Here is a 46812-nt window from a genome sequence, read left to right as displayed (position 1 = left end):
TGGCATCAAGGACCGCCTGATGCATCGGCCCAACAAGCATCATCCCGAACTGCCGCCGCGGCAGAAGCTGCGCAACAAACTAATCGCCAAGGTGCGCGCCGCCGTCGAGCGTCCGTACGCCGTGTTCAAGGAGCATTATGGTCTCCGGCGGATGCGCTTCTTCAACTTCGAGCGCAATCAGGTGCACATCGTGCTGGCCTGCTGCGCCTACAACCTACGGCGTGCGGCCGGCGCATTGGCCGCACAACGCCAGGAGTCCGTCTCCGCATGAAAAAACAGAGGACAACAGGGGATGAAATGAGCAAAATGCCGCTCACTGTAGCGGGCTGACATCAAAAAAGCCCGCGACGCACCTCAAGCGCCCGCTCGCCCCTCTGTGCAAAGCCCTCACAGGGGGAGAGGGAAAGAACAGCGAAATCAGGTTGAAAGCGCACCGCGCACGGCCGCGATGATTCGCTCCTGATCGGCTTCGGTCAGATAGGCGTGCATCGGCAGGCTGATGACGTCCTGCGACAGGCTCTCGCAGGCCGGCAGTCCGCCGTCGGCGACCGGATACTGCTTGTAGGCGGTCTGCTGGTGCATCGACTTGCCGTAGTAAATCGCGGTCGGCACGCCCTGGGCCTTCAGCGCGGCGGCAAAGCCGTCACGATCAGTCCCCTTCGGCAGGCGGATGGTGTATTGCGCCCAGACCGAGGTGTTGCCTGAGCTGAGGCGCGGCACGGTGACGACGTTGGACAGTCCTCGCGCGTAGCGCTCGGCGACCCTGTTGCGGGCGGCGATCTCGTCGTCAAAAATTGTCAGCTTCTCGATCAGGATCGCGGCCTGCATGGTGTCGAGCCGGCCAGTGAGGCCGAGGCGCACGTTGTCGTACTTGTCCGCGCCCTGCCCGTGCACGCGGATGCTGCGCAGCGTGGCGGCGAGTTCGTCGTCATCGGTGAAGATCGCGCCGCCGTCGCCGAAGCAGCCGAGCGGTTTTGCCGGGAAGAAGCTGGTCGTGGTTGCGAGCCCGTGCGTGCCGAGCTTGCGGCCCTTGTAGCTCGCGCCAAAACCCTGGGCTGCGTCGTCGATCACAAACAGGCCTTCGGCCTTGGCGATCTCGGCGATCGCGTCGTGATCTGCAGGCTGTCCGAACAAATCGACGGGGATGACCGCGACGGGCCGCAAGCCGGCCTTGCGGGCGGTCGCGATGCCGCGCTTCAGGGATTCCGGGCTCATGTTGAAGGTGGATTCGTCGACATCGACGTAGACCGGCGTAGCGCCAGTCCGCGCCGCCGGCGACGCGGTCGCGATGAAGGTGAACGACGGACACAGCACGGCATCGCCGGTGCCGACATTCTTCGCCATCAGCACCATCAGCAGCGCATCGGTGCCGCTGGCGCAGCCAATCACGTGCTTGGCGCCGCAATAGGCCGCGAGCTGCGCCTCGAGCGCGGCGACCTCCGGACCATTGACGAACTGGCAATGGTCGAGCACGCGCTTGACCGCCGCATCGAGCGAGGCGCCGAGCCGGCGGCGCTGCGAGCTGACATCGATGAAGGGAATGGGATCGGAACGCAGATGCTGGTTCATGGCGCCTTGCGGGTTTTGAGCGGTCGACATGCGAAGAGGATCAGCCGGCGATGCGGCGCGGGCCCTTGCGGGCTGACGACGAATTGGCCGCGGGCCGCGATGGCGTCTCGAGGCACTGCGTGGCGATCTCGAGACTGGCGACGCCCTCGTCGCCGGTCACCGCCGGGACCTCGCCATGACGCACGGCCTTGAGGAATGCGATCAGCTCGGCGCGGAGCGGCTCGTCATGACCGACCGGCAGATGCCGCATCGAATAGCTGCCGTCCGGCTTGAAGCCGAAGCACTCGGTGACCTGCCGCGTCAACAGATCGCCCATCACATATTTGCCGCGGGTCGCGACTGTGACGCTACGCGCCTTGAACGGCGTCAGCCAGTTGGTGTTGATGTGGGCGAGCACGCCGCTGGCGGTGCGGAACTGCAACAGCGCGATGTCCTCGCGCTCGGCAATCGCGCTCGACAATTGCGGCTGCACCTCGACGATGTCGGATTCGGTGAACCAGCGGATCAGGTCGATGTCGTGCACGGCGAGATCGATGACGACGCCGACATTGGACATGCGCGGCGGGAACGGACCGACGCGCGTGATCGCGATCGACAGGATATCCTCGCCCGCGATCGCCTGCTTGACGGCGGCGACCGCCGGATTGAAGCGCTCGACATGGCCGACCATCAGCGTGACGCCGGCCTTTTGCGCAGCAGTGACGATCTCGCGACCTTCGGCGACCGTGGACGCAATCGGCTTCTCGACCAGCACGTGGATGTTCTTGGCGATGCAGGCGAGCGAGAGCTCGTGATGCAGATGGGTCGGCGCTGCAATGGTGACGGCGTCGACGCCGGTAGCAAAGAGCTGGTCGAGCGTCTCAAAGCCCTGGCAGTTGGCAAGCTCGGCGGTACGCGCGAGATGCGCCGGCGACGGATCGACCACACCGACCAGGCTGACGCCGGGCAACCCCGCCAGCACGCGCGCGTGGTTGCTGCCCATCACGCCGGCGCCGATGACGCCGACGCGCAATGCGGCCTTTGCCGGTTGTGACCCCTTGGAACTCATCTGATCGAACCCCGATTCAACCCAAACCCCGGGCCGCTTCTAGCACGCTCGCCACATTTGTGGCGAATGCCGCGATATTGGCCCGGACACGATTTGATTCAAAAAGTTACACGTTCCCCGGGCCTTAGCATCTTTTTGGCCCGGATCGCGTGATTCGGAGTTTGCTGGTTACGACCTTTGATAGTCGTCTTCAATCCGGATGATGTCGTCTTCCCCGAGATAGCTGCCCGTCTGGACCTCGATCAGTTCCAGCATGATCTTGCCGGGGTTTTCCATCCGGTGCACGGCGCCCATCGGGATGTAGATCGACTCGTTCTCGTGCACCGTCTTCACGGTCTCGTTGACGGTCACCCGGGCCGCGCCGCGGACCACGATCCAGTGCTCGGCACGATGATGATGCTTCTGGAGCGACAGGCGTCCGCCCGGCTTCACCACGATGCGCTTGACCTGGTGGCGCTCGCCATTGTCGACGGACTGGTAGCTGCCCCAGGGCCGATGCACCTTGAGATGCTCCTCGGTGACCTTCGGCGCAACCGTCTTGAGTTTTGTGACCAGGCGCTTCAGCCCGTTGGCATCCTTCTGGCGCGAGACCAGCACCGCATCCGCCGTCGCCACCACGATGAGATCGTCGACGCCTTCGAGCGCGACCAGCGCGGAATCGGTGGTGACGTTGCAATTGCGCGAGTCCTCGAACACCGCGCTGCCATGCGAGGCGTTGCCCTGCGCGTCCTTGTCCGACAGCTCCCACACCGCGTGCCAGGAGCCGACGTCGGACCAGCCGCACGACACCGGCACCACTGCGGCGCGCGAAGTCTTTTCCATCACCGCATAGTCGATCGAGATCGCCTTCGCCGCGCCGAACGCCTGCGGCTCCAGCGTCACGAAGCCGAGATCGCGGCCGGCATTGCTGACGGCATCGGAGACCGCCTGCACGCTCGCCGCATCAACCTTGCGATATTCGTCGAGCAGCAGGGTCGCGGGAAACATGAAGTTGCCGCTGTTCCAGAGATAGCCCGAATTGACGTAATCGGCCGCCTTCACGGCGTCCGGCTTCTCGACGAAGCGCGCGACCGCATGCACCTCGCCCGAGATCACCTCACCCGGGCTGATATAGCCATATTCAGTCGCCGGCCGCTCCGGCTTGACGCCGAAGGTGACGATGCGTCCGGTGCTCGCGGCAGCTAAGCCTTCGCGGCACGCGGCGACGAACGCGGCATTGTCCTGCACCACATGGTCGGCGGCGAGTGCCAGCAGGATGGCGTCGCTGGCGCGGCTCTGCGCGAACACCGCGCCCGCGGCGATCGCCGGCCCGGAGTCACGCCGCATCGGCTCGAGGATCACGTCGGCCTCGATGCCGATCTCGGCCAGCTGCTCCAGCACCATGAAGCGGTAGGACGCGTTGGTGATGACGATCGGCCGATCGAACAGCGCGCTGTCCGAGACGCGCAGCAGCGTGTCCTGGAAGGTCGAGCGCGTGCCGAACAGCGGCAGGAACTGTTTCGGGCGCACCTCGCGCGACGCCGGCCACAGCCGCGTGCCAGCACCGCCGCACATGATCAGGGGGATAATGCGTTTGTCCATCGTCATCTCAAACCTTGAAGTAGTCCCGATACCAGGCGACAAAATTGTGGACCCCGTGCTCGATCGGCGTTGACGGTGCAAAGCCGGTGTCGCGCATCAAGTCTTCGACATCCGCGAACGTTTCCACCACGTCTCCCGGCTGCATCGGCAGCAATTCTTTGATTGCCGTCCGACCCAGCTCCCGCTCCAGAAGGGTGACGACATGCATCAGCTCTTCAGGGGAGTGGTTGCCGACATTGTAGACCCGAGACGGCGCATTTGCGGCAGCCGGATTGTCCGCAGGCACAAGATCGATCAGCTTGGATACTACACGGGTGACGTCGTCAACATAGGTGAAGTCGCGACGCATCTTGCCATGGTTAAAGAGCCGGATCGGCTTGCCCGCCATCATGGCGTTCACAAACAGAAACATAGCCATATCGGGCCGTCCCCACGGACCGTAAATGGTAAAGAAGCGCAGGCCCGTGACCGGCAGCCGGTAAAGATGGCTGTAGGACTGCGCCATCACCTCGTTGGCCTTCTTGGTCGCAGCATAGAAGCTCACGGGATGATCGGTCCGGTCGTGCACGGAAAACGGCAGTTTAGTGTTGGCGCCATAAACGGACGATGACGACGCGTAGACGAGATGACGACAGCGATTGTTGCGGCAGCCCTCGAGCACGTTGAGAAAGCCCTGGAGATTGGAATCGACGTAAGTGTGCGGCTGCTCGATCGAGTAGCGCACGCCGGCTTGCGCGGCGAGATGCACGACCTCTGAAAATCCGTGTCGCGCGAACAGCGCCGCAATCGCATCACGGTCGGCGAGATCGGCCTGCACGAAGGAAAAGCGGGGATCGCCGCGCAACAGTTCCAGGCGCGCTTGTTTCAGCGCCGGATCGTAATAGTTGTTGAGATTGTCGAGCCCAACGACGGGCCGGCCTTCGGCAAGCAGCTGCCGGGCGACGTGAAAGCCGATGAAGCCGGCGGCACCCGTGACTAAAATCGCCTGATCCGTCATCCTGTTCCCAAGGGGCCCCAAACCCGATCCAGTGCCTGAGCCACCTCTTTACCCGCGGCATCGAGGGGGTCGCAATAGCCCTGCAACTCACGGCAACATCTCTACATCAGGGCTCCTTATCACGGCTCTTCATCAGGCCTATTGCAAGATCGGCGCCAAAACCATACCAAAGCGGCCTAATCGGCGCCTGGCGTCGGGTGAACCCAACAAACCCTGTTCATGCGGACGAGATGCGCCGAATCCTGCTGTCGACGGCCAAGATCCTGATCTCCGCGGCGCTGCTCTATCTGGCGCTGCGCAAGGTCGATCTGTCCGAACTGTTTTCACGCTTCACCGCGACCAGCCTGTTCTGGATCGCCATGGCGATCGCGGTCACGTTTCTGCAAATCTTCGTCGGCGTGCTGCGCTGGCGCGAGATCAGCGCCGAATGCGGTGCGCCGCTCGAGCTCGGCCGCGCGATGCGCTACAATGTGATCGGCTCGTTCTTCAACCAGACCCTGCCCTCCGCGATCGGCGGCGACGCGGTCCGGCTGTGGCTGGTTGCGCGCGCCGGCGCCGGATGGCGTGCGGCGACCTATTCGATCTTCGTCGACCGCGCGATCGGTTTGATCGCGCTCGCGATCATCATCGTCGCGAGCCTGCCCTGGAGTTACGCCCTCATCACCGATCCGCATGGGCGTTCGGCGCTGCTGCTCGTCGACTTTGCGGCGCTCGCGGGCGGCCTCGGTTTCCTGGTCTTCGGCGCGCTGACATGGCCGTGGCTGAAGACTTGGTGGGCGACCCACCACCTCCACGCCTGCGCCGTGATCGCGAACCGCGTGATCTTCAGCCGTTCGCGCGGGTTGAGTGTCGCGATCCTGTCACTGCTCGTTCACGTGCTGGCCGTCGTCATCGCCTGGTGCGTGGTGCAGTCGATCGCAGCTCCGGTCAGCTTCGGCGAGGTCTTCCTGCTGGTGCCGCCGGTCATGCTGATCACCCTGATGCCGATCTCGATCGCGGGCTGGGGCGTACGCGAGGCGACCATGGGCCTGGCCTTCGGCTTCGCCGGGCTCGCCGCAAACGAAGGCGTCAACGTCTCGCTGCTGTTCGGCGCGGTCTCCTTCATCGTCGGCGCATTCGGCGGCCTAGTCTGGATCCTCAGCGCGGAGAAAGCCGCGCAGGGGTCGGTGCCGATCGGGGTGCCGGAGTGACCGCCGTCGCGCCGTCGCTGCTTGCCGTCGCCATCGCCGCGCTGATTTCGGCGCTCATCACCTGGATCAGCCGGCCCCTGCTCCAGCGCTACGCGCTGGCGCGGCCAAACGCGCGTTCCTCACATCGCATCCCGACCCCGCAGGGCGCGGGTATCGCGGTGATCGCCGCAACACTGCTGGTCGCAATAGTCTGGGCCGCTGTCGCTGATGTCGCGATCCCGCAGGCACTGGTGGGCGCGACGGTCGGAATCGCGCTGGTCGGATTTGCCGACGATATCGTCTCACTGCCGGTCCTCGTGCGGCTCGTGCTGCAAGCCGCAGCCGTCGGTGCGGTCGTATTCACCTCGCCCGAGACCGCGCACATCGTGCCGGCTCTGCCGCTTGCGCTGGAGCGTGGCCTGATTCTGCTCGCCGGAATCTGGTTCGTGAACCTCGTCAACTTCATGGACGGGCTCGATCTGATGACGGTGGCGGAAGTGGTGCCGGTGACCGGCGCGCTACTGCTGCTGGGATTGCTCGGTGATCTCTCCTGGCCGGCTACGCTGATTGCCGCGGCGCTGTGCGGCGCCATGCTCGGCTTTGCGCCCTTCAACAAGCCGGCCGCAAAAGTTTTCTTAGGCGATGTCGGCAGCCTGCCGATCGGCCTGCTCCTCGGCTGGTGTCTGCTCGAGCTCGCCTGGCACGGGCAGCCGGCCGCTGCGCTGCTGCTGCCGGCCTATTACCTCGCGGATTCCACCATCACGCTGTTTCGCCGCGTCGCGCGCCGCGAACAATTCTGGTCGGCGCACCGCTCGCACTTCTATCAGCGTGCGACCGACAACGGGTTCAAAGTCCCGCAGGTGATCGGCGAGGTGTTCGCGCTCAATCTCGTGCTGGCATTGCTCGCTATCGCGACCGTTCGCGCCGGTTCGACGGCGATCACGATCGTCTCCCTGCTCGCCGGCGCGATCGCAATCAGCTTCGTGTTGCGGCACTTCTCCCGCCCTCAGGCGTGCTGAGCCGACAGCGCGAGCCGCAAACCCTCGTCGAGGGAGATCTGCGGCTGCCAGCCGGTCGCGATCGCCTTGGAGACGTTGAGCTCGAGCGAGCCGATCAGGCTGTCATGCGTGTCCTGCCGCCCGATGACGCCGAGAAGCGAGCTCAACAGCCCCGGCGACATCCCGAACAGCCGCGGGCTCTTGCCGGACGCCTTGGCCAGACGCCCGATGAATTCCGGCGTCGAGACCTGCTCACTGTCGGCCACCAGAAAGATCTCGAAATTACTCGCGGGGTCGGGATAAGCGAGCCGGCGCAGGATGAACGACGAGAGGTTCTGCACGGCCAGGAAAGCGCGCTGATTGTGGATCGCGGCGAAGGGCAGCGGAAGTCCCAGATGCACCGCACGCGTTAGCAGCGCAAAATTGCCCTTGGCGCCCGCGCCATAGACCAGCGGCGGCCTGATCACCGAGATCTTCATGTCGCTGTCGCGCGCGAGTGTCCTCAGTCCCGCTTCGGCGGCGGCCTTGGACATGCCGTAGAGGCCGCGCGGCGTCAGGATGTCGTCCTCGCTGAACGGCGCCCGGCCTTCGTTGCTGCGGCCGTGCACGAGAACGGTGCTGACGAAGATGAACTGACGCACACCGGCCGTCGCCGCGCAACGTGCCAGGTGCAGCGTGCCGGCGATGTTGACGTTGCGGTAGAGCTGGACCGCGTGCTCCTCGTGCTTGTGATGCACGCGCGCGGCAAGATGAACGACGGCGTCGACGCCGTCGAGCGCGGCCTGCCAATCGGTCTCGGGGCCGATCGATTCAATCACGACCTCGTCGTCGACGCCCTCCGGGCTGCGGACCGCGCGGCGGACCGACCATCCTGCGCGCACGAGCGCGGGCACGACGTGACGGCCGACGAAACCGCTCGCTCCCGTCACCAGCACGATCGGCTTGTTCTCGCTCATCGTTGCTCCCTGAGCTCGGGGTTGCGCAACAATTCGTCGATCAGGGCGGCATAGGCGTTCATGGCGGTGGCGCGATCGAACTTCGCGGCCGCCTTCACCGCACGCGCCGCCATGGCGCTATCGTCCGAGCGGGACGCCGCCCGGATAGCCTCGGCGAGTTGATCGGCGCGGCCCGGCGTCACGACCCAGCCGAGCCCGTTCTCCACCACCGTCAAGGCGGCCTCGGCCTGCGGCTCGGAGACCAGCACGACCGGACGGCCAACCGCCAGCAGATTATAGAAACGGCTCGGCACCGACACCCCCGCGACGTCCCTGCGGTACGGGATGATCCAGAGATTGGCGGCAGCGAGAAACGCCTCAAGCTCGGAATCCTCGACACGCACCACAAAGGAGACATTGGGCAGGTTCGAGGCGGCCTGCAACTGCTTCAGCCGCTCGAAACCGATGCCCCAGCCGGAGAGCAGGAAATGAATGTCCGCCTCGTCCTTCAGCAGACGCGCCGCCTCGAACACGATCTCCGGATCGTGGGTGAAGCCGAGATTGCCGGACAGGCCGACGATGAAGCGGGCCGAAAGCGCCTGGCGAAACGGATTGTCCGGTGTCACCGGCCGTGGCGCGGCCACGAGCGTCGCCCAGTTCGGGATGAAGCGGATCTTGTTCCGCGTCATGCCGGAATAGCTCAGCAGCGGCCGCTCGGCATCGCGGCCGATGGTGATGACGGCGTTGAGCGCGCGGAACATCAAGGCGTTGGCGGCGCGCATCGCCCTCGCCACGATCGAACCGGGCTTCAGCAGGCCCGCCATCACCAGCACGTCCGGAAACAGGTCGTGCAGGATCAGCGCCGACCGTGCCCCCCTGAGCCTTGCGGCGGCGGCGACCGCGTAAGGCAGCATGAACGGCGCGGTGACGGTGAGCACGACGTCACCTGCCTTAAGCTCCCGTATCAGCGCGACGAACGTGCGCAGCACGAACAGCAGTTCGGACACGCCGCGCCGCATCAGCGCCGCCTTTCCGGCCATCCGGTTCTTGACGGCAACGACGCGCGGCTTGCCCCAGCCGGTCTGTGACGCCGGCAGCGAGCCGGGCGAGCCCGACAGCACGACCACCTCGTGCTCTGCGGCGAGGCGGCAGGCGATCTCGGCCATGATCGCCGCCGTCGTGCTCGGATCCGGCGGATAATGCTGGCTCGCCACGACGATCTTGCAGGCGATCTTGCCTTGAGACTGCATGATCAGGCCGCGGTCGACCCGAATTCAGGGACCGCATCCTTCAGGATGGTCCTGATGGTCGCCCGATCGTCTCGCGCGATCGCCTGCTCGAGTGCCGTGATCCATTTGCGCAGGGTCTGCATCGGCGGCTCGTTCGGCTGCGCGGCCATGATGCCGGCAACACCGATCTCGCGGGTCGGCTCTTCGGACGCGAACAGAATCTCGTGCAGGCGCTCACCCGGCCGCATCCCCGTGAACACGATCTCGATGTCGTAGCCGGGTTGCAGGCCGGAAAGGCGGATCATGCGCTCGGCGAGATCGACGATCTTCACCGGCTGACCCATGTTGAGCACGTAGACCGAGACGTCCGGGCGCGCTGTGCCGAGCGCATGCGTCGCAGCCGTAATGACGAGGTCGCAGGCCTCGCGGATGGTCATGAAGTAGCGGACCATATCGGGATGCGTCACCGTCACCGGGCCGCCGGCCTCGATCTGGGCCTTGAACTTCGGCACCACCGAGCCGTTCGAGGCCAGCACATTGCCGAACCGGACCGAGATCAGCCGCATCGGCGGCCTGGCGCCGCCGCTGCCTGCCGCAAGATCATGGTCGAGCGCCTGACAGTACATCTCGGCAAAGCGCTTGGTCAGGCCGAGCATCGACACCGGCTCGATCGCCTTGTCGGTCGAGATCATCACCATGGCTCCCGCGCCGGCGTTGTGCGCGGCATCGGCGACGTTGATAGAGCCGAAGATGTTGGTCTTGACCCCCTCGCTCCAGTCGCGTTCGAGGATCGGCACATGCTTGAGGGCGGCGGCATGGAACACGATGTCCGGCTTGAACTCGGCCATCAGGCGGATGATGCGCTCGCGGTCGCGGATGTCGGCGATCCGCCCCTCGATTGCAGCACCCGTGCCCTGCGCGGCGAGCACTTCGGTGACCGCGTAGAGCGCCGGCTCGGAATTCTCCAGGATCAGAAGGCGCGCGGCGCCGAAGGCGACAACGCGCTCGCAGATCTCCGAACCGATCGAGCCGCCGCCGCCGGTGACGATCACCGCCTTGCCCTGGATCAGGGCTTCGAGCCGCGCGTAGTCGATGGTCTCGCTCGGCCGCAGCAGCAGGTCCTCGACCGCGACCGCGGTCAGTCGCGGCGTATCGCCGCTCTCGAGCGAGGGCATGCGGTTGACGATCACCCCCAACTTGCGCGCCCGCATCAAGATCGATTCCGGATGGGCCTCCGGCTCGAATGCCGACGGCGTCATCACCACGCGTGCGATCGGCTTGTTGCGCTTGGCGAAGTCGGCGATGACGTCCTCGATATCGTCGATGCCGCCCAGCACCGGCACGTTACGGATCGACTGGCCGCGATCGGAGCCCGACGGTGACAATACGCCGACCGGCCAGATGCGCTTGATTGCCCCGCTCTCGATGCCACGCAAAAGCACCTCGGCGTCCGCCGCGCGGCCGATCAGCAGCGTCGGCGCGGCGTCCTCGCTGCGGGCGTGACGTCGCACCCGCGTATAGCGGAAGTAGCGATAGGTCATGCGCAGGGCGCTGAGGAAGGAGATTTCAAGGAACCAGTAGAGGACGATCGTCACCTTGCCGAGGAAGAAGGCGCCGCGGACGTTGGGGGCGACGAAGATGTAGTCGAGCACGAGCAGCGCAACCGTCAGCACAGACGCGACACGGATGATGTTCAGCGCGTCGGGCAGCGAGATGAAGCGCCATTTCGTCGTGGTCAGGTTGAAGATGAAGAACACGACCACGCTGAAGGCGAGGAAGTAGGGCAGGATCTGGAACAGCAGCGGCAAACGATCGTAGAAGCCGTCGCCACCCTCGAAACGCAGATAAAACGCGACAAACAGCGCCGCCGTCGTCGCCAGCAGGTCGTGGAGCGCGATCAAGAAATTGCGCAAGGTAAGATGCGAAAGACGCGTCATCCGCCGACCGATGAATATCCCGTTGGGTGCAACCTGACCGCGCTGATAGCCCATCTCGACAAGAGTTGCCAGCCGCGCGGCCGTTCAGGAACCGGCTTCCCCCATCTTCGGTCCCACCTGTTGTGCCCGGATCACCATGCCGCCCGCAACGCCGACGCCAATGACGTACATCCAGCCCTCGTGGAAGTCGAACAAATGGGAGTTGAAGAGCGAGGTGAAGACATTCTGCACCACCACCAGCAGGCCGACCCAGTTGGCAAGCCCGTCGCCGCGAAACAGGAGGAGATGCAGGATCCAGATCGCGTAGAGAACGGCGATGCCGATGACGCCCCATTGCACGGCGACGTTCAGCGTCTGGTTATGCGGGTTGCCGATCACCTCGGCGGACGCCTGGTATTGTCCGCTGGGGGTGGCGACCTGCTCGAACAATCCGCGCGTCGAGCCGGTACCGTGTCCCTTGATCGGCGCCTCCGCAAAGAAGCCGAGGGACTTTCGCCAGAATTCGAGCCGCAACCCGAGCGACGTCGGTTCGCCCTTCTCCTTGTAGCGCGTGTAGTCGCTCACAAAGGTGTCGGCGGTCCTGCGCAATTGCGACGAGGCCTGCCAGGCGATAGCGGCGCCGGCGAGCAGAGCGACGGAGATGATCGCGATGCTGCGCCACCTCAAATGAAGCAGTGCGAACACGCCGAACATGATCGGAATGGTGACGAGCGCCGTGCGCGACACCACCACGAAGGCCATGTTGATGAAGAAGCTGAACGCCAGCGCCGTAAGCAGCCCGGCCAGCCAGTAGCGCTTCTCACGCAGCAGCATCACGACGGGATAAGCGAGCGCCACCGCGCACAGCGTGAATTCCTGACTCTGGTCGATGTAGTTCTTGACGAAGATACCGCGCTCGAGATGGTCGGGCTTCAGCGTCAGGTCGGGATAGAAGGCGACCAGCCACGACATCACCGACAGCAGCGCGCAGGACACCAGGAAGGCGATGAATATCCAGCGGCCGCGCGGCGAGCGTTCGAAGTGATAGAGCAGGACCGGCAGCACAAGCAGCTTGATGGTGGGATTGACCGCGTAGAAGCGCGCGCCCCAAGCCGCATCCGACCACAGCGTTCCCACCAGCGCCAGCAGAACCAACGCGATCGGCGCCGCGGAGATCGGACGCCGAAGCGATTGCAGGAACGCGCGGACGTCGAGAAACGGCACCATGCAGAGCAGCATCAGGGCGTTGAAGATCCCCGCGAGCGACGTCGACCAGGGCAGCGAGGCCACGGTCAGGATCGCGAACAGGTCGACCGTCTCGCCCCAGGCCACCGGGCTGCGGAAGCGCCGCCACAGCATCTGGGCGGTCGCCTCCCGCGCAAGTGCCGTCACTTGTCCCCTCCTCGCGCGCGGTGGACCAGTGCCGTCGTGCTGAAACCCTTGAGGATGTCGACCAGCACGACTGTTCCGCCCGCGGCTTCGACCACGTCATAGCCGACCACCTGCTCGCGGGTGTAGTCGCCGCCCTTCACCAGCGCGCTCGGCTTGATCCGGGTGATCAGCTCGATCGGCGTGTCCTCCTCGAAGATGACGACGAGATCGACGGCTTCAAGCGCCGCCAGCACCTCGGCCCGCGCACGTTCGTCCTGGACAGGACGGTCGGCCCCCTTCAACCGCCGCACCGAGGCGTCGCTGTTCAAGCCCACGATCAGGCGATCGCAGGCAGAGCGCGCCGCGGTCAGCACCTTGACGTGGCCGGGATGCAGGATGTCGAAGCAGCCATTGGTGAAGCCGACGCGCAGGTCCTGCCTGCGCCAATCGGCAAGCTGCGCATCGAGTGCGCCGGCGTCGAGCACGATCTTGTCTTCGGCGGCGAGATAGGCATGCGGCAAGATCTTTCGCCGCAGCTCGGCCGCGCTCACGCTGGCTGTGCCCTGCTTGCCGACGGCGACGGCGGCGGCGGCATTCGCGATCCGCAACGCCGTGTCCCAGTCCGCGCCCGCCGCGAGGGATACGGCGAGCGCCGCAGCGACAGTGTCGCCGGCGCCGGAGACGTCCCGCACCTTCACGGGAGAAGCCGGCACATGGACTGCCTCGCCGTTGCGCGGCACCAGCGTCATGCCGTGCTCGCCCTGGGTGACCAGGATCGCCTCGCAATCGGCGAGCCGCATCACGTCTTCCGAGGCATCGACGATGCTCTGCACCGTGTCGGCGCGGCTGCGGGTGGCTTCCGAAAATTCTTTCCGATTGGGCGTGAGCAGCGTCGCGCCGCGATAGATCGCCCAATTCAGGCTCTTGGGATCGACGATCACGGGCTTGCCGAGCTTTCGCGCGGCGTCGATGGTGTGGCGGATCACGCGCGCGGTCAGCACGCCCTTGGCGTAGTCGGACAGCAGCACGACATCGGCGCGCGAGATCTGCGGCAGGATCGCGTCGATCAGCTTCGTCTCAATATCGTCGGAAGCAGGTGCTGCCTGCTCCCAATCCGCGCGCAGCATATGCGTGGAGAAATGTTCGGAGACGAAGCGGACTTTTCGCGTGGTTGGCCGCGACGGATCGCACACCAGCACGCTTTCGATTGCAGCCTGCTCCGCAAGCGCGGCCATCAGCCGCTTGCCTGCGTCGTCATCGCCGACGAGGCCTGCGAAGATGCAGCGGGCGCCGAGGGAGGCGACATTGCGCGCGACATTGCCGGCACCGCCGATATGGATCTCGCTGCGCTGGGCGGTGATCACCGGCGTCGGCGCTTCCGGCGAAATCCGCGACACCTCGCCATAGACGAACTCGTCCAGCATGATGTCGCCGATGCACAGCACCGTGCGGCGCGTGAAGTCTTGCGCGAGGGCATCGAAATCGAGAATGGGCGTCGCCATGATCAAAGGCCTCAGCGGAAGCGATCGGGCATATCGAGATAATCCCCGACATAGGCCTTCACCGCATCCTCGAGCGTCGTGAAGCCGCCGTTATAGCCGGCGCGGTGGAGACGATCGACCTTGCTCTGTGTGAAGTATTGATAGCTGTTGCGGATGCTCTCGGGCATGTCGATGTATTCGATGTTGGGCCTGGTGCCCAGCGCGGCATAGGCCGCCAGCATCAAATCCTTGAAGCTGCGCGCCTTGCCGGTGCCGACATTGAAGAGTCCGGAAACCGACGGTGTTGCCAGCAGCCACATGATGACGCGCACGACATCATCGACATAGATGAAATCGCGACGCTGATCGCCGTCGGCGATGCCCTCGCGATGCGACTTGAACAGTTGCACGACGCGGCCCGCCTTGACGTCGTCGAAGCGGCGCGCCAGCACGCTCATCATCGAGCCCTTGTGGTACTCGTTCGGGCCGAACACGTTGAAGAACTTCAGTCCGGCCCATTGCGGCGGCAGCCGATCGCCGTTCGCGACGCGCTCGGCGACGGCGAGATCGAACAGAGACTTGCTCCAGCCGTAGAGGTTCATCGGCCGCAGCTTTTTCAGCGCCACCAGCGAAGCGTCGTCGTCAAAGCCCGCGTCACCATCGCCATAGGTCGCGGCCGAGGACGCATAGATCAACGGCACCGCATTCGCCGTGCACCAGTCGAACAGGCGCATCGACAGGCGGAAATTGGTTTCGATCACGAGATCGCCGTCGGTCGCCGTGGTCTCGGAGATCGCCCCGAGATGGATCACGGCATCCAACTTGCGGCCCTTCAGCCAGTCGAGCAGCTCCGGCGGGGGGACGATATCCACAAGCTGCCGCTTGGCGAGATTGCGCCACTTGCCGTCGGTGCCGAGGAGGTCGCAGACCACGACATCGCTGCGGCCGGCGTCGTTCAACGCGGCCACGACATTCGACCCGATAAAACCGGCCCCGCCGGTCACCAGCAACATTCCGTAATCCCTGCCCGATTTTTAAGGTCCGGTTCTGCCCTAGCGCATGATCTGCCAAAGTGTAAGCGGTTTTGGGATCGGGCCCTCAGCCGGCTTTACCTGCCGGCCGGGAGCGGCTAACCGAACCGCCACATCAGAGCACCCCAGCCCCATTAATGAATGAACCAAGATTCGCAATTTAGCGGGAGTGAGGATCGGAGCAACACGAGCCCGATCCTGATCGTCCCCTATATGTGGATCGGCGATTTCGTCCGGAATCACACTGTTGTCCGGGTGCTCAAAGAGCGATGGCCGAATCGGCCGGTTGATCTCCTGACCACCTCCCTGTGCGCCCCGCTGGTCGACTACATGCCTGGCGTGCGCGAGGGCATTCTCTGGGACCTGCCCCGCAGCCGCCTCGCCGTGGGCCGCCAGCTCGGCCTGGCAAAGCTGCTGCGCGAGCGGAACTATGGCACCGCCCTGGTGCTGCCCCGGACCTGGAAGGCGGCCATTGCGCCGGCGCTGGCCGGCATTCCCGAGCGGGTCGGCTTCGTCGGCGAGTTCCGGTTCGGCCTGCTCAACCGCTGGCGCTGGGGCGAGAAGAAGCTGCCCCGCTTCATCGACAAGAACGCTGCGCTGGCCCAACCCCACGGCGCCCCCCTGCCTCCGGAATGGCCGGTGCCGCAATTGCGGGTCCCGGCCGAGGACATCGTCCGCTGGCGGCAGGCCAATGGCCTGAGCGCTGGCGCCGCGGTGGCGCTCGCCCCCGGCTCGGTCGGCGCCTCAAAGCGCTGGACCTACTATCCGGAAGCCGCCCGGCTACTGGCCGAGCGCGGCCTGGAGGTCTGGGTTATCGGCGGCCCCGCCGAAAAAGGCCTGGCCCAGGAGATCGTCGCGGCGGGCGGCCCGGGCGTGCGGGACCTGACCGGCAACGACCTGCGCAACGGCGTCCTGGCCATGGCCGCGGCCGGCGTCGCCATCTCCAATGATTCCGGCCTGATGCACATCGCGGCTGCGCTCGGCACGCCCACCATGGGCATCTTCGGCCCGACCAGCCCCTATCTCTGGGCCCCCCTCAACGGCCTCGCTGCGACCGTGGTCCAGGACAAGAGCGTGCTCTCGTGCCAGCCCTGCCAGAGCACGATCTGCCGGATGAACGATCACCGCTGCATGCGGGATATCGCGGCTGCGGAGGTGGTGGCAATTGCGCAGCGGGTGCTGGGTGAGGCGGGGGCAAGGGCTGAGACGTGAGCGGCAGCGCCGATGCGTTTGACTGGGTGAAAAGAGATTCGTCCCCCAACGACGAAAGGCCCCGCAGAAGCGGGGCCGATAGGGTTAGGCAGGCTCACGCGCCAGTTCATAGTGAGCTGTCAGAGCACCAATTGGAATGTTCCATTCCTTGCTAATAGTCCGGATCATTTCCAGCGTCAGTGGACGGACGCGATTCAAAATTTCGGACGCCCGATTGCGTCCAATCAAAGCCGCCAATTCTGCCTGCGACCGCCCCATGGACTCGATTGCGAAATGGAGGACGTCGACTGGATCGCCGTGAGTGGTTGCGAAGTGATTGTCTTCGTACTCCTTGATGAGTGAAGACAAAACTTCGAAGCGATCACCGTCAGGCGTGTCAGGAGTCGGCTCGGCCTCGAAATACCGGGATACTTCGCGGATAGCCCAATCGTAATCCTGTTCATTGTGGAGAGGCTTGACGTCCATCATCACACAGTCTCCGCGTTTATTCCGTCATACTCTTTGTGCGTGCCGACAAACTTGATGAGAGCTGTTTTGAACTTGAAGGAGAAATGAACCACGAGGCGATACTTGTTGCCGCCTATGTCGAAGATGGCTCTGTTGTCGCCAACAAAGTCCACGTTGTTTCCAAACGCCCTCTTCAGGTCTGCTGGGCTGCTCCAGTCACCCTTGGAAACGATTTCGTACCAAGCTCCCAAGGGGGTCTCGGCTTGAGGGTATCGCTCCCAAAAGGCCTTGAGTGCCTTTCTTGCTATTACGTTCATTGCCATAGCATGTTCCCAATATGGGATCAATCCAAAATTCCCAAGGCGGGAACTGAACTTTTGGCCTGTAAGGCACCACCGCTTGAAGGCGCGGGGATACGCGGCTGACGACTTTTGCAATGATGAACGTCTAGAGGTGTTTTGCCCGACAAGTCAAATTAACTTCGTAAAATCCGAAAATCACTGCGCTGACCGCCAAGCCGTTGATTCCACTATCGCCAGCTACTGTGCATGGGGTTGTTTTCGACATTTTTGCTTGTGGTCGCAAAAGCGGGCTTCAAATCAGCGGCCGATAGACCTCACCGATCCGCGCCGCTTCCGCATCCAGGCTGAACTTCTCCAGCACCCGCGCCCGCCCACGCTCGCCCATCGCTGTCGCGGCAGCCAAGTCGCGCATCAGCGGCTCCAGCGCCGCAGCGAGCGCATCAGCGTCACCAGTCGGAATCAGCACGCCAGTGACGCCATCCTCGACCACGAGCTCGGCCGCACCAGCGCGCGCGGCGACGAGCGCGCTGCCGGCTGCCATCGCCTCGATCAGCGTCAGGCCAAAACCTTCATTGCGTGAGGTGAAGGCATAGATCGTCAGCCGCTGATACCAGCGCTGCACCGCTTCGATCGGCAGCTCGCCGGTGACGACGATGCGCGATTGCAGGCCGGCAGTTTCGATCCGTTTCTTCAGATCGTTCGCGAACACAGTTTGCTCGGCCGTGACCTGGCCGACGATGACCGCCGTGAAATCCGGATAGCGCGGCAGCAGCCGGCACATCGCATCGACGAACACGTCAGTACCCTTCTGCGCACGCACGCGGCCGAAGCAACCGATCGCATAACGGCCCGGCAGCGCGGCTTCGTCGAAGGCCGCGGCGCGATCACTCGGCGGCGCATAGATTTCGGTGTCGATGCCATGCGGGATCACGGTCGCCTTCACTTTCAGGAACGACGCCGAGATGTCGGAGGTCGCGATGATCGCGTCCATGCGCCGGATCAGCCAGCGCGTGATCCAGCTGTGATGCCGCTGCGCCGCCGACGTGAACACGAGCTTGAGCGGCCATCCAAGCGCACGCAGCACGACGCCGGCGATCATCTCGTTGTTGCGCCGTGCATGCCAGATCAACGGCGCCTTGCGACGCCACAGTTTCAGGAGATCGGCACCGCCGAACCGCGTAATTCCCTCCGGCGCGTCCGAGCCGAACCACGCCGCACGAAACAGTTTTGCCAGCCGCGGCGCGACCATCCGGTTGGTCGCGGTGACGCCGGAATAGCGCCTGTGCAGATTTGGCACGATCACTTCGAGATCGCCCGGGGAATTTGCCACGTCACGCTCCGTTTCGCGACGCACCTATACGCAACATTAAGCATAGTGGCCAGTTCAGCTTTGCCGAAACCCCCTCTTCACCGCGCAAACGTTAGCATCGGGCGTTGATCGAAGACGGGTGAGATCATGACTGTGCTAGTCACCGGCGGCGCCGGCTATATCGGAAGTCACACGGTCCTCGCGCTGGCGGAAGCCGGCGAGGACGTCGTCGTGATCGACGATCTCTCCACCGGTTTCTCCACCTATCTGCCCGAAGGCGTGCCGCTGTTCATCGGCGATGCCGGCGACGAGAATCTGGTCGAGGGCGTGATCGCCCAGCACAACATCGAGAGCATCATTCATTTCGCCGGCTCAGTCGTGGTGCCGGATTCGATGCGCGATCCGCTCGGCTATTATCGCAACAACTTCATGACCGCGCGCAACCTGCTCAACGTCGCCGTCAAGCGCGGCATCAACCGCTTCATCTTCTCCTCGACCGCCGCCGTCTACGGCAATCCGGACCTGGTGCCGGTGCCCGAGCACGCGCCGACGCGGCCGCTGTCGCCTTACGGCTCGTCGAAGCTGATGACCGAGATCATGCTGCACGACGTCGCCTCCGCCTACGGCATGCAATATGTCGTGCTGCGCTACTTCAACGTCGCCGGCGCCGATCCGCAGGCGCGCATCGGGCTTGCCACCGTCGGCGCCACACATCTGCTCAAGATCGCGGTCGAGGCCGCGACCGGCCAGCGCGCCAAGATCGACGTGTTCGGCACCGACTATCCGACCCAGGACGGCAGCTGCATCCGCGACTTCATCCATGTCACGGACCTGTCGCAGGCGCATCGCTCGGCGCTGGCTTACCTGCGCAATGGCGGCGCCTCGACCACGCTCAATTGCGGCTATGGCCGCGGCTATTCCGTGCTGGAAACCATCGACGCGGTACGCCGGGTTTCGGGGCGCAGCTTCGCCGTGCAATACGCACCGCGCCGGCCTGGCGACATCATGACCATGGTCGCCGACACCAGCCGCATCCGCGGTCTGCTCGATTGGAAGCCGCAATACGACGACCTCGAGACCATCGCAGCCCACGCGCTGGCCTGGGAGGACAAGCTGTTCCGCGAACGCCATGGCGAGCTTCGCCACGCCGTCTCGGCCTAGAATCCGTCCAGGCGCAAGCCCTTAATTGGGCTTGAAAAACCCCGCTTTAGCGGGCACAGAGGCCCTTCGATCCCTGACGCGCGGGCAGCCTTGCCGCTGCGCCGTCAATGGAAAGCGGATGGCCCAGTTTCCAAAGAAAATCACCGACGATCCCTATGCGGCAGCGGTCCTGATTCGCCGCCTGGTCACGGAACAGGGGGTCATCTACTGGCGGCGCTACCTCGTCGCCTTCGCGCTGATGGCGCTCGCCGCAGGCTCGACCGCGGGCGCGACCTATGTGCTCGGCCAAGTCATCAACCAGGCCTATGTCGACAAGAACATCCCGGGCATCGCGATGTTCTCGGGCATCACGGTGATCCTGCTCTTCATCAAGGGCGTGGCGACCTACGGCCACATGGTGATCCTGACCAAGATCTCTAACGCCATCCTCGCCACCAACCAGCGGCAGCTGTTCGCCAAGCTGATGCGCGAAAGCATCGGCTTCTTCTCCGAACGGCATTCGTCTGAATTCCTGGCGCGGCTGACGGCCGGCGCGAAGTCCATCACCGACGTGCTCAACATGCTGGTCAACGCCATCGGGCGCGACCTCATGATGCTGCTCGCCATGATCGGCGTGATGGTGTGGCAGGACCCGGTGATGTCGTTCATCGGCCTTGTCGCGGTGCCGCCGGCGATGCTGGTGCTGCGCAAGCTGGTCAAGCGCATCAAGGGTCTCGCTTTCAACCAGTTCACCGGCACTGCCGACATCATGGAGACCATGCAGGAATCGCTGCAAGGCATTCGCACGGTCAAGGCGTTCACGCTCGAAGAGACGATGCAGAAGCGCATCGACGAGAACATCGCGATCGTCGAGCGCAACGCCAACAAGATGGCCCGCGTCGCCAACCGTTCCAATCCGCTGATGGAAATGCTCGGCGGTTTCGCGGTCGCCGGCTGCCTGCTCTATGGCGGCTACAGCGTCGTCGCACTCAACGCCACGCCCGGCGCGTTCTTCTCCTTCATGACCGCCTTCCTGATGGCGACCGAGCCGGCCAAGCGGCTGGCGCGGCTCAACATCGACCTCAACAGCCAACTCGTCGGCGCGCGCATGCTGCTCGAAGTCGTCGACAGCCCGGCGAGCGAGCATTCCGATGACGACAAGCCGGCGCTGAAGCTGTCCGAAGCCAAGATCGAGATGCGCGACGTCAGCTTTTCCTATCGCGCCAATGAGACCGTGCTCAACCGCATGAGTTTTGTGGCCGAGCCCGGCAAGGTCACCGCGCTGGTCGGTCCGTCCGGCGGCGGCAAGTCGACCGTGCTGTCGCTGCTGCTGCGCTTCTACGAGCTGACGCAAGGCGACATCGTGATCGACGGCCAGTCGATCGGCGCTATCTCGCGAAAATCGCTGCGGGCGCAGACCGCCTATGTCGGCCAGGACGTCTATCTGTTCCGCGACACCATCCGCAACAACATCGCCTTCGGCCGGCCGGGCGCGACCGAAGATCAAATCATCGATGCCGCCAAGGCGGCTTGCGCGCATGATTTCATCATGGGCTTCCCGCTCGGCTACGATACCCCGGTTGGCGAGCACGGCACCCAAGTATCGGGCGGCCAGCGTCAGCGCATCGCGGTGGCGCGCGCGCTGCTCAAGAACGCGCCGATCATCCTGCTGGACGAGGCCACCGCCGCGCTCGACTCCGAGTCCGAGAAGCAGGTGCAGGAAGCGATCGAGCATCTCTGCCAGAACCGCACCACCATCGTGATCGCGCACCGCCTGCACACCATCATGCGCGCCGATGCGATCCTGGTGGTCGAGGGTGGCGAGATCGTCGAGCAGGGCCGGCATGACGAGCTGCTGCGCCGCTCCGGCCGCTATGCCTCGTTCTTCCGCCTTCAGAACCACGACACCGGCGTCCTGGCGCTGGCGCCGATCAGTGCAACGGCTTAGGATCGTTCCCACCCCAAAGGTCACCCCAAGAGCAGCGAGACCGCTTCATGAACGCCGCCTCCTACGTCATCCCGCTTCCGTCCCAAGCTTCGCTTCCCGTCGTCGGCGAGGCCGGCCGTTACCCGGTCCGCCGCATCTGGTGCGTCGGCCGCAACTATCTCGAGCACATCCGCGAGATGGGCAATGACGAGCGCGCGCCACCGTTCTTCTTCGCCAAGCACGCCGACATGCTGGTGCCGGATGGCGCCACCATTCCCTATCCGCCGCTGACCAAGGATCTGCATCACGAGGTCGAGCTGATCGTCGCGATGAAGAGCGGCGGGCTGAACATTCCCGCCGACAAGGCGCTCGATCATGTCTACGGCTATGCCGTCGGCATCGACCTGACCCGCCGCGACCTCCAGATCGCCTCGCGCAAGAAGGAGCGTCCCTGGGAGATCGGCAAGTCGTTCGACGGTTCGGCGCCCTGCTCCGCGGTGCAGCCGGCCTCGAAGATCGGCCATCCCTCCAAGGGCAAGATCTGGCTGACGGTCAACGGCAAGGAAGCCCAGAAGGGCGACCTCACCGAGTTGATCTGGAACGTGCCGGAGATCATCTGGCAGCTCTCGCAGCAGGTGAAGCTCGCCGCTGGCGACATCATCATGACGGGTACGCCAGCCGGCGTGTCGCAGCTGCAGCCCGGCGACAAGCTCGAATGCGGCGTCGACGGCGTCGGCACGCTGAAGGTCTCGATCGGCCAGCCGGAATAGGCTGCACGAGATCCCGAAATCAAAAGGCCCCGGACATGTCCGGGGCCTTTTTCTATTCGCACCTACCAGGCCTTCACGGGCCGATTGGCGTGGCTCACCTGCGGCACGCCGCGATTGAGCGACATGTGGGAATGCACACACAGCCAACCATCGGCACTTTTGGAGAACACCATCGTCGCCCGACCCGGACGCGGAAACGCGCTGCCGTCCGGATGGTAGCCGGTGCTCGTCCACGGTGCGATCACGGTCGCTGTCGCACCATCGGCTGACGCCAGAATCGCCGTCTGATCGAGGACGAAACGGAAGTCGGTCGTCTTTGGCCAGACGTTATTCCATTGCGTGGTGACCCACTGATCGAGGCCGGGAATGACGTCGTTATGCGTACCGAAGGCGAGCACGTCCGGATGGAACAGCGGCCGCGCCGAAGCGTAGTCGACCTCGCGGACATAACCTGAGAATGTTTCCAGCCACTGGCGGAAGAATTGCGCTATCTCGGTATTCGCGGTCGGCAAGGGCGCCATTGCCTGCTCCATGTTAGGCTACTAAATCGCGGCAATCTTGTTGCCATGGACCGAACTATCCAGCAAGACTCGCGCCACGATCACGCCGGCTGGCTTGTGTGGTTTGGCATTTCCTTCTCGCTTCGCTTAGAAGGGGGAATGAACGATTTCACCCAGGCGCTTCAACTGGCAGCGACGTTGATTGGCCGCTTTGACCCGGAGCTCCGCGGCATCGTCGCCCTATCTCTGGGAGTGAGCCTGACAGCAAGCGCCTTGGCGTTCATCGTTGGCTCGCCGCTAGGCCTCGCGTTGGCCATCTGTCGTTTCCCCGGCAAACAAGCCTTGATTGTGACCGCCAACGCTCTTCTCGGCTTGCCCCCCGTGGTCGTAGGTCTCGCAGTCTATCTGCTGCTCTCTCGCTCAGGCCCGCTCGGCTCTCTCGGGATCTTGTTTACCCCAGCGGCGATGGTCATCGCGCAGGCCATCCTCGGCATCCCGATCGTAATCGCCTTGGTGCACCGCATGACGGTGGACCTCTGGGCCACGTATGGCGAAGCCTTGCTGGTAGATGGAGCCTCGCGCGTCCGAGCCGCAGCCTCGCTCATGAACATTGGCCGCGAGGGGCTAATCGTCGCGTTTCTTGCTGCGTTTGGCCGGGCTATCGCTGAGGTCGGCGCGATCATCATCGTTGGAGGCAATATACGAGGCTACACGCGAACAATGACGACCGCCATCGCACTGGAGACGAGCAAGGGTGAGTTGAGCTTCGCACTTGCGCTTGGCATAATCCTTATCATTCTATCGATGACCGTCAGCGCGTTCACCCACGTATTTGGACGCGCCTTGAGACGCTGAGACAGCAAAAGATTATTGCAAGGGAGTTCACCCGTGAGCCGATGGTTCAGCCCGGTTGCTATCGAGATTGCAGTTCTGTTGGCTGTGCTGAGTACTCCTGTCTCGGCACAAAGTCAGACGATTATCGTAGCTTCGACAACCTCAACACAAGACTCGGGATTGTTCGACTACCTGTTGCCGATCGTTCGAGAAAAGACCGGCGTCGAAGTCAAGGTCCTCGCGCAAGGCACCGGGCAGGCCCTCGACACAGCGCGGCGGGGTGATGCCGACGTGGTGTTTGTTCATGCCAAGTCGGCCGAGGAAAAATTCCTGGCCGAAGGATTTGGTGTCAAGCGCTACCCGGTCATGTACAACGACTTCGTTCTCATTGGGCCGAAGGACGATCCTGCGGGGATTCGAGGCCTTGACGTAACCGCCTCGCTCCAGACCATACAGACGAAGGCCGCCTCCTTCATCTCCCGAGGAGACCGGTCTGGTACGCACATAGCCGAGCTCACACTTTGGAAAGACGCAGGCGTCGACGTCACAAAGGATCGCGGCAGCTGGTACAAGGAGATTGGTCAGGGAATGGGAGCCGCCCTCAACGTCGCATCGGCATCTAATGCCTATGTACTTGCGGACCGCGGCACATGGCTGGCATTCAAAAAGCGCGGTGACCTTGTCATCCTCGTCGAAGGCGACAAGCGACTCTTCAACCAATATGGGGTGATGCTGGTCAATCCAATAAAGCACCCGACGGTGAAGAAGGAAGCGGGCCAACGCTTCATCGATTGGCTTATCTCGCCAGACGGGCAGAACGCGATCGCAGGCTACAAGATCGAAAGCCAGCAACTCTTCTATCCAGACGCGAACGATCCGGGGGCGTAAACCGAAGCGCCCTGGGCGGCCACTTCACGTAGGGCCACTGAATCGCGGCAATCTTGTTGCCATGGGCCGAACTATCCAGCAAGACTCGCGCCACGATCAGGACCGGAGGGTCCACCGTCACGACTGCATCAGAAAACGAGAGGATGTCTCGGATGTCGAACACCATCACGGAGCTCGAGGGGCTGCTTATGCAGCGCTCGCTCACCGATCCACAGCTTCTGGCCGCCGCAGAAGCGGCGTCGGACTTCCGCATCCTGCCGGGTGCCACCGTCATCAAGATCGGCGGACAGAGCGTGATCGATCGCGGCCGGGCCGCGGTCTATCCGCTGGTCGACGAGATCGTCTCCGCGCGCAAGACCCACAAGCTCCTGATCGGCACCGGCGCCGGCACGCGCGCGCGACATCTCTACTCGATAGCGGCCGGGCTTCGCCTGCCCGCCGGCGTGCTCTCGCAGCTCGGCGCTTCCGTGGCCGACCAGAACGCCGCGATGCTGGGACAGTTGCTGGCCAAGCACGGCATCTCCGCCGTGGGTGGCGCCGCGCTCTCCTCGGTGCCGCTGTTCCTGGCTGAGGTGAACGCCGTCATCTTCAGCGGCATGCCGCCCTATAGCCTGTGGATGCGTCCCGCGCCCGAGGGCGTGATCCCGCCCTACCGCACCGATGCCGGATGCTTCCTGGTGGCCGAGCAATTCGGCTGCAAGGGAATGATCTATGTGAAGGACGAGAACGGCCTTTACACCGCGAACCCAAAGACGTCGAAGAACGCGACCTTCATCCCGAAAATCTCAGTGGCCGAGATGAAGGCCAAGGGCCTCCAGGATTCGATCCTGGAATTCCCGGTGCTCGATCTCCTCGCCTCGGCTCGCTACGTCCACCAGGTGCAGATCGTGAATGGTCTCGTCCCCGGCAATCTCACCCGCGCGCTCGCGGGCGAGCATGTCGGCACCATCATCACTGCGAGCTGAGGAGGATAGCGCCATGACTGTCACCAACCAGATCAAGCACGTCGCTTCGCCGCTCGCGCGCCAGACCCTCCTCGACGGCGATCTCACCCGCCCCGTTGCCGGCAACCGCCCGATCAAGCTGCTGCCCTGGGTGCAGGTCATCAAGATCGGTGGCCGCATCATGGATCGCGGTCACGAAGCGATCCTCCCGCTCGTTGACGAGCTGCGCTCGCTGCTGCCCGAGCACCGCCTGCTGATCCTGACCGGCGCCGGCATCCGCGCGCGCCATCTCTACAGCGTCGGCCTCGACCTCGGACTTCCCGTCGGTTCGCTGGCGCCGCTCGCCGCAAGCGAGGCCGGCCAGAACGGCCACATCCTTGCGAGCCTGCTCGCGCCGGAGGGCGTCTCCTATATCGAGCATCCCACCATCGCGAGCCAGCTTGCCATTCACCTCAGCGCAGCCCGCGCGGTCGTCGGCAGCGCCTTCCCGCCGTACCACCATCATGAATTCCCGACGTCGCGTGTCCCGCTGCATCGGGCCGATACCGGCGCCTTCCTGCTCGCCGACGCACTGGGCGCCGCGGGACTGACGATCGTCGAGGACGTCGACGGCGTCTACACCACTGATCCCAATGGCGCCGACGGCAAGAAGGCGGAGCTGTTGAAAGACGTGAGCTTCGCCGAGCTTGCGAAGCTGAAGGCCACGCTGCCGGTCGATCGGGCGCTGCTGGAGGTCATGGCGAATGCGCGACACATCGCGCGCGTGCAGGTCGTGAACGGCCTCGTTCCCGGTCGGATCACGGCGGCGCTGCGCGGCCAGCACGTGGGAACGATCATCAACACTGGTGCCAAGCCGGTGTAACGCCACAGCCAGGTCCGAAAAAACAAATCCCCGGAGCTCGCTCCGGGGCTTTGCGATTCAGTCACCGTAGCCCGGATGGAGCGAAGCGCAATCCGGGGCACTCTCGCCGCGGCAAAATCCCGGATTTCGCTTCGCTCCATCCGGGCTACGCGCTTCGCCGATCCGCGCTACAGCTGCTTCAGCGCAGCGCCGACATCACGATGAGGCCGAGGATCAGCGCCGTCAGCGAGTATTTCAGCGTGTAGTAGACGTTGCGGTTCCACGCCTTGACCTTGCGGCTGGCGAGATGGATCTCGTAGAGCTTGCCGAACACCTTGTTGAGTACGCCGACGCTCTCGCCGTCGACGTTCTGGGTCGCCGACGCCTTGACGATGTGGTGGCTGACCCAGCGGTTGATCGCGGTCATGAAACCGAACTTCATCGGGCGTTCGACGTCGCAGAACAGGATGATGCGGTTGACGTCGGTCGCATTCTCGGCGCTGTGGATGAAGGTCTCGTCGAACATGAAGGCCTCGCCGTCGCGCCAGACGCATTCGACGCCGTCGACCAGGATGCGGCACTTGTTCGAGTTCGGTGTCACGAGCCCAAGGTGATAGCGCAGCGAGCCCGCGAAGGGATCGCGGTGTGCGCCAAGCTTGCCGCCCGGCGGCAGCATCGCAAACATCGCGCCGTGCACGCTCGGAATCGAATTGAGCAGCTCGACCGTCTGCGGGCACAGCGTACGCGCCGAGGGCAGGAAGTCGTCGTACCATTTCAGGTAAAAGCGCTTCCAGCCGCTCTTGAAGAAGGAATAGAAACCCCAGTCGTTGTTCTTCGCTGCCGCGCGGATAAAACCTTCGTCGAACAGGCGGACGGCCTCGTCGCGGATGGTCTCCCAGTTCTCGCTGAGCGGCTTGAGCTCGGGAAACTGCTCGACCGAAATCACCGGCCTGTTCGGCACGGCCGAGCCCGCATACATCAGAACGTTGTAGGGGGCGAGATAGGTCGAGTGATCGCCGAGCTGGCGCGCAAAGCGCAGCCGCTGCTTGCCGCGGAAGTGAACGTAAATTGTCGAGGCCGCAAGGATATAAAGAATGACCAGTTGCGGTGCAAAAAGCTGCTTCAGCATTTCCCCGTTCCCCAGTGACCCAGCCGGGGACGTGATCTAACGCGACCCGGCCCGAGCGGCAAGATATTCACCGCTGGGTTGCGGTCACTCTGGGGAGAACATCCGACGAGAGATCGGGCCGAAACGGACCGAAACGAGCCGGATCAGGTCCGCGACAGCGCCTGAAGACCCTTGAAGGTCAGGCGCTTGGGGTCGGTGACGCCGGCGAGATAGAGCCGGCGAATGAAGGCGATGACGGCGTCGCGGTCGCAATCGGTCAACGCGACGACGGCGTCGACCGCGATCTTCTGGGCTTCCATTGGGCTCACCTCGGCCTTGCGAGTAACCCCGGCCGAGACAGGCTAGGACTCATCCGTTAATTCGGCGTTAACCGTTTGGGCAGGATGGCCGATTCAGCCCGGCGGCCGAATACGCAAAACAACGCATTTATTGTTGCGGCGCGGTAGCCCTCCCGGCCGCTCAGCACGCCCCGATGGCTCTTCTTGAGCTGCGCAAAATGCTTCTTCAGCCGCGGCACGGCAAAATCGGTGAAGGCGCGCACCTTGGGCACCGAAAGCCGGCCCTGCGGACTGATCAGGTGTGCCGGCATCTCCGGATCCTCGTCGCTGGCAAGCAAAACCTCGAGCTCGCCACGCGCGACCTGCTCGGCCACCTGGTACGAGTACATCCGCGCGACGCCACGCCCGGCCACCGCCGACGCCACGGCGGCATAGGTGCTGTTGACCATGAGGCGCGCCGTGAACTGCACCGTTCGCGGCACCGATGAGTTCTTCAGCGGCGCGAAAGTCCAGGAATTGGGCAGATGCGCCATCGCCACGATCTGATGCTTGGCGAGATCGCCGGGCTCGGCGATGCGCGGATGCTGCTTCAAATAGCGAGGAGCCGCCACCACGACGCGGCTGATCTCGCCGATCCGTATCGCCACCATCGCCGAATCCGCGAGGGGGCCGATGCGAAGCGCGACGTCGACGCCCTCCTCGATCAGATTGACCGCGCGGTCGAACAGCAGGAGCTTTGCCGACACGGTCGGATAGGCGTCGAGAAACGCATCGAGGATCGGCCGCAGCACCATTTCCCCCGAGACCACTGGAGCGGTGATCGTGAGCAGACCACGGGGCGCCGCGCGCGGTCCGGCCGCGATGTCATCGGCCTCTTCGAGCTCGGTGAGCACGCGGCGGCAGATCGCGACATAGCGCTCGCCCTCCTCGCTCAGCTTGATCGAGCGCGTGGTCCGATGCAGCAGCTCGGCGCCGACCTGCCCCTCCAGGAAGGCAATGGCGCGGCTCACTGCCGCCGGCGAGCGCCCGAGCTTGCGTCCCGCGGCCGCAAGGCTCCCCTCGTCCACCGCAAGGACGAACACCTTCATCGCATCCAGACGATCCATGCGCTTCCCGCCGCCCCCTGAGATTCCGGCTGAAAACTAGGCGTTCGCCGCGGCCGCGACAACCGCCGCCGGGCGCCGAACCAGCATTCGTTCGCGCCGCGAAAGAATGTCTGCCGGACGGCGCGTATTCGCAGCCGGACGGCGGCGGCGTACCTCACAACCCAAGCCGGCCGCCGCCCCACAGCTGACCGGCAGAGGGTCTCAAGCCAACAACAGGAGCCCATCATGGGTATCGAGCAGAAGGTCGCCATCATCACCGGTGCTTCGCAGGGCATCGGCGCTGCCCTCGTCCAGCGGTTTCGCGATCGCAACTATCGTGTCGTTGCGACGGCACGCTCCATCAAGCCGTCGGGCGACGATGACGTGCTTGCCGTTCCCGGCGATATCGCCGACTGGAGCACCGCCGAACGCGTGGTGTCGCAAGCCGTCGCCCGGTTCGGCCGCGTCGATACGCTGGTCAACAATGCTGGCATTTTCGTCGCGAAGCCATTCACGCAGTACACGGCCGAGGACTACGCGGCCGTTTTGGGCGTCAACGTCGCGGGCTTCTTCCGGATCACGCAACTCGCCATCGCCGAGATGGAAAAGCAGGGTTCGGGCCACGTCGTTCAGATCTCAACCAGCCTGGTTGATCACGCCAACTCGAACGTGCCGTCGGTGCTTGCTTCGCTGACCAAGGGCGGCCTGAACGCCGCCACCAAGTCGCTGGCGATCGAATATGCCAGGCGCGGCATCCGCGTGAATGCGGTCGCGCTCGGCATCATCAAGACGCCGATGCACGCGGTCGAGACACATGCGCAGCTCGGCGCGCTGCACCCCGTCGGCCATATGGGCGAGACGTCCGACATCGTCGATGCTGTGCTTTATCTCGAGGGTGCCTCCTTCGTCACCGGCGAGATCCTGCACGTCGATGGCGGCCAGAGCGCCGGCCATTGAGCCGGTGCAGGAGCACGACATGACCGAACTCAACGCCGATACCAAGCACCACGCCCGGCCGCATCAGCGGCCGGGATCGAATTCGCAATCAACGCCGCAGCAAACTTGGCGATATGCCGTCGCGGGCCTGTCCGCATCGCTCGTCGGACTTGGCCTCGCCCGCTTCTCTTATACGCCGTTGATCCCGGCGTTGATCGCGGCAAAATGGTTCAGCGCGTCCGACGTTGTTTATCTCGGCGCCGCCAACCTGGCCGGCTATCTCGGCGGCGCGCTCGCGGCGCGAGCCGTCGCCGGACGCATCGGTGCCGTCGGCGCGCTACGGGCGATGATGTTGCTCGCGACGCTTTCCTTCTTTGCCAGCTCAGTGCCGGTGTCGTTCACCTGGTTCTTCGCCTGGCGTTTCCTCTCAGGACTCACCGGCGGCATCATCATGGTGCTGGCGGCCTCCGTCATTCTCCCGCACACCTCGCCCGCGAGGCGCGGTATCGTCGGCGGCGTGATCTTTGCGGGCGTCGGTCTCGGCGTCGCTGCATCGGGCACGCTGGTGCCGCTGCTCCTGCAGCAGGGTTTGCAACAGAGCTGGTATGGCCTCGGCGTGCTCTCGGCCCTGCTCACGCTCGCAAGCTGGTGGAACTGGCCCGCGGAAGCGAAGGCCGACGCAACGCCTGTGCAACATCACGTGAAGCAGCGCCACACCTCGCCCGCCATCCGCGCTTTGCTGATCCAGTATGGCCTCAACGCGGTGGCGCTGGTGCCGCACATGGTCTTCATCGTCGACTTCGTGGCGCGCGGCCTCGGCCAGGGCATCGCGGCGGGATCGCGCTACTGGGTGCTATACGGCCTCGGCGCGATCGTCGGCCCGCTGGTGACCGGCCATCTCGGCGACAGATCCGGCTTCGGACCCGCCTTGCGCGCCGCGTTCCTGATCGAGGCGGCCGCCGTGCTGCTGCCGACCGTCAGCACCGCACCGGTGTCGCTGATCGTGTCGAGCATCGTGGTCGGCGGCTTCACGCCCGGTATCGTGCCGCTGGTGCTCGGACGCATTCATGAGCTCCTCCCGCATTCGAGCGAGCAGCAGCGCGCGACATGGAGCCAAGCCACAACCAGTTTTGCCCTATTCCAGGCTGCCGCGGCTTACGGCTTCTCCTGGATCTACGCGAACACCGGCGGCGACTATCTCGTCCTGTTCGCTCTCGGCGGCGGTGCCGTGGTGCTGGCGCTCGCGATCGACCTTGGCCTCGCGCTCACCACGCGCAATGCATAGAAGCGGCGACGGCGGCGATCAGGAATACTGCATCACGCCGTCGTCGATCCGGCCGAAGCGCAAAGAGACGATGTCGAAGGCGTAGTTCTGGTAGAGCCGCCACGGCTGCTTCGAGCCTTGCTTCGGCATTTTCGCCACCGAACGCTGCACGTAGCCCGAAGTGAAATCGAGCGACGGCTGCGCGGTGATCGTGGCATCGTCATTATGCGGCATACACTGGCGGAAATTGTGCCGGTCCATGTAGTTGATGAGCCGGCAGACATATTCGCAGGTGAGATCGCATTTCAGCGTCCAGGACGCGTTGGTGTAGCCGAAGGCCGAAGCCATGTTCGGCACGTCCGCATACATCATGCCCTTGTAAGTCAGCGTGTTGGCAAAATCGACGGCGCGGCCATCGACGCTGACTTCGAGGCCGCCGACGACCTGAAGCACCAGCCCCGTCGCAGTCACGATGATATCCGCCGCAAGCTCGCTGCCGTCCTTCAGGCGAATGCCGTCGCGCGTAAAGGTGTCGATCTCGTTGGTGACGACGGAGGCGCGCTTTTCGCGGATCGCCTTGAACAGGTCACCATCGGGCACGAGGCACAGCCGCTGATCCCAGGGATTGTAGCGCGGCGTAAAATGCGTCGCGACATCGTAATCGGGACCGAGCGCCATCTGCACGCCCTTGAGGATCAGATCCTTCACCTTGGCGGGCTTGCGCCGGCTGAGCTGGAAGAAGAACATCCCCCACATCACGTTGCGCCAGCGGATCACATGATAGGCAAGCCGCGTCGGCAGATTGCGGCGCAGTTTGTTGGCCACCGGATCCTGCGCCGGACGCGACACCACATAGGTCGGCGAGCGTTGGAGCATGGTGACCTGTGCCGCCGTCTTGGCGAGCTCCGGCACCAGCGTCACCGCGGTCGCGCCAGATCCGATCACGACGACGCGTTTTCCCGAACAGTCGATATCCTCGGTCCATTTCTGCGGATGCACGACGCGGCCGGCAAAGTCCGCCGCGCCCTTGAACTCCGGCGTATAGCCCTGCTCGTATTTGTAGTAGCCGGCGCACATGAACAGGAAATTGCAAGTGAAGCGCGTGAGCTCGGTCGCGCCTTCACCTGTCGTGCGCTCGACCTCAACGGTCCAGCGCGCATCATGCGTCGACCACGACGCGCGCTTCACGCGATGGCGGAAGCGGATGTGCGTCTCGATGCCGTTCTCGGCCGCGGTCTCACGCACATAGTTCAGGATCTGCGCGCCGTCGGCGATCGCCTTCGGATCGGTCCACGGCTTGAAGGAATAGCCGAGCGTGAACATGTCGCTGTCGGAGCGGATGCCGGGATAACGGAACAGATCCCAGGTGCCGCCGATGCAGTCGCGGCCCTCGAGGATGACGTAGCTCTTGCTCGGGCATTTGGACTGGAGATGATAGCCCGCGCCGATGCCGGACAGGCCGGCACCGACGATCAATACGTCGAAATGTTCTATGGCTTCGGTCATGGCGTTCTCCCTCGGCACAGGATGGGCAGCGCCGCGCCGAATTGCAACCGTCAAGGGGTTGCCGCGCCGATGACGCAAGCGGTGTCGAAATACTCGTAGAACTCGACCGCTTTGCCGTCCTTGAAGCGCCAGAAATCGACCTTCGGCGTCTCCGCGACCTTTCCGGTACGCTTGTTGGTCCAGGCGCATGTGCCGCGCGCGAAGACGGCATCGCCTTGCGCGACAAACTCGTTGATCGTGTAGTATTGCATGGCCCAATCAGCTAGCAGACCGTCGAAATAACCGCGAAGCTTCGCAGGATCATCGTACTGCGTGGCGAATGCCATCGGCTCAACTCCCCGCGGAATCGAGCCGAAGCTGATCTGTGGGCCAATGACGCTGTCGAACCAATGGTCGACGCTTTGACCCTTGCTGTCGTTCCATAGGCGATAGGCTTCCGTCAGCAGTCGAACGTTGGCTTCACTGGACATCGCGCTTCCTCCAAATGCTTTCTGACAATGAACGGAAAGGCGGCCGCCCGCTGCAGAAGTGGCAGGCTTGTTTCGGCTCTACCTGTAAGCGTATCACAGGGAAGACATAAGAAAAAAGCCCCGGATCGCTCCGGGGCCTTTGTCTCGCAAATGCGTGCAATCTCAGTAGCGGTAGTGGTCCGACTTGTACGGGCCTTCCTGCTTGACGCCGATGTAGTCGGCCTGGTCCTTGCGAAGCTCGGTCAGCTTGACGCCGATCTTGGCGAGATGCAGCCGGGCCACCTTCTCGTCGAGCGACTTCGGCAGCACGTAGACTTCCTGTTTGTACTTGCCGTCCTTATTGTTGGCGAACAGCTCGATCTGCGCCAGCGTCTGGTTGGTGAAGGAGGCCGACATCACGAACGACGGATGGCCCATGGCGTTGCCGAGGTTCACGAGGCGGCCTTCCGACAGCATGATGATGCGGTGCTTGTCGGGGAATTCGATCTCGTCGACCTGCGGCTTGATGTTGGTCCACTTCAGGTTGCGCAGACCCGCGATCTGGATCTCGTTGTCGAAGTGGCCGATGTTGCAGACGATGGCGCGATCCTTCATCGCGCGCATGTGCTCGATGGTGATGATGTCCTTGTTGCCGGTCGCGGTGACGAAGATGTCGGCGCGGGGTGCCGCGTCTTCCATGGTCACGACCTCATAGCCTTCCATCGCGGCCTGGAGCGCGCAGATCGGATCGACTTCGGAGACCATGACGCGGCAGCCGGCCTGGCGCAGCGAGGCCGCCGAGCCCTTGCCGACGTCGCCGAAGCCCGCGACCATCGCGACCTTGCCCGACATCATCACGTCGGTGCCGCGGCGGATGCCGTCGACCAGCGATTCACGGCAGCCATAGAGGTTGTCGAATTTCGACTTGGTGACGCTGTCATTGACGTTGATGGCGGGCCACAGCAGCGTGCCGGCCTTCTGCATGTCATAGAGACGATGCACACCCGTGGTGGTCTCTTCGGAAACGCCCTTGATGCTCTTGGCGATCTCGGCGAAGTAGCCCTTCGGCTTTTCCTTGAGCTGCTTCTTCAACAGCGCGAAGAAGACTTCCTCTTCTTCCGAACCCGGCTTGTCCAGGAACGCGGTGTCGCCGTTCTCGGCGCGCAGACCGAGATGGACGTACATGGTGGCATCGCCACCGTCATCGAGGATCATGTTCGGGTGACCGCCGCCGTGCCAGTCGAACAGTTTTGCGGTGTAGTCCCAATACTCAGCCAGCGTCTCGCCTTTGACGGCGAAGACGGGAATGCCGGCGGCAGCGATCGCCGCCGCGGCGTGGTCCTGCGTCGAATAGATGTTGCAGGAGACCCAGCGGATATCGGCGCCGAGTGCGGCGAGCGTCTCGATCAGCACGCCAGTCTGGATCGTCATATGCAGCGAGCCGGCGATGCGCGCGCCCTTCAGCGGCTGCTTCGGGCCGTATTCTTCGCGCGTGGCCATCAGTCCGGGCATCTCGGTCTCGGCCAACGAGAGTTCCTTGCGGCCGAAATCGGCGAGCGACATGTCCTTGACGATGTAATCGGTGAAGCCGGGCTTCGCGTTCATTGCGAGTGTCCTATTGTTGAACGGGCATTCCGGGACACCTCGAAGAGGCGCCCCGGAATCGCGACGTGAGGATTTAAGGATCCGGGTTCGCGCGCGAACCCGGAATGACGCACAAGAATTAGAGCGCGCGCTTGAGCTGCTCGACGAGGTCGGTCTTCTCCCAGGAGAAACCACCCTCGTTGTCGGGCGTGCGGCCGAAATGGCCGTAGGCCGAGGTGCGCGCGTAGATCGGACGGTTGAGGTCGAGATGGCTGCGGATGCCGCGCGGGGTGAGGTCCATCGCCTTGGCGGCGGCCTTCTCGAGCTGATCCTCCGACACCTTACCGGTGCCGTGGGTGTCGATGTAGATCGACAGCGGACGCGCCACGCCGATCGCATAGGCGAGCTGAAGCGTGCAGCGGTCGGCAAGACCAGCAGCGACAATGTTCTTGGCGACGTAGCGCGCGGCGTAGGCGGCAGAACGATCGACCTTGGTCGGATCCTTGCCGGAGAACGCGCCGCCACCATGCGGAGCCGCGCCACCATAGGTATCGACGATGATCTTGCGGCCGGTCAGGCCGGAGTCACCATCGGGACCGCCGATGTAGAACTTGCCGGTCGGGTTGATGTGCCAGATGGTCTTCGGCGTGATCCAATCCTTCGGCAGCGCCTCGCGCACATAGGGCTCGACGATGTCGCGGATCTGCTTGGACGAGATGTCCTCGACCAGATGCTGATGCGACACCACGATCTCGCGCACGCCGACCGGCTTGCCGTTCTCGTACTGCACGGTGACCTGGCTCTTGGAGTCCGGACCGAGCACCTTCTCCTTGCCGGAGTGACGGGCTTCGGAGATGAGGCGGAGGATCTTGTGGGCGTAGAAGATCGGCGCCGGCATCAGATCCGGCGTCTCGTTGGTGGCGTAACCGAACATGATGCCCTGGTCGCCAGCACCTTCTTCCTTGACCTCACCCGGCTGAAGCGCGTCGACGCCCTGGGCGATGTCGGCCGACTGCGGATGCAGCAGGATCTCGATATCGGCGGTCTTCCAGTGGAAGCCGTCCTGCTCGTAGCCGATGTCCTTGATCGCAGCGCGCACGACGCCTTCGATCTGCTCGTTGGTGACCGATGCGGGACCGCGGGTCTCACCCGCAATCACCACCTTGTTGGTGGTCGCGAGCGTCTCGCAGGCGGCGCGGATCTGCCACGGGTCGATGCCGGCCTTGGGCCCCTCGCGGTAGAACAAATCGACGATCTCATCGGAGATCCGGTCGCAGACCTTGTCCGGATGGCCTTCGGACACGGACTCGCTAGTGAAGAGATAGGACGCGCGCATCAGTAACCCCTTGTCCCGCCGCACTCGGCGGGCGTTTGCGATGTTTACTCTTGGATTATGTCAATCGCGCCGGCGCGAGATGACGTAGGATTCGTCAAGAAACCAGAGCCCGTTGTACTTTCGCAGCACGTCCCTGGCGGCATCCAGAGTGCGGCCGTTTTGAGTCATATCTGCCAACCGGTCGTCCTCAATCTGAGCGACATACACCGCCGCATTCCACGCTGCAAAGGCCGTCGAGGTTCCGATGGTACCCGTTACCTCGTTGGGCAGCGCTTCCATATCATACCTGAAGATCGAGCGGTTATCCGCATAAACATTAAAATTTAGGTCGCGGCCCAACGATCCGAGTTCGTACTTAACGGCGCGCAATAGCTCATGACGGCTGACGGCGAAAGGATTTTCTCCAGGCCAGATGGCCTGGATCATTTCCATGCCCGGATCCTGGCCGTGGGAGTGAATTCCGATCAGGCGGCCCCCTGCCCGCAATGCCCGCGCCAGCGGTGCAATGATCCGTTTTGCCCTGAAATTGACTGAGGACAGGGCACGGTATGGCTGGGATGCAATGATGAGGTCGAAATTGGCCTCGGTCTGGCCCGGCCGGGGAATGGTCGAATCCAGCAGGAACCTGTGGTCCTCGCGGTAGAGCACCAGCACGACCGGCCGCTCGTACAAGGGCATGCCCGTGCGTGGGCTGATGGCTGCGCGCCAGTTCTGCTCCAGAAACGGCTTCAGCTCCGCAATCTGCGTCTCGAAATCACCGGATGAGTCTCCCCGCAGCGGCACCTCGTGCCAGACGGTGGCGGCGGCCGCCGCAGGCGACGCCGGCGTGAGCCAGGGCGCCTCCGCGTAATGCATGTTGGTGAACACGAACACCGAGGCCGGATGCTCGAATAACCGGTCCGGGACCTTGTCCAACGTCAGCCGGACATCCTCCAGGCTGAGCTCCTTGCCGGCAACGTAGAACGGCATGTGGGGAAAGCGCTGATGCGTCGAGCGCAGCACGCGCGCCAGCACCGAGCCGTCGCCGACGCCGGCGTCGAACACGCGCAACGCCGGCGGTCGGGGATGGATGCTGGCAAGCTCCAGGGCGACGCGCTCCGCGACCACCCGCTTCTCGCTACAGGTGTGGACGAACAGCAGGTACTTCTGTCGGTTCTCGAAGAAGCGGAAATTGCTGCGGGGATCGCGCTTTTCCGGCGGCACCTGAAGTCCGCGCGGCGGCGGCAGGCCGCCGGTTGTCGATGCGGCCATATAGGCCTGGATCCGGTCCAGCGTGTCGATGGTGATGCGCTTGCCTTCACGCAGCCGGTGCACCAGCTTCCCATCGTTCACCGCGCGCCGGCCAAACGTCGATTCCGCCATGTCCGCCTGACGGCAGAACTCGGTGATTTGGCTGAGGATTTCGTCGTTTTTCATCGGTGGGACGGGAGTGGGCAGAAGGATTGGGGATTGCCTCTTAGCAAATTCTGCCCACTGAGGAAATAGGGGACTGAATCCCTCCCCTGATACGTTGGCCATGGCGGGAGCGGTGAACCCCAGCCCGCCCCCGGGCAACAAACAGGCGCTTCTCCTCTGACGGGACCATCGCCATGGGCCGCCTGCTCGTCGCGCTCTCGCTCCTTGCCGCAGCCCTGTGGACCGCGCCCGCATCCGCGCAGGCACGCAGCCAGCTTGGGCCGCTCTGCACCACCGACACCACGCCGGCGGACCAGATGGTCGACGCCTGCGCCAAGATCATCGCGCTGAAGGTATTCAAGGGCGAGCAGCTGGCGACCGTCTATTTCTGGCGCGCCGTGGGCTGGAACAAGAAGGGCGACTACGCAAAAGTCATCGCTGACACCACTGAGGCGATCCGGCTCCAGCCGAGCCAGGCGGTCTACAATCTCAGGGGATCGGCCTATTACGACAAGGGCGACTACGACATCGCGATCGCCGATTTTGATGATGCATTGAAGCTAGGACCGTCGAGCGGCATCATCTTCCACAATCGCGGCAATGCCTGGCGCGGCAAGGGTGACTACGCCAAGGCGATCGCCGACTACGACATGTCGATCAAGGTCGATCCGAGATCGGCGTTCTCGTTCCAGAACCGCGGCATCGCGAAAGGGGCGCTCGGCGATCTCGACGGCGCGCTCGCCGACATCAACCAGGCGATCCGACTCGACCCGACGCTGCCGCAGCCGTTGATCAACCGCACCGCGATCTGGCGCGCCAAAGGCGATCTCGATCGCGCGATTGCCGATGGTTCCGAGGCGATCCGGCTTGCGAAGGAAAAGCCGCCGGTCAACATCATGACGCCGCCGAACAGCGTGCTGATCTCGGGCTACACCCATCGCGCGTTGGCCTATGAGGCGAAGGGCGACTATGCCCGCGCGCAAGATGACTACAAGGCCACGCTGGCGATCGTGGCGTCGGATGCCGGCAGCAAGGCCAATCAGGCCACCGCCAAAGTGCGGCTGTCCTTGGTGACGGATGCGAGCGCGCCGATCCCGCGCGATGCGCCCGCTCCGACGACACAGCCGACGGCGGCGCCTGCCTCACAGCAGACGAACACCGCCCCCTCGCCCGCTCCGGCCGTTCGTGGCATGCGCATGGCGCTGATCATCGGCAACGGCGCGTATGCGCATGTCAAGGCGCTGCCAAATCCGCCCAACGACGCGCGCGCCGTCGCCAGGAGCCTGCGCGACATCGGCTTCACCGTGTCTGAAGGTGTCGATCTCGACCGCGCGGCGATGCAGAAGATGACACGCGACTTTTTGCGTGACGCGGCGCGGGCGCAGATCGTGGTGGTCTATTATGCCGGCCATGGCGTGCAGGTCGACGGCCGCAACTATCTCATTCCCGTCGACGTCGAACTCAAGCCGGGTGCGAGCATGACGGAGGCGATGATCGACATGGACACGATCATGGCCGGCCTCGACGACCAGGTCCGTACCAACATCCTGATCTTCGATGCCTGCCGCAACAATCCGATGGCCCAGCATGTCGCATCCGCCGGCACCAACCGCGGCATCGAGGGCGCCTCGGGCCTCGCCGCGCCGACGAGCCTCGGTGCCGGCGCAACGCTCGGCGCCGGCACGCTGATCGCATTCGCTACAGCGCCGGGCCAGGTCGCGCTCGACGGCGAAGGCGCCAACTCACCGTTCTCCGCCGCCCTCTCCCGACACATCGGCACGCCGGGGCTCGAGGTGCAGCAGATGCTGACGCGGGTGCGGGCCGAAGTGGTCTCGACCACGAAGAGCAAGCAGGTGCCGTGGTCGAACTCGTCGCTGCTGGGTGAGGTTTATCTGGCGGAGAAGTGAGGCGGCGATTGAGCGCGCGCTACCCACCATGCATTCAGCTGTCATCGCCCGCGAAAGCGGGCGATCCAGTATTCCAGAGGCCGCGTGCGATACGGAAAGGCCGCGGCGTACTGGATTCCCCGCCTTCGCGGGGAATGACAGCGAGCGTGTGGAGACTTACTGGCCCCAAACTTCCTTCGCGATCTCGACCGCGAGGCCGAGCTTGGCCCACTGCTCCTCTTCGGAGAGGATATTGCCCTCTTCCGTCGAGGCGAAGCCGCATTGCGGGGAGACTGCGAGCTGCTCCAGCGGGACGAACTTGGCGGCCTCTTCCAGACGGCGCTTGATGTCGTCCTTCTTCTCGAGTTCGCCAAACTTCGAGGTGATGACACCGACCACGACGACCTTGTTGCCCTTGGGCAGGAAGCGCAGCGGCTCGAAGCCGCCTGCGCGGTCGGAATCGTATTCCAGGAAATAGCCGTCGTAATTGGTGCCGGCGAGCATGGTCTCGGCGACCGGCTCGTAGCCACCCGAGGAGATCCAGGTCGAGCGGAAATTGCCGCGGCAGACATGCGTGGTCACCACCATGTCGGCGGGCTTCTCGGCCAGCGCGTAGTTGATGACGCGCGCGTAGATCTGCTGGAGGCCTTCCGGATTGTCGCCGCGCTCGCGCGCCTTCTGCAATTCGTCCGGCGAGCAGAGATAGGCCCAGACCGTGTCGTCGAACTGGAGATAGCGGCAGCCGGCGTCGTAGAACGCCTTGACGGCTTTCCGATAGGTCTTGCCGAGATCCTGGTAGAAAGCGTCGAGGTCGGGATAGATGTCCTTGGAGATCGCCTTGCGGCCACCGCGGAAGTGCAACACCGCCGGCGAGGGGATCGTCATCTTCGCGGTGACGTGGGCCTGGTCGGCGGCCTTCTTCAGGAAGCGGAAGTGATCCAGCATCGGATGGTCATCGGGGAAGTCGAGCTTGTCGATCACCCGGACCGCGTCATGACGGGTCTGCACGCCCGCGAACTGGATGCCGGCGTCGGGGTGGAACAACTCGCAGCCGGTGAGCTTGGCAAGGAAGTCGAAATGCCACCAGGAACGGCGGAATTCGCCGTCGGTCGCGAGCTTCAGGCCGACCGAGGCCTGCTTATGCACGACCTTCTCGATCTCCATGTCCTCGATCTTGCGCAGATCATCGGCCGAGATTTCGCCCTTCTCGAGCCGGCTGCGGGCTTCCTTGATCTTGGCAGGGCGCAGGAGGCTGCCGACTTCGTCGGCGCGGAACGGGGCTTTGGTTCGCTGCATTTCTTGTCTCTCCCAAAATTCTAGTGGGCCGCCGCCCCTGCGACGCCGAGGTGGCGCTCCAGGACCGACGGGTCGGCCTTCAGCGCGGCGCTCGGGGCGTCGTGGACGATCGTTCCGCGCTCCAATATCACAACACGGTCGGCGAGCCCCAGAATCTTTTGCGCGTTCTGCTCGACGATGATTGAGCAGATGCCGCCGGCCCGGGTGATGGTGCCGATCGCCTTCAACAGCTCCTCGACGATGATGGGGGCCAGGCCCTCGGTCGGCTCGTCCAGCAGCAGGACTTTTGGGTTGAGGGTGAGCGCGCGGCCGATCGCCAGCATCTGCTGTTCGCCGCCGGAGAGCTGGTTGCCAAAATTGCTCCGCCGCTCCTTCAGCCGCGGAAACATGTCGTAGACCCTCTCGACGGTCCAGGGGCCCGGCTGCGCCACCGCCGTCATGTTCTCTTCCACCGTCAGCGAGCGGAAGATGTTGCGCTCCTGCGGCACCCAGCCGATGCCGGCGCGCGCCCGCTGGTCGGGCCGCAAGGTGGTGACATCGGTGCCGGCGAGCGCGACGCTGCCGGAGAAACGGCGGGTGACACCGACGATGGAATTGATCAGCGTGGTCTTGCCGGTGCCGTTACGCCCCAACAGCGCCAGCACCTGGCCTTCGGCCAGGCGGAGGGACATGTTGGGCAGCACCACCGCCTCGCCATAACCGGCGCGAAGTGAGTCAATTGCGAGCAGGTCAGACATTGACCGCCTCCTCGCCGAGATAGACCGCCTTGACCTGAGGGTCCCGCGCGACCTGGTCGGGCGGCCCCTCGGTCAGCAGCGCGCCCGAGACCAGCACCGAGATGCGGTCGGCAAAGGAGAATACGAGATCCATGTCATGCTCGATCAGCAGCACGGTGACGTCGCGCGGCAGGCTGCCTACGACCGCGAGAATGTCGTGGCGCTCGCTTTCGGGCACGCCGGCGGCGGGCTCGTCCAGCAACAGCACGCGCGGCTTGGCGGCAATCGCGACCGCGATCTCAAGCAGGCGCTGCTTGCCGTAAGGCAGCGTCACGGTCTGCTCGTTCATGACGTCGAGCAGATGGAAGCGCTTGAGCAGATCGGCGATTTCGCCGTTGACGTCGCTGCGCGTCCCCATGCGCCGCCACCAGTCGCCGCCATGACCGAGGCGTTCGGAGACGGCCAAGCCAATCGTCTCGAGCGGCGTCAGGTCCGGATAGAGCTGGTTGATCTGGAAGGTACGCGACAGGCCACGCAGCACGCGCTTGTGCACGGGAAGGTCGGTGATGTCCTGGCCTTCGAGCAGGATGCGCCCCGAATTCGGCTTGAGCACGCCGGTGAGCTGGTTGATCACCGTGGTCTTGCCGGCGCCGTTCGGACCAATCAGTGCATGGCGGGCGCCCTGCTCGATCTTCAAGGAAAGATCGCGGGTGACGCGCAGGCCGCCGAACTGCTTTTCGAGGTTTTGGGTTTCGAGCGCGATGGTCATGAATCGCTCTCCGGCACGGCAACGACGGCCTTGCGCCCGGCAATCTGCTTGATCACCAGGTTGGGTACATACAGCATCCAGCGATGCAGGCGCTGGCGGCCGACGAGCACGATCACGACCAGCACCAGGCCGATCCAGAACTGCCAATATTGCGGGGTGATGGTGGAGAACAATTCCTGGAGCAGGCGGAACAGCACCGCGCCGATCAGCCCGCCATAGAGATAGCCGGTGCCGCCGATGACGAGCACCAGCATCAGGTCTGCGGAGCGGTCGAAGGCGAACACGTCAAGCGAGGCGATCGCGGTGGTCTGGGTGAACAGAGCTCCCGCAATGCCGGCATAGAAGGCAGCCAGCGTGTAGATCGCGATCAGGCGGCGGTTGACGGGGATGCCGATCGCGGCGGCGCGCAGCGGATTGTTCTTGATCGCGCGCAGCGACAGCCCGAACGGCGAATGCACGATGCGGCGAGCAAGCAGGAACAAGACGAACAGCACGGCCAGCGAATAGAAGAAGCCCGCCTTGCCAAACATGTCGAACGGGATCTCGCCGAAGATCGGCTGCATCTCGATGCCTTGCAGGCCATCGGTGCCCCCGGTGATGTTTGAGAAACGTTCGGCCAGCGCCTCAAGCAGCAGCGCGATGCCGAGCGTGACCATCAGCCGCGTCAGGTCGACGCCGCGGATCACCAGGAAGCTCGTGGCAAAGCCGAGCACCATCGCGACCACCCCCGCGACGATCAGCGCCAGCACGGGCTCGTTGATGATGCCGTGAAGCGCAAGCAGCCCGGCGGCATAGGCACCGGCACCGAAGAAGGCGGCGTGGCCGAGCGAGACGATGCCGGCATAGCCGAGGATGAGATCGAGCGACATCGCAAACAGCGCCAACCGCAGGATGTCGGTCATGATCAGATAGCGCGTGGGAAACAGGAAGCCGCAGGCCAGCACGACGAGCCAGAAAGCGGCCTCGCCATAATGCCAGCGGGCCTGGCGCTGGGCGTGATAACCGACGTCGGAAGAAGCGTTCATCGGCAAACTCAACGCGCGGCCGTGCGGCCGAACAAGCCGTTCGGGCGCCAGATCAGGATCACGATCATCATGGTGTAGATCACGAAGGGGCCCATCTTCGGCACGTAATATTTGCCGGCGACGTCACCAATGCCGAGCAGCAGCGAGGCCAGGAACGGGCCGGTGATCGAGGAGGAGCCGCCGACGGTGACCACGATCAAAAAATAGATCATGAATTTTAGCGGGAAATACGGATCGAGGCCGAGGATCTCTGCGCTCAGCGCACCACCGAGGCCGGCGAGGCCACAGCCAAATGCGAATGTGAAGGCGAACACCTGCGGCACGTTGATGCCGAGGCCACTCGCCGCGCGGGGATCATCGACCGCCGCGCGCAGGCGGCTGCCAAAACGGGTCTTGGCCAGCACCATCTGGAGCGCGATGGTGAGCAGGCCGCAGATCACAATGATCATCAGCCGGTAACGGCCGATGCCGACGCCGAACAGGTCAAACTGGCCCTGGAGCGCGGCCGGCAAATTGATGAAGACCCGCGACGAGCCCTGGATGTAGTCGACGGCCGCAACCGACATGAATGTCAGACCGATGGTGAAAAGCACCTGGTCGAGATGACTGCGGGCGTAGAGATGACGATAGAGCAGACGTTCGAGCACGATGCCGATGGCGGCAGCGGAGACGAAGGCAAGCGGCAGCGCGGCAAAGAACGGCCAGCCCATCCGGTTGACCAGCACCATGCAGACATAGCCGCCGGCCATGGCGAAGGCACCGTGGGCGAGGTTGACGAAGTTCATCAGGCCGAGCGTGACCGCGAGCCCGCAGGCCAGCACGAACAGCAGCATGCCGTAGGCAACGCCATCGAACAGGTTGGTGAGGATTGAGGTCATCTGGCGTCAGAAATCATCTCAAGTGTAACCGAGGGCCATGCTGCACTCCCTCTCCCGCTTGCGGGGGAGGGCTGGGGTGGGGGTGCTTCCGCAATGAACGCTCCCAATGTGGAGAGAACCCTCACCCGGCGCTTTGCGCCGACCTCTCCCGCAAGCGGGAGAGGTGCAGCGAGTTCGCGGCGCGCGCCATGCAAACGGCGCGCCCTTATTTCTTGGTCTTGCCGAGATCCTTGACGGCCTCGAAGGTCGCGAACTCGACGTTATAGAGCTCGCCGTCAACCTTCTCGACCTTGCGGATGTAGATGTTCTGCACGATGTCGCGGGTCTCGGGGTCGATCGAGATCGGGCCACGCGGGCTTTCCCACTTCTGGCCCTTCATGGCCTCGATCAGCTTGGTGCCGTCGGTGTCGCCACCCGTCTTCTTCAGCGCTTCGTAGATCAGGTGGATGCCGTCATAGCCGCTCACCGCCATGAAGCCCGGACGGGTGCCGTAGGCCTTCTTGTAGGCCGCGACGAAGTCCTTGTTCATCTGCGAGGGATGCGCCGCGGAATAAAGATGCGCTGTGACCGTGCCGAGCACGGCGTCGCCCATGTTGTTGAGGAGGTCGTCGTCGGTGACGTCGCCCGGTCCGATCACCTTGATGCCGGCCTTGTCGAGGCCACGCTCGGCATATTGCTTCATGAAGTTGCCGCCCTGGCCGGCCGGCACGAACACGAAGATCGCGTCGGGTTTCGCGTCCTTCATGCGCTGGAGGAACGGGGCGAAGTCGGGATTGGCAAGCGGCGTCTTGACCTCTTCGACAATCTCGCCGCCGCCGGCGGTGAAGTGCTCCTTGAAGAAGTTGAGCGCGTCATTGCCCGGCGCGTAGTCCGAGGTCAGCGTCGCCACCTTCTTGATGCTGTTCTTCACCGCCCAGTCGCCGATGATGGTCGAGGACTGCGCCAGGGTGAAGCTGGTGCGCACGATATAGGGCGAGCGCTCGGTGATGATGGAGGTACCGGCCGCCATCACGACTTCCGGAATCTTGGCTTGGGTTGCCAGCGGAGCAGCCGCGAGCGCGGCCGGCGTCACGCCGAAACCGGCGATGAAATTGACCTTGTCGTTGACGATCAGCTCCTGCGCGGCGGTCTTGGTCTTGTCCGGAATCGCTGCGTCGTCCTTGAGGATGATTTCGACCTTCTTGCCGGCGACGGTGTCGCCCTTTTGCTGCATATAGAGCTTGATCGCATTCTCGATCTGCTTGCCGGTCGAGGCTTGGCCGCCGGTCATCGGCAAAATCAGGCCGACCTTGACGGTGTCCTCGGCCTTGGCCGGCACGGCGGCCGCAAGACCCGCGATGGCTGCAACGGCGGCGATCGCTGAAAACTGTTTGCGTTCGAACATCAGATGTCCCTCCCCTTCATTCCTGTCCTCTTGTGCGCCGGACCGAGTGCCCGGTCCTTGGCCTTATTTTAGCTCACGCGCGAGTGATGTCGCGCGCCACATGGCGTCTTCCGCGCCCTCATTGTCAATCGGACGTTTGGCGACCATTCGGCACAAGCCGAGCGTTCCGATTGCCGACGGCGGGAGCTGTATCGCGGTAACGTCGGGGTAACCCGAGCACCTCGATTTTGGCCGCGCCTATTTGTACGATTGTACAAATAAAATGGACCTGTCAACGAAAAAGCCCCGTCGCGGGCCAAGCCAGATTGTCGCGAGCCGATCGCCACAGTCTAGAAATGCCGCTGCCGGCGTGGATGGAGGATTGCGCCTTTCATTTGCAGAATTCAGACATCGGCGCACCATGCAGCTCGTCGCACTTTGGTATTTTCGTACCTACCTCGAATAAGCCAATTTTACCTTGTTGAAGGCTACCGTTCCTGACCGCTGGTGACCCGGCGTACGACCACTCCGATTCCGGCGCCCGTAATGTCCATGCGTTTCCGTTCTCTCCTGATCCTCCTCGCGCTCGCCGCGGGGCTGTCCGGCTGCGGCACGGTCAACGAGAAGCTCTCTGCCGGCATGGGCGACTACGTCCCGCAATGGGCCGGCGGCCTGCCGGCCGACGCACCACCGCGGCCAGGCACGCCGCAATACGATGCCTATCTGAAGGAGCGCGAGCGCAAGCGCCTGATGCCGGCGGCCGATCGCGAGAAAGAAGAGCAGGCGCAGAAGGGCACCACAGGCTCAACGTCGGGCGACGCGGTGCATTAGGACAATGCGCTTTCTCGCCCCGCTTGCGGGGAGAGGGAAGAAACATCAATCCATGAACACCACGGTCTTGCGCCCATTCGGAATGACGCGGTCGTCGAGATGGTAGCGGATCGCGCGCGCCAGCACACGGCGCTCGATGTCACGGCCCTTGCGGACGAGATCTTCCGGCGTGTCGCGATGGCTGATGCGCTCGACGTCCTGGTCGATGATCGGGCCTTCGTCGAGGTCGCGGGTGACGTAATGGGCGGTGGCGCCGATCAGCTTCACGCCGCGCTCGTGGGCCTGATGATAGGGCTTTGCACCCTTGAAGCCCGGCAGGAACGAATGGTGGATGTTGATGCAGCGGCCGGACAGTTTTGCCGACAGATCGTCCGACAGGATCTGCATGTAGCGGGCGAGCACCACGAGATCAGTCCCGGTCTTGGCAACGAGATCGAGGATCTGCGCCTCCTGCTCGCGCTTGGTCTCCTTGGTGACCGGCAGATAGTGAAACGGGGTCCCGCCGAAATCGAGCCCGTCATAGACCTCGCGCGGATGGTTGGAGACGATCGCGGCCAAATTCATCGGCAGCTCGCCGGTGCGCCAGCGATAGAGGATGTCGACCAGGCAGTGGTCGGACTTCGACACCAGCAGCATCACCTTGCGAT

At 63.9% G+C, this 46812-nt stretch carries 44 protein-coding genes (1 of these 44 only partly in view); 15 read left to right on the top strand and 29 right to left on the bottom strand.

Annotation, left to right across the window (positions count from 1 at the left end):
* Positions 1-271 (top strand): transposase (locus tag UB31_RS39810; protein ID WP_045009670.1); only part of this gene is annotated, 271 nt, incomplete at its 5' end.
* 146 nt (positions 272-417) lie between these two features.
* On the opposite strand, the gene UB31_RS39805 is transcribed toward UB31_RS39810, so the two are convergent.
* The 4 genes from UB31_RS39805 to UB31_RS39790 form a co-directional block, all read right to left on the bottom strand.
* A complete protein-coding gene (locus UB31_RS39805) occupies positions 418-1569 on the bottom strand; it encodes a DegT/DnrJ/EryC1/StrS family aminotransferase (RefSeq protein ID WP_045014781.1) in 1152 nt (383 codons plus the stop codon).
* A 40-nt stretch (positions 1570-1609) separates the two neighbouring features.
* Positions 1610-2617, bottom strand: coding sequence for a Gfo/Idh/MocA family protein (locus UB31_RS39800; protein WP_045014719.1), 1008 nt, complete (start codon positions 2615-2617; stop codon positions 1610-1612).
* 168 nt (positions 2618-2785) lie between these two features.
* Entirely contained in the window at positions 2786-4198 is a 1413-nt protein-coding gene (locus UB31_RS39795) for a mannose-1-phosphate guanylyltransferase/mannose-6-phosphate isomerase (RefSeq protein WP_045014780.1), read from the bottom strand.
* Positions 4199-4205: 7 nt separating this feature from the next.
* Entirely contained in the window at positions 4206-5195 is a 990-nt protein-coding gene (locus UB31_RS39790) for an SDR family NAD(P)-dependent oxidoreductase (protein WP_045001526.1), read from the bottom strand.
* 230 nt (positions 5196-5425) lie between these two features.
* Here UB31_RS39790 and UB31_RS39785 point away from each other — a divergent pair, with 230 nt between their 5' ends.
* Together UB31_RS39785 and UB31_RS39780 are read left to right on the top strand one after the other, a co-directional pair.
* Positions 5426-6385, top strand: coding sequence for a lysylphosphatidylglycerol synthase transmembrane domain-containing protein (locus UB31_RS39785; protein ID WP_045014718.1), 960 nt, complete (start codon positions 5426-5428; stop codon positions 6383-6385).
* Positions 6382-7383: an MraY family glycosyltransferase gene (locus tag UB31_RS39780; protein ID WP_045014717.1), complete on the top strand. Its 1002-nt coding sequence runs from the start codon at positions 6382-6384 to the stop codon at positions 7381-7383. Before UB31_RS39785 ends, UB31_RS39780 begins: the two co-directional genes overlap by 4 nt.
* Here the strand turns inward: UB31_RS39780 and UB31_RS39775 are convergent.
* The 6 genes from UB31_RS39775 to rfaD all read right to left on the bottom strand — a co-directional run bounded on the left by UB31_RS39775 (position 7371) and on the right by rfaD (position 15307).
* Positions 7371-8318: an NAD-dependent epimerase/dehydratase family protein gene (locus tag UB31_RS39775; RefSeq protein ID WP_045014716.1), complete on the bottom strand. Its 948-nt coding sequence runs from the start codon at positions 8316-8318 to the stop codon at positions 7371-7373. The two genes, UB31_RS39780 and UB31_RS39775, sit on opposite strands and share 13 nt — an antisense overlap.
* A complete protein-coding gene (locus tag UB31_RS39770; protein ID WP_045014715.1) occupies positions 8315-9547 on the bottom strand; it encodes a glycosyltransferase family 4 protein in 1233 nt (410 codons plus the stop codon). Before UB31_RS39770 ends, UB31_RS39775 begins: the two co-directional genes overlap by 4 nt.
* Before the next feature lie 2 nt (positions 9548-9549).
* A complete protein-coding gene (locus tag UB31_RS39765) occupies positions 9550-11463 on the bottom strand; it encodes a nucleoside-diphosphate sugar epimerase/dehydratase (RefSeq protein ID WP_045014779.1) in 1914 nt (637 codons plus the stop codon).
* 84 nt (positions 11464-11547) lie between these two features.
* Positions 11548-12834: an O-antigen ligase family protein gene (locus UB31_RS39760; RefSeq protein WP_045014714.1), complete on the bottom strand. Its 1287-nt coding sequence runs from the start codon at positions 12832-12834 to the stop codon at positions 11548-11550.
* Positions 12831-14315: a D-glycero-beta-D-manno-heptose-7-phosphate kinase gene (gene rfaE1 / locus UB31_RS39755; protein ID WP_045001579.1), complete on the bottom strand. Its 1485-nt coding sequence runs from the start codon at positions 14313-14315 to the stop codon at positions 12831-12833. The genes UB31_RS39760 and rfaE1 overlap by 4 nt, the downstream gene beginning before the upstream one ends.
* An 11-nt stretch (positions 14316-14326) precedes the next feature.
* Entirely contained in the window at positions 14327-15307 is a 981-nt protein-coding gene (gene rfaD / locus UB31_RS39750) for an ADP-glyceromanno-heptose 6-epimerase (protein WP_045014713.1), read from the bottom strand.
* Positions 15308-15466: 159 nt separating this feature from the next.
* On the opposite strand from rfaD, the gene waaF reads away from it, so the two are divergent.
* Positions 15467-16537, top strand: coding sequence for a lipopolysaccharide heptosyltransferase II (gene waaF / locus UB31_RS39745; protein WP_045014712.1), 1071 nt, complete (start codon positions 15467-15469; stop codon positions 16535-16537).
* Between the two features lie 84 nt (positions 16538-16621).
* On the opposite strand, the gene UB31_RS39740 is transcribed toward waaF, so the two are convergent.
* From UB31_RS39740 to UB31_RS39730, 3 genes are all read right to left on the bottom strand, one after another.
* Positions 16622-17005, bottom strand: coding sequence for a helix-turn-helix domain-containing protein (locus UB31_RS39740; protein ID WP_045001514.1), 384 nt, complete (start codon positions 17003-17005; stop codon positions 16622-16624).
* Positions 17005-17301 carry a type II toxin-antitoxin system HigB family toxin gene (locus UB31_RS39735; RefSeq protein ID WP_045001577.1) on the bottom strand — a complete coding sequence of 99 codons (297 nt, stop codon included), beginning with the start codon at positions 17299-17301 and terminating at the stop codon, positions 17005-17007. Before UB31_RS39735 ends, UB31_RS39740 begins: the two co-directional genes overlap by 1 nt.
* 277 nt (positions 17302-17578) lie before the next feature.
* Positions 17579-18616 carry a glycosyltransferase family 4 protein gene (locus tag UB31_RS39730; RefSeq protein WP_045014711.1) on the bottom strand — a complete coding sequence of 346 codons (1038 nt, stop codon included), beginning with the start codon at positions 18614-18616 and terminating at the stop codon, positions 17579-17581.
* A gap of 126 nt (positions 18617-18742) precedes the next feature.
* Between UB31_RS39730 and galE the strand changes: the two genes are divergently transcribed.
* The 3 genes from galE to UB31_RS39715 all read left to right on the top strand — a co-directional run bounded on the left by galE (position 18743) and on the right by UB31_RS39715 (position 22432).
* Positions 18743-19756: a UDP-glucose 4-epimerase GalE gene (galE, locus tag UB31_RS39725; protein ID WP_045001510.1), complete on the top strand. Its 1014-nt coding sequence runs from the start codon at positions 18743-18745 to the stop codon at positions 19754-19756.
* A gap of 118 nt (positions 19757-19874) precedes the next feature.
* On the top strand, positions 19875-21683 hold the full coding sequence (locus UB31_RS39720; protein ID WP_045014710.1) for an ABC transporter ATP-binding protein: 1809 nt from the start codon (positions 19875-19877) through the stop codon (positions 21681-21683).
* 47 nt (positions 21684-21730) lie between these two features.
* Complete coding sequence (locus UB31_RS39715) at positions 21731-22432, top strand: fumarylacetoacetate hydrolase family protein (RefSeq protein WP_045014709.1); 702 nt, start codon at positions 21731-21733, stop codon at positions 22430-22432.
* A 62-nt stretch (positions 22433-22494) separates the two neighbouring features.
* Here UB31_RS39715 and UB31_RS39710 read toward each other — a convergent pair whose 3' ends face one another.
* Entirely contained in the window at positions 22495-22953 is a 459-nt protein-coding gene (locus tag UB31_RS39710; protein ID WP_045014778.1) for a YybH family protein, read from the bottom strand.
* Between the two features lie 138 nt (positions 22954-23091).
* On the opposite strand from UB31_RS39710, the gene UB31_RS39705 reads away from it, so the two are divergent.
* The 4 genes from UB31_RS39705 to UB31_RS39690 all read left to right on the top strand — a co-directional run bounded on the left by UB31_RS39705 (position 23092) and on the right by UB31_RS39690 (position 26460).
* Entirely contained in the window at positions 23092-23787 is a 696-nt protein-coding gene (locus UB31_RS39705; protein ID WP_045001574.1) for an ABC transporter permease, read from the top strand.
* Between the two features lie 33 nt (positions 23788-23820).
* Positions 23821-24654, top strand: a complete 834-nt coding sequence (locus UB31_RS39700; protein WP_045014708.1) for an ABC transporter substrate-binding protein — start codon at positions 23821-23823, stop codon at positions 24652-24654.
* A 152-nt stretch (positions 24655-24806) separates the two neighbouring features.
* Positions 24807-25619, top strand: coding sequence for an amino acid kinase family protein (locus UB31_RS39695; RefSeq protein WP_045014707.1), 813 nt, complete (start codon positions 24807-24809; stop codon positions 25617-25619).
* Between the two features lie 13 nt (positions 25620-25632).
* Positions 25633-26460, top strand: a complete 828-nt coding sequence (locus UB31_RS39690) for an amino acid kinase family protein (protein WP_045014706.1) — start codon at positions 25633-25635, stop codon at positions 26458-26460.
* A gap of 178 nt (positions 26461-26638) precedes the next feature.
* Here the strand turns inward: UB31_RS39690 and UB31_RS39685 are convergent, their stop codons facing one another.
* The 3 genes from UB31_RS39685 to UB31_RS39680 all read right to left on the bottom strand — a co-directional run bounded on the left by UB31_RS39685 (position 26639) and on the right by UB31_RS39680 (position 28952).
* Positions 26639-27568, bottom strand: a complete 930-nt coding sequence (locus tag UB31_RS39685; RefSeq protein ID WP_045014705.1) for an aspartyl/asparaginyl beta-hydroxylase domain-containing protein — start codon at positions 27566-27568, stop codon at positions 26639-26641.
* Between the two features lie 143 nt (positions 27569-27711).
* Positions 27712-27867 carry a hypothetical protein gene (locus UB31_RS42395; protein WP_173896977.1) on the bottom strand — a complete coding sequence of 52 codons (156 nt, stop codon included), beginning with the start codon at positions 27865-27867 and terminating at the stop codon, positions 27712-27714.
* Positions 27868-27923: 56 nt separating this feature from the next.
* Positions 27924-28952: a LysR family transcriptional regulator gene (locus UB31_RS39680; RefSeq protein ID WP_245306152.1), complete on the bottom strand. Its 1029-nt coding sequence runs from the start codon at positions 28950-28952 to the stop codon at positions 27924-27926.
* A gap of 225 nt (positions 28953-29177) precedes the next feature.
* On the opposite strand from UB31_RS39680, the gene UB31_RS39675 reads away from it, so the two are divergent.
* Together UB31_RS39675 and UB31_RS39670 are read left to right on the top strand one after the other, a co-directional pair.
* Positions 29178-29888 carry an SDR family NAD(P)-dependent oxidoreductase gene (locus UB31_RS39675; RefSeq protein ID WP_045014704.1) on the top strand — a complete coding sequence of 237 codons (711 nt, stop codon included), beginning with the start codon at positions 29178-29180 and terminating at the stop codon, positions 29886-29888.
* Between the two features lie 19 nt (positions 29889-29907).
* Entirely contained in the window at positions 29908-31152 is a 1245-nt protein-coding gene (locus tag UB31_RS39670; RefSeq protein ID WP_045014776.1) for an MFS transporter, read from the top strand.
* Between the two features lie 18 nt (positions 31153-31170).
* Here the strand turns inward: UB31_RS39670 and UB31_RS39665 are convergent, their stop codons facing one another.
* The 5 genes from UB31_RS39665 to UB31_RS39645 all read right to left on the bottom strand — a co-directional run bounded on the left by UB31_RS39665 (position 31171) and on the right by UB31_RS39645 (position 37422).
* On the bottom strand, positions 31171-32637 hold the full coding sequence (locus UB31_RS39665; RefSeq protein WP_045014703.1) for a flavin-containing monooxygenase: 1467 nt from the start codon (positions 32635-32637) through the stop codon (positions 31171-31173).
* Between the two features lie 50 nt (positions 32638-32687).
* Complete coding sequence (locus UB31_RS39660) at positions 32688-33107, bottom strand: nuclear transport factor 2 family protein (protein WP_045001494.1); 420 nt, start codon at positions 33105-33107, stop codon at positions 32688-32690.
* A 162-nt stretch (positions 33108-33269) separates the two neighbouring features.
* On the bottom strand, positions 33270-34691 hold the full coding sequence (gene ahcY, locus UB31_RS39655) for an adenosylhomocysteinase (RefSeq protein WP_045014702.1): 1422 nt from the start codon (positions 34689-34691) through the stop codon (positions 33270-33272).
* A gap of 118 nt (positions 34692-34809) precedes the next feature.
* The gene (gene metK, locus UB31_RS39650; protein ID WP_045001491.1) at positions 34810-36006 is read right to left on the bottom strand and encodes a methionine adenosyltransferase; all 1197 of its coding nucleotides are present in this window, start codon (positions 36004-36006) and stop codon (positions 34810-34812) included.
* A 60-nt stretch (positions 36007-36066) separates the two neighbouring features.
* Complete coding sequence (locus tag UB31_RS39645) at positions 36067-37422, bottom strand: hypothetical protein (protein WP_045014701.1); 1356 nt, start codon at positions 37420-37422, stop codon at positions 36067-36069.
* A 173-nt stretch (positions 37423-37595) separates the two neighbouring features.
* On the opposite strand from UB31_RS39645, the gene UB31_RS39640 reads away from it, so the two are divergent.
* A complete protein-coding gene (locus UB31_RS39640) occupies positions 37596-39308 on the top strand; it encodes a caspase family protein (protein ID WP_045014700.1) in 1713 nt (570 codons plus the stop codon).
* A gap of 156 nt (positions 39309-39464) precedes the next feature.
* Here UB31_RS39640 and UB31_RS39635 read toward each other — a convergent pair whose 3' ends face one another.
* The 6 genes from UB31_RS39635 to UB31_RS39610 all read right to left on the bottom strand — a co-directional run bounded on the left by UB31_RS39635 (position 39465) and on the right by UB31_RS39610 (position 45355).
* On the bottom strand, positions 39465-40583 hold the full coding sequence (locus UB31_RS39635; protein ID WP_045014699.1) for a cobalamin-independent methionine synthase II family protein: 1119 nt from the start codon (positions 40581-40583) through the stop codon (positions 39465-39467).
* 20 nt (positions 40584-40603) lie between these two features.
* Positions 40604-41320, bottom strand: coding sequence for an ABC transporter ATP-binding protein (locus tag UB31_RS39630; RefSeq protein WP_045014698.1), 717 nt, complete (start codon positions 41318-41320; stop codon positions 40604-40606).
* A complete protein-coding gene (locus UB31_RS39625) occupies positions 41313-42068 on the bottom strand; it encodes an ABC transporter ATP-binding protein (RefSeq protein ID WP_045014697.1) in 756 nt (251 codons plus the stop codon). Before UB31_RS39625 ends, UB31_RS39630 begins: the two co-directional genes overlap by 8 nt.
* Complete coding sequence (locus UB31_RS39620; RefSeq protein ID WP_045014775.1) at positions 42065-43093, bottom strand: branched-chain amino acid ABC transporter permease; 1029 nt, start codon at positions 43091-43093, stop codon at positions 42065-42067. Before UB31_RS39620 ends, UB31_RS39625 begins: the two co-directional genes overlap by 4 nt.
* Before the next feature lie 8 nt (positions 43094-43101).
* Entirely contained in the window at positions 43102-43971 is an 870-nt protein-coding gene (locus tag UB31_RS39615; protein WP_045001484.1) for a branched-chain amino acid ABC transporter permease, read from the bottom strand.
* Between the two features lie 205 nt (positions 43972-44176).
* Positions 44177-45355 carry an ABC transporter substrate-binding protein gene (locus tag UB31_RS39610; RefSeq protein ID WP_045001483.1) on the bottom strand — a complete coding sequence of 393 codons (1179 nt, stop codon included), beginning with the start codon at positions 45353-45355 and terminating at the stop codon, positions 44177-44179.
* 525 nt (positions 45356-45880) lie between these two features.
* Here UB31_RS39610 and UB31_RS39605 point away from each other — a divergent pair.
* The gene (locus UB31_RS39605; protein ID WP_045001482.1) at positions 45881-46165 is read left to right on the top strand and encodes a hypothetical protein; all 285 of its coding nucleotides are present in this window, start codon (positions 45881-45883) and stop codon (positions 46163-46165) included.
* Positions 46166-46210: 45 nt separating this feature from the next.
* Here UB31_RS39605 and purU read toward each other — a convergent pair whose 3' ends face one another.
* Positions 46211-46812, bottom strand: partial view of a formyltetrahydrofolate deformylase gene (purU, locus tag UB31_RS39600; RefSeq protein WP_045014696.1) — the 3' portion only. The gene runs 262 nt beyond the window's last position; 602 of the gene's 864 nt are visible here — the last part of the coding sequence; its start codon lies off the right edge, out of view — the gene reads right to left on this strand; its stop codon occupies positions 46211-46213.

The sequence above is a fragment of the Bradyrhizobium sp. LTSP849 genome (assembly GCF_000938255.1).
In the GTDB taxonomy this organism is placed as follows: domain Bacteria; phylum Pseudomonadota; class Alphaproteobacteria; order Rhizobiales; family Xanthobacteraceae; genus Bradyrhizobium.
The sequence above is the reverse complement of the archived record's forward strand: the minus strand, read 5'-3'. Positions and strand labels throughout refer to the sequence as shown.

Excerpts from the sequence above, each read along its gene's own strand:
- UB31_RS39675 (WP_045014704.1), top strand. The coding sequence starts at position 29,178 with ATGGGTATCGAGCAGAAGGTCGCCATCATCACCGGTGCTTCGCAGGGC.
- rfaE1 (WP_045001579.1), bottom strand. The coding sequence starts at position 14,315 with ATGGCGACGCCCATTCTCGATTTCGATGCCCTCGCGCAAGACTTCACG.
- UB31_RS39740 (WP_045001514.1), bottom strand. The coding sequence starts at position 17,005 with ATGATGGACGTCAAGCCTCTCCACAATGAACAGGATTACGATTGGGCT.
- UB31_RS39670 (WP_045014776.1), top strand. The coding sequence starts at position 29,908 with ATGACCGAACTCAACGCCGATACCAAGCACCACGCCCGGCCGCATCAG.
- UB31_RS39775 (WP_045014716.1), bottom strand. The coding sequence starts at position 8,318 with ATGAGCGAGAACAAGCCGATCGTGCTGGTGACGGGAGCGAGCGGTTTC.
- UB31_RS39715 (WP_045014709.1), top strand. The coding sequence starts at position 21,731 with ATGAACGCCGCCTCCTACGTCATCCCGCTTCCGTCCCAAGCTTCGCTT.
- UB31_RS39685 (WP_045014705.1), bottom strand. The coding sequence starts at position 27,568 with ATGCTGAAGCAGCTTTTTGCACCGCAACTGGTCATTCTTTATATCCTT.
- UB31_RS39800 (WP_045014719.1), bottom strand. The coding sequence starts at position 2,617 with ATGAGTTCCAAGGGGTCACAACCGGCAAAGGCCGCATTGCGCGTCGGC.
- ahcY (WP_045014702.1), bottom strand. The coding sequence starts at position 34,691 with ATGAACGCGAAGCCCGGCTTCACCGATTACATCGTCAAGGACATGTCG.
- UB31_RS39635 (WP_045014699.1), bottom strand. The coding sequence starts at position 40,583 with ATGCAGCGAACCAAAGCCCCGTTCCGCGCCGACGAAGTCGGCAGCCTC.
- UB31_RS39665 (WP_045014703.1), bottom strand. The coding sequence starts at position 32,637 with ATGACCGAAGCCATAGAACATTTCGACGTATTGATCGTCGGTGCCGGC.
- UB31_RS39720 (WP_045014710.1), top strand. The coding sequence starts at position 19,875 with ATGGCCCAGTTTCCAAAGAAAATCACCGACGATCCCTATGCGGCAGCG.
- UB31_RS39605 (WP_045001482.1), top strand. The coding sequence starts at position 45,881 with ATGTCCATGCGTTTCCGTTCTCTCCTGATCCTCCTCGCGCTCGCCGCG.
- UB31_RS39690 (WP_045014706.1), top strand. The coding sequence starts at position 25,633 with ATGACTGTCACCAACCAGATCAAGCACGTCGCTTCGCCGCTCGCGCGC.
- UB31_RS39785 (WP_045014718.1), top strand. The coding sequence starts at position 5,426 with ATGCGCCGAATCCTGCTGTCGACGGCCAAGATCCTGATCTCCGCGGCG.
- UB31_RS39625 (WP_045014697.1), bottom strand. The coding sequence starts at position 42,068 with ATGACCATCGCGCTCGAAACCCAAAACCTCGAAAAGCAGTTCGGCGGC.
- UB31_RS39765 (WP_045014779.1), bottom strand. The coding sequence starts at position 11,463 with ATGACGCGTCTTTCGCATCTTACCTTGCGCAATTTCTTGATCGCGCTC.
- UB31_RS39640 (WP_045014700.1), top strand. The coding sequence starts at position 37,596 with ATGGGCCGCCTGCTCGTCGCGCTCTCGCTCCTTGCCGCAGCCCTGTGG.
- rfaD (WP_045014713.1), bottom strand. The coding sequence starts at position 15,307 with ATGTTGCTGGTGACCGGCGGGGCCGGTTTTATCGGGTCGAATGTCGTG.
- UB31_RS39620 (WP_045014775.1), bottom strand. The coding sequence starts at position 43,093 with ATGAACGCTTCTTCCGACGTCGGTTATCACGCCCAGCGCCAGGCCCGC.
- galE (WP_045001510.1), top strand. The coding sequence starts at position 18,743 with ATGACTGTGCTAGTCACCGGCGGCGCCGGCTATATCGGAAGTCACACG.
- UB31_RS39645 (WP_045014701.1), bottom strand. The coding sequence starts at position 37,422 with ATGAAAAACGACGAAATCCTCAGCCAAATCACCGAGTTCTGCCGTCAG.
- metK (WP_045001491.1), bottom strand. The coding sequence starts at position 36,006 with ATGCGCGCGTCCTATCTCTTCACTAGCGAGTCCGTGTCCGAAGGCCAT.
- UB31_RS39615 (WP_045001484.1), bottom strand. The coding sequence starts at position 43,971 with ATGACCTCAATCCTCACCAACCTGTTCGATGGCGTTGCCTACGGCATG.
- UB31_RS39770 (WP_045014715.1), bottom strand. The coding sequence starts at position 9,547 with ATGCAGTCTCAAGGCAAGATCGCCTGCAAGATCGTCGTGGCGAGCCAG.
- UB31_RS39610 (WP_045001483.1), bottom strand. The coding sequence starts at position 45,355 with ATGTTCGAACGCAAACAGTTTTCAGCGATCGCCGCCGTTGCAGCCATC.
- UB31_RS39795 (WP_045014780.1), bottom strand. The coding sequence starts at position 4,198 with ATGGACAAACGCATTATCCCCCTGATCATGTGCGGCGGTGCTGGCACG.
- UB31_RS39660 (WP_045001494.1), bottom strand. The coding sequence starts at position 33,107 with ATGTCCAGTGAAGCCAACGTTCGACTGCTGACGGAAGCCTATCGCCTA.
- UB31_RS39805 (WP_045014781.1), bottom strand. The coding sequence starts at position 1,569 with ATGAACCAGCATCTGCGTTCCGATCCCATTCCCTTCATCGATGTCAGC.
- UB31_RS39630 (WP_045014698.1), bottom strand. The coding sequence starts at position 41,320 with ATGTCTGACCTGCTCGCAATTGACTCACTTCGCGCCGGTTATGGCGAG.
- waaF (WP_045014712.1), top strand. The coding sequence starts at position 15,467 with ATGAACCAAGATTCGCAATTTAGCGGGAGTGAGGATCGGAGCAACACG.
- UB31_RS39705 (WP_045001574.1), top strand. The coding sequence starts at position 23,092 with ATGAACGATTTCACCCAGGCGCTTCAACTGGCAGCGACGTTGATTGGC.
- UB31_RS39710 (WP_045014778.1), bottom strand. The coding sequence starts at position 22,953 with ATGGCGCCCTTGCCGACCGCGAATACCGAGATAGCGCAATTCTTCCGC.
- UB31_RS39790 (WP_045001526.1), bottom strand. The coding sequence starts at position 5,195 with ATGACGGATCAGGCGATTTTAGTCACGGGTGCCGCCGGCTTCATCGGC.
- UB31_RS39695 (WP_045014707.1), top strand. The coding sequence starts at position 24,807 with ATGTCGAACACCATCACGGAGCTCGAGGGGCTGCTTATGCAGCGCTCG.
- UB31_RS39680 (WP_245306152.1), bottom strand. The coding sequence starts at position 28,952 with ATGGATCGTCTGGATGCGATGAAGGTGTTCGTCCTTGCGGTGGACGAG.
- UB31_RS39735 (WP_045001577.1), bottom strand. The coding sequence starts at position 17,301 with ATGAACGTAATAGCAAGAAAGGCACTCAAGGCCTTTTGGGAGCGATAC.
- UB31_RS42395 (WP_173896977.1), bottom strand. The coding sequence starts at position 27,867 with ATGGAAGCCCAGAAGATCGCGGTCGACGCCGTCGTCGCGTTGACCGAT.